General features: G+C 62.0%; 53 protein-coding genes (1 of these 53 only partly in view). 36 read left to right on the top strand and 17 right to left on the bottom strand.

All coding sequences use genetic code 11. From position 1 onward, the window contains the following. The 5 genes in view from AB4Z15_RS21745 to AB4Z15_RS21725 are tightly spaced (at most 29 nt apart) and all read left to right on the top strand, a layout consistent with a single transcriptional unit that may run on beyond the window. Positions 1–1,370, top strand: the 3' portion of a protein-coding gene (locus AB4Z15_RS21745) for a Gfo/Idh/MocA family protein (protein WP_442018908.1). Its footprint begins 52 nt before the window's first position; 1,370 of the gene's 1,422 nt are visible here — the last part of the coding sequence; its start codon lies off the left edge, out of view; the stop codon is at positions 1,368–1,370. Between the two features lie 29 nt (positions 1,371–1,399). After that, a complete protein-coding gene (locus AB4Z15_RS21740; protein WP_442018907.1) occupies positions 1,400–2,398 on the top strand; it encodes an NAD-dependent epimerase/dehydratase family protein in 999 nt (332 codons plus the stop codon). Beyond that, positions 2,395–3,300 carry a 5-dehydro-4-deoxyglucarate dehydratase gene (locus AB4Z15_RS21735; protein WP_442018906.1) on the top strand — a complete coding sequence of 302 codons (906 nt, stop codon included), beginning with the start codon at positions 2,395–2,397 and terminating at the stop codon, positions 3,298–3,300. Before AB4Z15_RS21740 ends, AB4Z15_RS21735 begins: the two co-directional genes overlap by 4 nt. Next, positions 3,300–4,451 carry a mandelate racemase/muconate lactonizing enzyme family protein gene (locus AB4Z15_RS21730; RefSeq protein ID WP_442018905.1) on the top strand — a complete coding sequence of 384 codons (1,152 nt, stop codon included), beginning with the start codon at positions 3,300–3,302 and terminating at the stop codon, positions 4,449–4,451. The genes AB4Z15_RS21735 and AB4Z15_RS21730 overlap by 1 nt, the downstream gene beginning before the upstream one ends. After that, a complete protein-coding gene (locus tag AB4Z15_RS21725; RefSeq protein WP_442018904.1) occupies positions 4,432–5,883 on the top strand; it encodes an aldehyde dehydrogenase (NADP(+)) in 1,452 nt (483 codons plus the stop codon). The genes AB4Z15_RS21730 and AB4Z15_RS21725 overlap by 20 nt, the downstream gene beginning before the upstream one ends. Positions 5,884–5,980: 97 nt before the next feature. Here AB4Z15_RS21725 and AB4Z15_RS21720 read toward each other — a convergent pair whose 3' ends face one another. From AB4Z15_RS21720 to AB4Z15_RS21710, 3 genes are read right to left on the bottom strand one after another with little or no spacing between them, the layout of a single operon-like run. Then, entirely contained in the window at positions 5,981–7,090 is a 1,110-nt protein-coding gene (locus AB4Z15_RS21720) for a M24 family metallopeptidase (RefSeq protein ID WP_442018903.1), read from the bottom strand. After that, complete coding sequence (locus AB4Z15_RS21715; RefSeq protein ID WP_442018902.1) at positions 7,087–9,186, bottom strand: DUF6807 family protein; 2,100 nt, start codon at positions 9,184–9,186, stop codon at positions 7,087–7,089. The genes AB4Z15_RS21720 and AB4Z15_RS21715 overlap by 4 nt, the downstream gene beginning before the upstream one ends. Continuing rightward, a complete protein-coding gene (locus AB4Z15_RS21710) occupies positions 9,183–10,403 on the bottom strand; it encodes a dienelactone hydrolase family protein (protein WP_442018901.1) in 1,221 nt (406 codons plus the stop codon). The genes AB4Z15_RS21715 and AB4Z15_RS21710 overlap by 4 nt, the downstream gene beginning before the upstream one ends. A 387-nt stretch (positions 10,404–10,790) precedes the next feature. Here AB4Z15_RS21710 and AB4Z15_RS21705 point away from each other — a divergent pair, with 387 nt between their 5' ends. From AB4Z15_RS21705 to AB4Z15_RS21695, 3 genes are all read left to right on the top strand, one after another. Then, positions 10,791–11,735 (top strand): carbohydrate ABC transporter permease, encoded by a 945-nt coding sequence (locus tag AB4Z15_RS21705; RefSeq protein WP_216926818.1) that lies wholly within the window; start codon positions 10,791–10,793, stop codon positions 11,733–11,735. Further along, the gene (locus tag AB4Z15_RS21700) at positions 11,728–12,660 is read left to right on the top strand and encodes a carbohydrate ABC transporter permease (protein ID WP_442018900.1); all 933 of its coding nucleotides are present in this window, start codon (positions 11,728–11,730) and stop codon (positions 12,658–12,660) included. The genes AB4Z15_RS21705 and AB4Z15_RS21700 overlap by 8 nt, the downstream gene beginning before the upstream one ends. A 154-nt stretch (positions 12,661–12,814) precedes the next feature. Further along, on the top strand, positions 12,815–14,203 hold the full coding sequence (locus AB4Z15_RS21695; RefSeq protein ID WP_442018899.1) for an ABC transporter substrate-binding protein: 1,389 nt from the start codon (positions 12,815–12,817) through the stop codon (positions 14,201–14,203). A 93-nt stretch (positions 14,204–14,296) separates the two neighbouring features. On the opposite strand, the gene AB4Z15_RS21690 is transcribed toward AB4Z15_RS21695, so the two are convergent. Beyond that, entirely contained in the window at positions 14,297–16,276 is a 1,980-nt protein-coding gene (locus AB4Z15_RS21690; protein ID WP_442018913.1) for a beta-galactosidase, read from the bottom strand. 289 nt (positions 16,277–16,565) lie between these two features. On the opposite strand from AB4Z15_RS21690, the gene AB4Z15_RS21685 reads away from it, so the two are divergent. The 5 genes from AB4Z15_RS21685 to AB4Z15_RS21665 all read left to right on the top strand — a co-directional run bounded on the left by AB4Z15_RS21685 (position 16,566) and on the right by AB4Z15_RS21665 (position 21,789). Beyond that, positions 16,566–17,852, top strand: coding sequence for an ABC transporter substrate-binding protein (locus AB4Z15_RS21685; RefSeq protein WP_442018898.1), 1,287 nt, complete (start codon positions 16,566–16,568; stop codon positions 17,850–17,852). Between the two features lie 48 nt (positions 17,853–17,900). Then, positions 17,901–18,854 carry a carbohydrate ABC transporter permease gene (locus AB4Z15_RS21680; RefSeq protein ID WP_442018897.1) on the top strand — a complete coding sequence of 318 codons (954 nt, stop codon included), beginning with the start codon at positions 17,901–17,903 and terminating at the stop codon, positions 18,852–18,854. After that, positions 18,851–19,768: a carbohydrate ABC transporter permease gene (locus tag AB4Z15_RS21675; RefSeq protein WP_442018896.1), complete on the top strand. Its 918-nt coding sequence runs from the start codon at positions 18,851–18,853 to the stop codon at positions 19,766–19,768. The genes AB4Z15_RS21680 and AB4Z15_RS21675 overlap by 4 nt, the downstream gene beginning before the upstream one ends. A 25-nt stretch (positions 19,769–19,793) precedes the next feature. Next, positions 19,794–20,462: a Poxvirus protein I5 gene (locus tag AB4Z15_RS21670; RefSeq protein ID WP_442018895.1), complete on the top strand. Its 669-nt coding sequence runs from the start codon at positions 19,794–19,796 to the stop codon at positions 20,460–20,462. Between the two features lie 82 nt (positions 20,463–20,544). After that, on the top strand, positions 20,545–21,789 hold the full coding sequence (locus AB4Z15_RS21665) for an MFS transporter (protein ID WP_442018912.1): 1,245 nt from the start codon (positions 20,545–20,547) through the stop codon (positions 21,787–21,789). Here the strand turns inward: AB4Z15_RS21665 and AB4Z15_RS21660 are convergent. Together AB4Z15_RS21660 and AB4Z15_RS21655 are read right to left on the bottom strand one after the other, a co-directional pair. Then, a complete protein-coding gene (locus AB4Z15_RS21660) occupies positions 21,786–23,423 on the bottom strand; it encodes an HNH endonuclease (protein WP_442018894.1) in 1,638 nt (545 codons plus the stop codon). The two genes, AB4Z15_RS21665 and AB4Z15_RS21660, sit on opposite strands and share 4 nt — an antisense overlap. A 100-nt stretch (positions 23,424–23,523) precedes the next feature. Then, entirely contained in the window at positions 23,524–25,554 is a 2,031-nt protein-coding gene (locus AB4Z15_RS21655) for a DUF6807 family protein (protein ID WP_442018893.1), read from the bottom strand. Between the two features lie 367 nt (positions 25,555–25,921). Between AB4Z15_RS21655 and AB4Z15_RS21650 the strand changes: the two genes are divergently transcribed. The 11 genes from AB4Z15_RS21650 (at position 25,922) to AB4Z15_RS21600 (ending at position 34,718) form a co-directional block, all read left to right on the top strand. After that, the gene (locus AB4Z15_RS21650) at positions 25,922–26,635 is read left to right on the top strand and encodes a YesL family protein (RefSeq protein ID WP_442018892.1); all 714 of its coding nucleotides are present in this window, start codon (positions 25,922–25,924) and stop codon (positions 26,633–26,635) included. Further along, complete coding sequence (locus AB4Z15_RS21645; RefSeq protein WP_442018891.1) at positions 26,628–26,870, top strand: hypothetical protein; 243 nt, start codon at positions 26,628–26,630, stop codon at positions 26,868–26,870. Before AB4Z15_RS21650 ends, AB4Z15_RS21645 begins: the two co-directional genes overlap by 8 nt. A 4-nt stretch (positions 26,871–26,874) precedes the next feature. Next, complete coding sequence (locus tag AB4Z15_RS21640; RefSeq protein WP_442018890.1) at positions 26,875–28,404, top strand: extracellular solute-binding protein; 1,530 nt, start codon at positions 26,875–26,877, stop codon at positions 28,402–28,404. Further along, positions 28,401–29,375, top strand: a complete 975-nt coding sequence (locus AB4Z15_RS21635) for an ABC transporter permease (protein ID WP_442018911.1) — start codon at positions 28,401–28,403, stop codon at positions 29,373–29,375. Before AB4Z15_RS21640 ends, AB4Z15_RS21635 begins: the two co-directional genes overlap by 4 nt. Next, on the top strand, positions 29,375–30,247 hold the full coding sequence (locus tag AB4Z15_RS21630) for a carbohydrate ABC transporter permease (RefSeq protein WP_442018889.1): 873 nt from the start codon (positions 29,375–29,377) through the stop codon (positions 30,245–30,247). Before AB4Z15_RS21635 ends, AB4Z15_RS21630 begins: the two co-directional genes overlap by 1 nt. A 26-nt stretch (positions 30,248–30,273) precedes the next feature. Continuing rightward, positions 30,274–30,945 (top strand): rhamnogalacturonan acetylesterase, encoded by a 672-nt coding sequence (locus AB4Z15_RS21625; RefSeq protein ID WP_442018888.1) that lies wholly within the window; start codon positions 30,274–30,276, stop codon positions 30,943–30,945. Then, a complete protein-coding gene (locus AB4Z15_RS21620; RefSeq protein ID WP_442018887.1) occupies positions 30,945–31,649 on the top strand; it encodes a DUF1961 family protein in 705 nt (234 codons plus the stop codon). The genes AB4Z15_RS21625 and AB4Z15_RS21620 overlap by 1 nt, the downstream gene beginning before the upstream one ends. 50 nt (positions 31,650–31,699) lie before the next feature. Next, a complete protein-coding gene (locus tag AB4Z15_RS21615; protein WP_442018886.1) occupies positions 31,700–32,707 on the top strand; it encodes an acetylxylan esterase in 1,008 nt (335 codons plus the stop codon). 219 nt (positions 32,708–32,926) lie between these two features. After that, on the top strand, positions 32,927–34,084 hold the full coding sequence (locus AB4Z15_RS21610) for a 3-deoxy-7-phosphoheptulonate synthase (RefSeq protein ID WP_442018885.1): 1,158 nt from the start codon (positions 32,927–32,929) through the stop codon (positions 34,082–34,084). Positions 34,085–34,235: 151 nt separating this feature from the next. Beyond that, on the top strand, positions 34,236–34,448 hold the full coding sequence (locus AB4Z15_RS21605; RefSeq protein WP_167263970.1) for a helix-turn-helix domain-containing protein: 213 nt from the start codon (positions 34,236–34,238) through the stop codon (positions 34,446–34,448). Between the two features lie 171 nt (positions 34,449–34,619). Continuing rightward, complete coding sequence (locus AB4Z15_RS21600; protein WP_003792170.1) at positions 34,620–34,718, top strand: 30S ribosomal protein bS22; 99 nt, start codon at positions 34,620–34,622, stop codon at positions 34,716–34,718. Between the two features lie 253 nt (positions 34,719–34,971). Here AB4Z15_RS21600 and AB4Z15_RS21595 read toward each other — a convergent pair whose 3' ends face one another. Both AB4Z15_RS21595 and AB4Z15_RS21590 read right to left on the bottom strand, forming a co-directional pair. Continuing rightward, a complete protein-coding gene (locus AB4Z15_RS21595; RefSeq protein ID WP_442018884.1) occupies positions 34,972–35,553 on the bottom strand; it encodes an endonuclease domain-containing protein in 582 nt (193 codons plus the stop codon). Between the two features lie 535 nt (positions 35,554–36,088). Continuing rightward, complete coding sequence (locus AB4Z15_RS21590) at positions 36,089–36,904, bottom strand: HAD family hydrolase (RefSeq protein WP_431116405.1); 816 nt, start codon at positions 36,902–36,904, stop codon at positions 36,089–36,091. A 262-nt stretch (positions 36,905–37,166) separates the two neighbouring features. On the opposite strand from AB4Z15_RS21590, the gene AB4Z15_RS21585 reads away from it, so the two are divergent. Together AB4Z15_RS21585 and AB4Z15_RS21580 are read left to right on the top strand one after the other, a co-directional pair. Then, positions 37,167–37,421 (top strand): glutaredoxin family protein, encoded by a 255-nt coding sequence (locus tag AB4Z15_RS21585; protein WP_442018883.1) that lies wholly within the window; start codon positions 37,167–37,169, stop codon positions 37,419–37,421. 84 nt (positions 37,422–37,505) lie between these two features. Next, positions 37,506–38,213 carry a redox-sensing transcriptional repressor Rex gene (locus AB4Z15_RS21580; protein ID WP_431116402.1) on the top strand — a complete coding sequence of 236 codons (708 nt, stop codon included), beginning with the start codon at positions 37,506–37,508 and terminating at the stop codon, positions 38,211–38,213. Positions 38,214–38,261: 48 nt separating this feature from the next. On the opposite strand, the gene AB4Z15_RS21575 is transcribed toward AB4Z15_RS21580, so the two are convergent. The 3 genes from AB4Z15_RS21575 to AB4Z15_RS21565 all read right to left on the bottom strand — a co-directional run bounded on the left by AB4Z15_RS21575 (position 38,262) and on the right by AB4Z15_RS21565 (position 40,874). Continuing rightward, positions 38,262–39,131, bottom strand: a complete 870-nt coding sequence (locus AB4Z15_RS21575; protein WP_442018914.1) for a hypothetical protein — start codon at positions 39,129–39,131, stop codon at positions 38,262–38,264. Positions 39,132–39,394: 263 nt separating this feature from the next. Beyond that, complete coding sequence (locus AB4Z15_RS21570) at positions 39,395–40,117, bottom strand: hypothetical protein (protein WP_442018882.1); 723 nt, start codon at positions 40,115–40,117, stop codon at positions 39,395–39,397. 205 nt (positions 40,118–40,322) lie between these two features. After that, positions 40,323–40,874, bottom strand: coding sequence for a YceI family protein (locus tag AB4Z15_RS21565; protein WP_442018910.1), 552 nt, complete (start codon positions 40,872–40,874; stop codon positions 40,323–40,325). A gap of 215 nt (positions 40,875–41,089) precedes the next feature. Here AB4Z15_RS21565 and AB4Z15_RS21560 point away from each other — a divergent pair, with 215 nt between their 5' ends. From AB4Z15_RS21560 to ccsB, 5 genes are read left to right on the top strand one after another with little or no spacing between them, the layout of a single operon-like run. Then, positions 41,090–41,755, top strand: a complete 666-nt coding sequence (locus AB4Z15_RS21560; protein ID WP_442018881.1) for a histidine phosphatase family protein — start codon at positions 41,090–41,092, stop codon at positions 41,753–41,755. A 4-nt stretch (positions 41,756–41,759) separates the two neighbouring features. Further along, complete coding sequence (locus AB4Z15_RS21555) at positions 41,760–42,365, top strand: TlpA family protein disulfide reductase (RefSeq protein ID WP_442003492.1); 606 nt, start codon at positions 41,760–41,762, stop codon at positions 42,363–42,365. Positions 42,366–42,370: 5 nt separating this feature from the next. Next, positions 42,371–43,126 carry a cytochrome c biogenesis CcdA family protein gene (locus AB4Z15_RS21550; RefSeq protein WP_442018880.1) on the top strand — a complete coding sequence of 252 codons (756 nt, stop codon included), beginning with the start codon at positions 42,371–42,373 and terminating at the stop codon, positions 43,124–43,126. Beyond that, entirely contained in the window at positions 43,126–44,838 is a 1,713-nt protein-coding gene (gene resB, locus AB4Z15_RS21545; protein WP_442018879.1) for a cytochrome c biogenesis protein ResB, read from the top strand. Before AB4Z15_RS21550 ends, resB begins: the two co-directional genes overlap by 1 nt. Then, a complete protein-coding gene (ccsB, locus tag AB4Z15_RS21540) occupies positions 44,838–45,905 on the top strand; it encodes a c-type cytochrome biogenesis protein CcsB (protein WP_442018878.1) in 1,068 nt (355 codons plus the stop codon). The genes resB and ccsB overlap by 1 nt, the downstream gene beginning before the upstream one ends. A 55-nt stretch (positions 45,906–45,960) precedes the next feature. On the opposite strand, the gene AB4Z15_RS21535 is transcribed toward ccsB, so the two are convergent. Both AB4Z15_RS21535 and AB4Z15_RS21530 read right to left on the bottom strand, forming a co-directional pair. After that, a complete protein-coding gene (locus AB4Z15_RS21535) occupies positions 45,961–46,539 on the bottom strand; it encodes a hypothetical protein (protein ID WP_442018877.1) in 579 nt (192 codons plus the stop codon). A 5-nt stretch (positions 46,540–46,544) separates the two neighbouring features. Then, positions 46,545–46,988, bottom strand: coding sequence for a PLD nuclease N-terminal domain-containing protein (locus AB4Z15_RS21530; RefSeq protein WP_442018876.1), 444 nt, complete (start codon positions 46,986–46,988; stop codon positions 46,545–46,547). 87 nt (positions 46,989–47,075) lie between these two features. Between AB4Z15_RS21530 and AB4Z15_RS21525 the strand changes: the two genes are divergently transcribed. Beyond that, complete coding sequence (locus AB4Z15_RS21525; RefSeq protein ID WP_442003607.1) at positions 47,076–47,387, top strand: DUF4229 domain-containing protein; 312 nt, start codon at positions 47,076–47,078, stop codon at positions 47,385–47,387. 23 nt (positions 47,388–47,410) lie between these two features. On the opposite strand, the gene AB4Z15_RS21520 is transcribed toward AB4Z15_RS21525, so the two are convergent. From AB4Z15_RS21520 to AB4Z15_RS21505, 4 genes are all read right to left on the bottom strand, one after another. Further along, a complete protein-coding gene (locus tag AB4Z15_RS21520; RefSeq protein ID WP_431120303.1) occupies positions 47,411–48,292 on the bottom strand; it encodes a 1,4-dihydroxy-2-naphthoate polyprenyltransferase in 882 nt (293 codons plus the stop codon). Positions 48,293–48,352: 60 nt separating this feature from the next. After that, positions 48,353–49,492, bottom strand: coding sequence for an AMP-binding protein (locus AB4Z15_RS21515; protein WP_442018875.1), 1,140 nt, complete (start codon positions 49,490–49,492; stop codon positions 48,353–48,355). Between the two features lie 9 nt (positions 49,493–49,501). Beyond that, entirely contained in the window at positions 49,502–50,452 is a 951-nt protein-coding gene (locus AB4Z15_RS21510; protein WP_442003498.1) for a 1,4-dihydroxy-2-naphthoyl-CoA synthase, read from the bottom strand. Positions 50,453–50,514: 62 nt separating this feature from the next. Then, on the bottom strand, positions 50,515–51,243 hold the full coding sequence (locus AB4Z15_RS21505) for a CPBP family intramembrane glutamic endopeptidase (protein ID WP_442018874.1): 729 nt from the start codon (positions 51,241–51,243) through the stop codon (positions 50,515–50,517). A gap of 225 nt (positions 51,244–51,468) precedes the next feature. Between AB4Z15_RS21505 and AB4Z15_RS21500 the strand changes: the two genes are divergently transcribed. The 4 genes from AB4Z15_RS21500 (at position 51,469) to AB4Z15_RS21485 (ending at position 56,370) form a co-directional block, all read left to right on the top strand. Beyond that, entirely contained in the window at positions 51,469–53,118 is a 1,650-nt protein-coding gene (locus AB4Z15_RS21500; protein ID WP_442018873.1) for an ABC-F family ATP-binding cassette domain-containing protein, read from the top strand. A gap of 131 nt (positions 53,119–53,249) precedes the next feature. Beyond that, on the top strand, positions 53,250–53,597 hold the full coding sequence (locus AB4Z15_RS21495) for a molybdopterin oxidoreductase (RefSeq protein ID WP_442018872.1): 348 nt from the start codon (positions 53,250–53,252) through the stop codon (positions 53,595–53,597). Then, positions 53,597–56,065, top strand: a complete 2,469-nt coding sequence (gene nirB, locus AB4Z15_RS21490) for a nitrite reductase large subunit NirB (protein WP_442018871.1) — start codon at positions 53,597–53,599, stop codon at positions 56,063–56,065. The genes AB4Z15_RS21495 and nirB overlap by 1 nt, the downstream gene beginning before the upstream one ends. Further along, positions 56,062–56,370: a Rieske (2Fe-2S) protein gene (locus tag AB4Z15_RS21485; protein ID WP_442018870.1), complete on the top strand. Its 309-nt coding sequence runs from the start codon at positions 56,062–56,064 to the stop codon at positions 56,368–56,370. Before nirB ends, AB4Z15_RS21485 begins: the two co-directional genes overlap by 4 nt. Positions 56,371–56,559 lie beyond the last annotated feature (189 nt).

The raw sequence follows: 56,559 nt of genomic DNA, 5'->3' as shown, positions 1-56,559 counted from the left end.
CATCAGCCACCGGAAACGCTGATCGTCATCGGACCCGCATGGCCCTTATCGGCACCGGCGGCCGTTCTGAAATGTACATTCGCGCGATCTATGGACAGCACGCTGACGTAGCTGAGCTCGTCGCGTTGTCGGACGTGAACCAGGGCCGCGTCGAGTTTTACCAGGAACTCATCAAGGAACTCGGCGGGACAGAGCCGGTGGCATACTTCGAGCCAGCTAAGCTGACCGAGTTTATCCAGGCCAACGGCATTGAACGCGTCATTGTCACGACGCCGGACTACACCCATGCGGACTACATCGTCGAAGCGCTCGAGGCGGGTGCCGACGTCGTGGTTGAAAAGCCCCTGACCATTGACGTTGAGGGCTGCCGCCGCATTACCGCTGCCGTGGCGGAAACCGGACGAAACGTCGTAGTCACCTTCAACTACCGTTACTCGCCGCGCAACACCGCGCTTAAGGAGATCATCCAGAACGGCGTGATCGGCAAGGTCACATCCATCGACTTCACGTGGGTGCTGGACACGGTGCACGGCGCGGATTATTTCCGCCGCTGGCACCGTGAGAAGAAGAACTCCGGTGGCCTGCTCATCCACAAGGCCTCGCACCACTTCGACCTCGTCAACTGGTGGATCAATGATGTCCCCGAGCGCGTTTTCGCCTCCGGTGGGCTCCGCTTCTACGGTGACAAGAATGCTGCCGAGCGCGGTCTGGGTGCCCGCCCCGAACGCGGCACCGTTGATGGCCTGGCGCGTGATCCGTTCCGCCTGGACATGCGGGAGGACGAACGGCTGAAGGCCCTGTACTACGACAACGAAAAGTTCGACGGCTACCTGCGGGACCAGGACGTCTTCACTGAAGGCATCACCATCGAGGACAACCTGGCCCTCGTGGTGGATTACCAGGGCGGCCCCACGCTCAGTTACTCGCTGAACGCCCACAGCCCGTGGGAAGGCTACCGGGTTAGCGTCAACGGTACGGAAGGCCGGGCCGAACTCGAGGTGGTTGAGCGCGCAGCGGTCCAGTTCAGCACTGACAAGAAGACCGTGGTGGACCCCAGTGCGACGCCTATCGAGGAAGAGGACGTCGTTCGGCTCAACGGTGAGCGCCTGGTGGTCCAGCGGCACTGGGAGGCTGCCTACGAGGTCCCGATCGTCAACGGCGAGGGAGGCCATGGAGGCGGCGACAACCTGCTGCTCTCAGACCTCTTCAATGGGCCCGGCGTGGACCCTCTGGGTCGACCCTCTGGGTACATCGATGGCCTCCGTTCCGTCTCAGTCGGCATCGCCGGCAACCAGTCCCTGGACACCGAACTCCCTGTCCGCATCAGCGAGCTTGGCCTCGGCGTCGATCTCAGCCGCGGCCAGGCCTAGCGGCCCGCCACTTACACAAGGACAACACCATGAGCAGGATTTTCGTCACCGGCGGTTCCGGCCGGCTTGGCCGCAGCGTCGTGGCCGGCCTCGCCCAGGCCGGCCACGAGGTGATCTCGGTTGATCGCGATGCCATCCCGGCCGAGCAACTGCCGGCCAATGCCGTGCAGTACACGGCAGACCTTATGGCCCCGGGAGAAGCGGAGCGGCTTTTCCGGGAAACAAACCCCGACGCCGTCATCCACCTCGCTGCTATCGCCGTACCTTTCAGCGCGCCTGAGGAAGTCATCTTCAGTACCAATACCCGGCTCGCCTACGCGGTGATCAGTGCAGCCACTGACGCCGGTATTCCCAAGATTATTACGGCAAGCAGCCCCACCGCCCTGGGCTACGGCTCACCCGCCGGTTGGCTGCCGCCGTCGTTCCCCTTGGACGAGCAGACGCCACCCAAGCCCTGGAATGCGTACGCATTTTCCAAGCTGATCGCCGAACAAACAGTGCAGATGTTTGCCGCGGCGCAAGGCAACAAAATCCGGTATGCGGCATTCCGGCCCTGCTTTGTCATCTCCCCGGAAGAGTGGCAAGGCGCGCCGACACAGCAGGGACACACCGTCCGCGAACGCCTTGCCGATCCGGGCCTGTCAGCCCCAGCGCTGTTCAACTACGTTGACGCCCGGGACGTAGCAGAATTCCTGGACGTCCTGTTGGAAAAGATGGACACCATCCCCAACGGGCAGGTGTTCTTCGTCGGAGCCAAGGATGCCTTGGCCACTTCCCCGCTCGCTGAGCTGTTCCCGCGTTTCCTGCCCGGCAGCGCTCCGCTCACCGAACACCTGACCGGCACCAGTCCGGCGTTCTCGGTAAGGAAAGCGCGTGAGCTACTTGGCTGGGAGCCCAAGCGCAGCTGGCGTACCGAACTCACGCCGCCCTACGAAGGCGCAGATTCAGCAGCATCAGACCAAGCACTACTCGACGACGAGAATCCTGCCGGCCTGGTCCCGGCGGGAGCAACCAAGGAGACACCATGAACTTCGACGGCGTACTGTTTTTCCCCGTCACACCCTTTGCCGAAGACGGCTCGGTGGACGTAGCACTCCTGAAGGAGCACATCACGTCACGCCTTCCTTTCGGCCCCGGAGGTGTGTTCCCAGCGTGCGGCACGGGTGAATTCCATGCCCTCTCCCTGGAGGAGATCCGGACAGTGGTGACTGCCGCCGTCGAAGCTGTTGCCGGAGCTGTCCCGGTAGTCGCTGGCGCAGGCGGCCCGCTGGGCCACGCCCTTGCTGCCGCCAAGGTTGCCGAGGAGGCAGGCGCTGACGCCTTGCTGGTTCTCCCGCCGTACCTCGTAACAGGGCCAACAGACGGCGTCGTTGCTTACGTCGAGGCCATCGCCGCGGCCAGTAGCCTGCCAGTGATCGTGTATCACCGGGGAACGGCGAAGTTCACTGCCGCAGCCATGACCCGCCTTACTGCGAACCCCAAAGTCATCGGCTTCAAGGATGGGATCGGGGACGTCGGCCTGGCGCAGGAAATCGTATCCGCCATCAACGCCAGCGGCCGAACCGACTTCGCACTCTTCAACGGACTCCTCACGGCAGAGCTGACACAGGGCGCCTACCGTGGCCTCGGGATCCCGCTCTATTCCTCTGCTGCCTTTGCCATGGCTCCGGAGATCGCAAAGGCCTATTACGACGCCTACGTCTCTGGTGATGAAGACCGCCGAAACGCACTCCTTGAGGGCTTCTACGCGCCCCTCGTGAGACTTCGGGACCAGACTCCCGGCTTCGGCGTTTCGCTCGTCAAGGCGGGCCTGCGCCTGGCCGGTTTGCCGGTAGGCCCTGTTCGCCCGCCGTTGGTCGACCCCACAGACGAACAACTGTTGGAGCTCAAATCGATCCTGGCCAAGGGCCACGAGCTGGCCGTCAGCTGATGACAGCGCGCATTACGGGGCTCACCACGCGGTTGATCACGGTTCCGCTGCTGCGCAGTTGGGGTGCTGAAGCGCCCGAGAACCATGTGATCGTCACCGAGCTGACCACTGACGACGGCGGCGTGGGCCATGGTTTCTCGTGGACACCTACTATTGGTCCCCAGGCAGTCAAAGCCCTCCTGGACCACGACATCGCCCCCTTCATCCTTGGCCTGGAGCCCAACCCCGAAACGGTGTGGGACCAGCTGTGGAAGCGTCTGCACGAGGCAGGTGGGGGAGGCCTGACCACTATCGCCATGGCCGGCGTGGACCTCGCGCTGTGGGACCTCAAGGCACGTCAGTCCGACACCTCCGTCACTGCACTTCTGGGTCAACGCCAGGAATCGGTGGACGTCTATGGCTCGGGCGTGAACCTGCACTACTCCTTGGAACAACTCGTGGAGCAGGCACAGCGTTGGGTTGCCGCTGGTCATAAGGCTGTGAAGATCAAGGTGGGAAAGCCTGAGCTACGCGAGGATGCTGAACGGGTTGCCGCAGTGCGGCAGGTCATCGGCCCGGACCGTCTGCTCATGATTGACGCCAACCAACGCTGGGACCTGGCCCACACCTTCCGTGCTTTGGACGTTTTGGGGGAGTACGGACTGGAGTGGCTGGAAGAACCAATCCGCGCTGACGATCTCTTGGCTTACCGGCGCCTGCGTAAACACTCTCCAGTGCCCATCGCGCTGGGTGAGAATGTCCACACCATCTACCGTTTCCGCGACTTCATCGAAGCCGAAGCCGTGGATATCATCCAACCCAACATTGTCCGCGTGGGCGGCATTACGCCATTCCGCAGGATCGTTGAGTTGGCCCGCGCCAACAGCATCAGGGTGGCTCCGCACCTGCTTCCGGAGCTCTCCGGGCAGTTGGCGCTCACCCTGGCGGAGGCCGTGAGCGTGGAAGAAGTGGAAGACGCTTCCTTTGAGCAGCTCGGCATCCTCGCTGAGCCCTCTCCCATCCGAATCCGCAACAGCAGGCTCTGCTCCGTAGGCCGTCCAGGCCTTGGCTTCGACTTTGCCGCGAATCCGACCGCACATGAGAGCTCCGTCCTTGAGAGCAGCTCCGACCCTGAGAGTAAAGGAAACCACATTGAGTACAGCAACTCTTGATTTGACCGCGGTGACGGCCGCTGCCGCCGCAGCCTTCAAGGTGACCGCCGCAGCGTCCGACGCCGAGCGCGCGGCCTGGCTGACCGCCGTCGCCGACGCCCTGGACGCCAACGTGACGGAACTGGTGTCCATAGCTGACTCCGAAACCAGCCTTGGTACGGTTCGGCTCACCGGAGAGGTAGCCCGGACCAGCGGCCAACTCCGGCTGTTCGCGAAGGTCGTCACGGAGGGCTCGTACTTGGAGGCCGTCATCGACCACGCGGATCCTGCCGCCACCCCGCCCAAGCCTGACCTGCGCCGCATCCTGCGTCCGATTGGACCGGTGGCCGTGTTCTCGGCGTCGAACTTCCCGTTCGCGTTCTCGGTGGCCGGTGGCGACACCGCATCGGCGCTCGCTGTCGGTTGCCCGGTGATCGTCAAAGCCCATTCCGGCCACCTCCGCTTGTCCCAGCGGACTGCCGAGATCGTGACCGAAGCCCTGGCCAGTGCCGGCGCTCCGGACGGAATCTTCGCCCTCGTGAGCGGACGCGAGGCAGGTACCGCCCTGGTGCAGGATCCCGCGATCAAGGCCGTGGGCTTCACCGGTTCCATCCCTGGCGGCCGCGCGCTGTTCGACCTCGCAACGTCCCGCCCGGAACCGATCCCCTTCTACGGCGAGCTGGGCAGCCTGAACCCGGTGGTTATCACTGATGCTGCCCTGGCCGACCGCGGCCACGAACTTGCGGCAGGCCTGGCTGGTTCCTTCACCCAGGGCGCGGGGCAGTTCTGCACCAAGCCCGGGCTCGTCTTTATCCCCGCTGGCACCGATTTCGCTGCCCGGGTGGCCGAGGCGAGCAAGGACAAGCCGACGGCGGCCATGCTCACCGAGCGGATCGCGGAGGCCTACCCTTACGGCTTGCGCAGTGTTGCGGAGCAGCCGGGTGTTTCGGTGGTGAGTGGCACTGTGGATCAGGACAGCCTGGCCGACGGCGCCGCGCCGGTGGTGTTCTCCACGAGCGCCGCCAACGTGCTGGAGCGTCCTGATGAGTTGTTGGAAGAGTGCTTCGGGCCCACCACGCTCCTCATTGAGTACGCCAATGACGAAGAGCTTTCCCAAGCCCTCGCCAAGGTTCCGGGCAGCCTCACCGGCACTGTCCATGCGCAGCCGGGTGAGGACGTTTCGGCGCTCGTGGAGCAGCTGAGTGAGCTCGTCGGCCGGGTCCTGTTTGATGGTTGGCCCACTGGCGTTGCCGTGAATTGGTCGCAGCAGCACGGAGGACCATACCCCGCCACCACATCGCTGTTCACATCCGTGGGCGCCACCGCGGTCCGCCGCTTCCAGCGTCCGGTGGCTTACCAGGACGCGCCGGACAACATCCTGCACCCGGCCCTGCGCGAGTCGAATCCGTTGGGCATCCCGCGCCGGGTGGACGGCGTACTGACACTGGGCTAACGCCCGCTAACTTACTTGGGTAAGGGCAGACGAAAGGGGCGGGGCCACCATCACGGTGACCCCGCCCCTTCGCGTTGATTCGGATTAGGTACAGGCGCTACGGGCGAAGCGTCAGAGGACGACGGCGGCCGTCCACTTCCGTGGTTGGCCAGCGGTCGTCAGTGGTCAGGACGCGCAGGCCGGAATCCGTGAGCAGCACGGTGTCTTCGATTTTCACGCCTGGCCCGGAGGGGTTCCACGTGAATGGCTGGTTGAGCACGATCCTGTCCGTAACGTCCGCAGTGACCCGCGGGTCACGGCCCGCATAGCCTGCAGGACCACCCTGGTGGTGCAGCGTCCACTGCTCGGGACCAAAACCGTGGCGCACATAGGCGTCCTGGATCTCGGCAAAGACCTCGTTGAGCTTGGTACCCGGCACGGTGGCCCGGAATACGTCCGCTTCAACTGCTGCGATGCGGGATTCGGCGTCGAGCTCCAGGTGAGTGCCGGCGTCGAACGCTACCCAACGGGTCACGTTGGCCACCAAGCCATGACGCCGGGCACACACTACTGCCATGGCCCTGCGGCCAATGGGGGAATGCGTGGCGAGTGGATGGCGGAAGTCGCTGCGTGAAGCACCATTGCAGAGCAGGACAAGCGGCTCTGCACCCACCGCCACAATCCGCGCGGCCAGCTCGGAGACGAGCTGAAACTCTGTGGTTTCCGGCGTTGCACCTGTGAGGACATCCGTCATGGCAGCTGCGGCATCGGCGGAGAGCTCGGCATAGCGGGCTGTCTCCGCGGGCAGGAGCTGCTGCCGGGCTGCGCGAAGTTCGGCGGTGACAGCGGCTTCCATCAGCGGGTTTCCATCGTCGGCCAGCCCAGCCGCAGAGGCCTGCAGTTGGCCGTGCCACGGAATACTGTGCAGGTTGACACCCTCCGGAAGCTCCTCTGCCTCAATGCGGCCGGCTTCGTTGTTGAACGTCACCAGGTGATCCCCGGTTCGATCCACCAGGAGGGCGGCAATGGGATCCCCTGCCAGACTGATATGGACCCGACTCCCGTCCAAGTACCAGGTGAGCGCCGTGTTGGTGGTGAGCAGAAGCGAGTCGCGACCCGAGCGGTCCAGGATGTCCATGATGCGGCGGCGTTTCACCGCTCGGTCGGCGACGTTGCCGGGCGCAGTGACGGCAGTCAGAGCCGGCGTTAATTGAGTCGGAGCGGTCATGCTGGGTCCCCCTGGGTTGAAATGAGCTGTTCAATGTCTTGAGTAGCCAGGAAGCCATCAGCGATAAGCACCCTGACTGTGCGATGTACAGGGCGATCGGGTTCTGCAGCCACCGGCGATTCCCACGCCAAGGACAGGCCGACACCCGGATAGCCCGAGTGCCGAACGAACCAGGGGTCCGGTGCTTGGGGGGATGCCAGGAAGACGAGCGTGGCCGGATGACCCAGGCCCGGATCGCCTGCAATATGACGGCTGCCCGTTCCGGCGTCGAAAGTTCCTGACCACGCCAGCCAGGGCGCGATGCTGCCATGGACGGCATCTTCACCGCGCGAATCAGGGGTCCAGATGGTCGCATCGCTGACCCTTGGCAGGCGCCAGAAGAAGCCGCCGTAACCGCCCTGCGCCCGTCCGTTGGAACCGGGGCTGCCCAGCAGCACCGGGCGTCCCGTGGCGGATTCGAGCCTGAAGTCCAGCGTCAGCTGCCAGACGGAATCCCCGACGGCGGCCCAGCGCCACCCGCGCTGTTCGCGGAGGACAGGGGTACCGTCAGGGCCCACCCAGCTCAACAGTTCGTGCCGCTCGCCATCCCTGTGGTCGGCGCTATCTCCGAGGTCGGCGCTATCCCTGTGCTCGGCAGACTCAAGGACCACGCGGCCGTGGTCCTTGCGCCAGACGTAAGCTCCGGCGTCGCGGGTGTAGGTCCGGCCACCCCAGAAATTGATACCGTCCACGTCCTGGATTGCGACCCCTGCTCCAAGGTGCCACACATGGTCCTCCGGGATGTGGTCACTTACGACCGTGCCGGCAAGGGTTCGGATGGGGTGGAGGTATGGGCGCGGAGAGGAAGTTGGCCGGATGTGGGAGCCGTCCAGGACGGTGGCGACGGCTGTGCCGTTGACCTTCAGTTCTGGCTGGGCTGATCCAGCGGTACTCGCCGCCCACGGCGCCCCGAGTTCCGCGAACGTGGCCTGGCCCAACGTAGCGCGTCGGATCCACGAGTCGATGCCCTGCACCACGGCATGGGCGTCGTCGCCGTCACCCAGCCATGTCACATGGTCTGGATGGATGAGCGTGGGTGCGTCCGAGGTTCGTACCGCTTCCAGCACGGACATGTAGGCGCCGGCTCCACTCAGGGGGCTGAGCAGATCTTGTTCGGTCCGTGCTGACAAGAGGTTTTCCAACAGGTCCGTCCGCCCGAAAGTCTCAGTCCGGATCCCGCTGGGAGTGGTGACCTCCACACTGTCTTCCGTGTAGGAAAGCGTGATCTGCCCGAGTGTGCCGTAGATGGTCACCGATGGCGCTGACTGGACGGGTGCGCACAACGTCAAGGCACAGGTCAGCACAGTGCCAGTCGTGGTCCGGACCCTGATCACGGAGGTGTCATCGCTCTCGGTGTCATTCGCACGGTATAGGTCGGTTTCGACCACTTCGACGTCGGCAAGGGTCCTGGCACCTGCGAGTCGCAGCCCAGTAGCGACAGCGTGTGCCAAGGCGTTCGTCGCCACGCCGTCCACCACATCCGTACCGTTCAGGCTTCGCTTACCGGCCCAGCGGGAGCGCTTGAAGTACCCCTTGGTCCGGAGCCATTGACCGGTGGCGCTGATGCCGCGGACCTCGCCGATTTCCCCCGAGGCCACAAACTTTTCAATGGCGGGAAGGGCGTGCGAACCAAGGCTCTGGAAACCGACTTGAACCAGCCGCCCGGCGCTCGCCGCCGCTGCAAGCACGCTTTCGTATTGCGCCATGGAAGCCACGGGAGGCTTTTCGAGGTAAACGTTGGCGCCTGCCCCGAGCGCCGTGAGCGCCAGCGGGGCGTGGGTTTGGATAGGGGTGGAAATGATGACGACGTCGGGGGCTCTTCCCGCAGCCAGCAGCTCCTCCAGGGAACTGTAGACGCCCACCTCAGGAGGCAACTGGTCCTGGGCCGGCGGCATTGGATCGGCAACAGCTACTAGTTCAAGCATTCCGGCAGAACCGAGCCGACGGAGGTTTTCAAGGTGCCTTTCGCCGAATCCGTGAACGCCAACGAGTGCTACCCGGGGCAGTTGGTTGGGAATGGCCACGTTGGTGCCGGCGGCCGTTGAGGGCGAAGTCATAGTGCTGTCCTAGCGGGATCAGTTGTGGGGAAACCAGGGGCTGCGTTGGCCTGGAGGTTGGAGGAGAGAAAAGCTGCCGCCTCTTCCTGCATGGCGGTGGAAAAAACATGGGGCTCGGGCCAAAAGCTGCCTGTGTACCGCCCAGCCGGCATCCGCTGCGAAAGGTGGGCATCGGCGTCGCGCATTCCTGCCTCTGGAAACAGTTCGTCGGCAAGTGCGTACTGGACCAGGACAGCTCCGGCAGTTGAACGCACCACCAGATCGGGCCAATCCCCCAGCTTTGACAGGCCAGGGGAGTGGAGCAACCAGGAATGGGCATCGAGGTACGAGGGCAGCAGGGACGCGAAGGTGGTCATCATGCACGTGACCACATAGCTGTGGATTAGGGGACTGAGCGCGGCGAGCACCATGGCCCGGCCGCCACCGCCTGAAAATCCGGTGCATCCAAGGCGTCCCGGATCGACGCCGGGGAGGGACGCCAGGATGCCTAGCGCCGCGAGGTCGTCATGCGCGACCGTTCCGGCGATGCTGCTGCCCAGGAGCGTCGCGGCTTTTGCCACAGTCTGTTCGTGGTCTGCCGCTGCTGCGTTGTAAAGATCCGCCGCGGAAGGTTCGACGCCGGCCTCCCGCCACAGTGCCTGCTGGCCGTTGACGGCCTGGGCCGTCCGCCAAGGCTCGGTTTCCAGGCCGAAGCCGCGACTGCCCCACATGAAGGCGTCGTGCGCCAGGACGGCGAAACCCTGCTGGGCAAGCCACGTAGCGAAGGACCGCCCACCGTAGAGCTTTTCCCGCAACTGGGCCGGCACGGGACCGAACCCGCTCCCCGTGGTGGCGTCGGCGTCGTTCTCTTCGTCTTGTGGAAGTAACACCAGCCGCCCCGCGCCATGGGATTTGATCCCACCGTGGCAGTGAAGAGCCAGTATCCCGGGCAGCGGGCCTATGGAGCCAGCCGGCCGCACGAACCAAGCCGAGGTTCTTGGCCCGAATCCAAGCTGCCACGACAGGCGGGAGGTGATGACGCCGTCGTGTTCGGTTACCGAGTCCACGCTGTATTCGGGAGCCGGGCCAATAGCTGGAACTCCGAGTGTGTCGGCAAGCTGCTGGGCACGTGGAGAGGCTGCCGCGAAGGGATGCCGGGCAACGTAAGCGGGCCAATCCTCGTAGCGCTCAAGAGCGCTGGGGCGGGTGGGCGCTACGGCCATGTCAGTAGTGGTCATGGCAGTCGCCGTGCTTGGGGAACAATGGTGTCCTGCCTTTTCGGTGCGGATGATGCGCGAAAGCGCACGCCGGACTTCTTGGTGTGTGTAAACGGGTCGCGTGTAAACGGGTCTGGGCGGTTTCGTCAGAAAACGCTTTCTCAAAAATTAGCAAAAGGCTGTACATGGGTCAAGAAAGCGTTTACTTTGGTACGGAGCCGCTGATTACCAGGACCTGTATCCCGGTGAGTCAAGGGGTACCGCCAAGAGAACGGCGGCGTCCCGGAAGGCAAGCATCAACCACACTCGTACTCCGTGGATGGCCACGATGACCAAAGGAGACCACATGGCCGCTTATGAACACACGGGGACGCCGAAAGGCGTTCGCGGTCAGGCAGGAGGGAAGCGATGAGCGCCATCGGCGAACTCTCCACAATGACCCGCCGCAAGGGGCCCATGACCAAGGAGGAGAAGAAAGCGAACGGCCGCGACAACAAGGCCGCCTATGTTTTCCTGCTTCCGTGGCTGATCGGCCTCGTGGTCATCACCGTGGGTCCGATGCTGATGTCGTTGTACCTGTCCTTCACGGACTACAACCTTCTGCAACCACCGCAATGGGTGGGAATCGACAACTTCGTCCGTATGTTCGGCGATGCCCGCCTGCATAATTCCTTGCGCGTCACCTTCACGTATGTGCTGGTAGGCGTGCCGCTCCAACTGGCTGTGGCCCTGGTGATCGCGCTGGTCCTGGACAAAGGGCTTCGTGGCCTTCCGTTCTACCGCTCCATCTTCTACTTGCCGTCGCTGCTGGGCGGATCTGTGGCTGTTGCGATTCTTTGGAAGCAGATCTTCGGCACCACCGGCCTTGTGAACCAGGTCCTCGCCATGATCGGCATCCAGGGGCCTGGCTGGATCTCGGATCCCAACACGGCGCTCGGCTCCATCATCCTGCTGCACGTCTGGACGTTCGGCAGCCCCATGATCATCTTCCTGGCGGGCCTGCGCCAGATCCCGAACATGTACTACGAGGCCGCCGAAGTTGACGGCGCCACCACCTTGCAGAAGTTCTGGCGGATCACGCTGCCGATGCTGAGCCCCATCATCTTCTTCAACCTGGTGCTGCAAATCATTGGTTCGTTCCAGTCATTCACGCAGGCGTTTATCGTCTCTGGCGGCAACGGCGGACCGTCCGACTCCACCATGTTCTTCACGCTGTACCTGTACCAGAAGGGCTTCGGTCAGTTCGATATGGGCTACGCCTCCGCGATGGCCTGGTTCCTGCTGGTCATTATCGGCGCCTTCACTGCCATCAACTTCATCGCTTCAAAGTATTGGGTGTTCTACGATGACTAAAATCCAGACCCTCCCCGCCGCCGCTGAGGGCCAAAGCAGCAAGACCAGCAAAAGCCCGCGCCGCCGTGAATCGCCAGGAAGCCTGGCTTTCAGCCGGAACGCCCGCATCAAGGGACTCATCAAGCACGCCATCTTGATCCTCGTTGGCGGGATCATGATCTACCCGCTGCTGTGGATGGTTGTTTCCTCGCTGCGGCCCAATGACCTCATCTTCCGCGAACCCGGCCTTTGGCTGAACAACCTGGAAATGAGCAACTACACCGATGGTTGGTCTGCGCTGACGCACCCCTTCGGGCATTACATGATCAACTCCGCCATCGTCGTACTCGGCTCGATCCTCGGAAACCTGATCTCGTGCTCCATGGCCGCCTATGCCTTCGCCCGGCTGCAGTTCAGTGGCAAAAAGCTGTTCTTCGGAATTATGCTGCTGACCATCATGCTGCCGTTCCATGTTGTGATCGTGCCGCAGTACATCCTGTTTTCGCAGATCGGCTGGGTGAACACCTTCTGGCCACTCATCGTGCCGAAGCTCCTGGCCACGGACGCGTTCTTTGTATTCCTCATGGTCCAGTTCATCCGTGGCATTCCGAAGGAATTGGATGAGGCTGCCCGCATTGACGGCGCCGGCCACCCGAGGATTTTCCTCCGTGTCATTCTGCCTTTGATGGTTCCGGCCCTCGCCACCACCACGATCTTCACTTTCATCTGGACGTGGAACGACTTCTTCGGTGCACTTATCTACCTCACTGATCCGGACATGTTTACGGTCCCCGTAGCGCTTCGCGCTTTCGTTGATTCGCAGTCCGCCACCAGTTGGGGATCGCTCTTCGCGATGTCCATCGTGTCCCTGTTCCCTGTGTTCCTTGTCTTCCTGTTCGGCCAGCGGTTCCTCATCAAAGGCATCGCAACCACCGGCATCAAATAGGACGTCGACGTACTGAGTGGAAGTCCAGGGCTTTTCGCCCGGCAAGTAATACAAGCTGGGATCTTGTCATACAAGATTGTGACTTGTAGCATAAAACCCACGCAAGAAAACGCTTTCTCATTCGCATCAAGATCAAAGAGGATCGGAGACAACAGTGCCGGTATTTCCAAAGGGTGAAGGAATCGCCCCTGCAGGTGCTTCCGCAGGTTCTTCCAAAGCCCACGCATCGGAACCCAAGGCCAAGCGGTCCAAGCGGCGGCTTCGCGCCTCCGCAATCATCGCTGCCACAGCTGCAGCCGTTCTGGCGCTCAGCGCTTGTGGCAGCGGAGCAGAACAAAAGAGTGCCGACGGCAAGGTGGAACTCCGCTTTTCCTGGTGGGGCGGCGACAAGCGTGCGCAATTGACGCAGCAAGCCATCGCGGCTTTTGAAGCCGAGAATCCCAACATCAAGATCAAGGCCGAGTATGGCGACTGGAGTGGCTACTGGGACAAGCTGGCCACCCAGGTTGCTGCCAACGATGCTCCGGATATCATCCAGATGGACGAAAAGTACATCACCGAGTACTCCACTCGTGGAGCCCTCCTGGATCTGTCCAAGTACAAGATCGACACGTCCAAGCTGGACGAAGCCGCGCTGAATGCTGGCAAGGGTTCCAAGGGACTCACTGGTATTGCAGCAGGCATCAACGCTGCCACCATCCTCGCGAACCCGGCTGTTTTCAAGGCTGCGGGCGTCGCTCTTCCGGACGACAAGACCTGGACGTGGGAAGACTTCGAGCGCATTGCCGCGGAGGTCACGGCCAACTCTCCCAAGGGAACCTACGGGGCTGCTGCGTACGGTACCGATGAGGCGTCCCTGGGTGTGTGGCTGCGTCAGAACGGCATGTCACTCTATACCCAGGACGGCAAGCTTGGTTTCGAGCCCTCGGACGTCGCAGGCTACTGGGACTTCCTGAAGGAACTCAGCGAGAAAAAGGCTGTTCCGTCGGCATCGGAAATAGTTGAGGCCGAGGCTGCTCCATTGGATCAGAGTGGACTCGCTACGGGTAAGAACGGCATGGCTTTCTGGTGGTCCAACCAGTTGCCGGCGCTCGAGAAAGCTGCGGGCGGCGAACTGCAGATCCTTCGTTTCCCCTCCAGGACGGGCAAGGCCGCTGATACGAAGCTTTGGTACAAGGCTTCCCAGTTCTGGTCAGCATCCTCCAGGACCAAGCACCCTGAAGAGACGGCCAAGTTCATCGACTTCCTGACGAACAACGTCAAGGCTGGCGAAATTCTGCTGGCTGACCGCGGCGTTTACCCCAACTCGGACGTCCGCGATGCAATCGCTCCCAAACTGGCGACGGCGGACACCAAGGTGGTCAACTTCATCAGTGAGATCCAGCCCGAGCTCGGTGAAGCCCCGGCCGCACCGCCCAAGGGTGCAGGTGCCATCCAGGAAATCATCAAGCGCTACTCCTCGGAAGTCCTGTTCAACAGGCTCTCCACGGAGGAAGCCGGTAAGAAGGCCGTGGACGAGATGAAGTCCGCGATCGGAGCCTAGCTTCCGGCATCAACGCATCAAAGAACCGCGTCCCGGGCGAATCCTTCGTGATCCGCCCGGGCGCGGTTTTTGCTTTGGCGCTATCTGCTTCGGTTAGTCCTCTGCGATAACTGCCACTGCTCCGGCGGGGACCACGCCGCCGAAGCGTGCTCCGCTTAGCAGTTCGTCGCCGTCGGCCTTCACCGTCACGTCATCCCGAGTGTGGTTGATGGCGAAGAGGAAACTACTGCCGTCCGCGGATCGCCGTCGGACGAGTTCGACGCCGGCAGAAGCCTGTGCAACGGACGTCACCCCAGACTCCTCCAAAAGTCGGGCAGTCAGTGAATCGATGCCGTCGGCGTCGGGGAGTGTGGCGAGGTACCAAGCCGCCCCCGTGCCGGTGGATCTGCGCGTGAGGGCAGGGACGCCGTCGAGCGGGTAGTCCGTAAAGGTTGCCAGAACTTCGGCCGGCCCAGACTCAGTCACGTGAACGTGCTCGCTCCACAAGGAACCAACTGTTCCATCGCTGAGTGTGAGTGTGCTGCCCGGGAAAAGCGGGTGGAATTCCTCGGTTCGGATACCCAGCAATTCGCGGAAAGCACCCGGGTAGCCACCCAACCGAACGTGGTCCAGCTCATCCACGATGCCGCTGAAGTAGCTGATGAGGACCGTTGCACCACGCTCTGCTGCGGCAGCGATCGAGGCGGCGGCAGCGTCCGTCACGGCGTAGAGGGTGCAGACCAGAATGAGATCGTAGCCGGAGAGGTCGTCGGAGGGGTGGACGAAGTCCGCAGTGACGCCACGCAGGTAGAGGGAACGGTGGAAGGCGCGCATGGTTTCCAGGTACTTCACGTCGTGGCTTGGGTGCGAATCCAGCTCGGAGGCCCACCATGCTTCGTAATCAAAGACGAAAGCAACCCGCGATTCCACACGGGAACCCTTCACGGATTCCACCTTGGACAGGGCATCGCCGAGCTCCACCACGTTGCGCCAGACCTGTGTGTCCCGTCCGCCGTGCGGAACCATGGCCGAGTGGAATTTTTCAGATCCGGCCTTGCTTTGGCGCCACTGAAAGAACATGACGGCGTCGGCGCCGCGGGCCACATGCGTCAGGGAGTTGCGGAGCATTTCCCCGGGCATTTTTGGCTGGTTATGGGGCTGCCAGTTGACCGCAGACGTGGAATGTTCCATCAGGATCCACGGCTCGCCGCCGGCCACGCCGCGCGTGAGGTCCGCGCTGAAGGCAAGTTCGATCTCCCGTTCAGGATCGGCAGCCACCAGGTAATGGTCGTTCGCGATCACATCCATGTCCTTGGACCAATCGAAGTAGTCCAGGGTTTTGGTGGCGCTGGAAACCATGAAGTTAGTGGTGGCGGGGATGTTCGGCGTGACCTCGCGGATAACCGCCAGCAGGGCGCGGTAGTAATCGATGAACGCCCATGAATTGAAGCGTGCAAAGTCCAACTGCTGCCCGGGGTTAAGCGTGGTGGGGGCGGCTCCGGGCGGGATGATTTCCTCGAATGAAGCGTAGTGCTGGGACCAGAAAGCCGTTCCCCAAGCCTCGTTGAGTGCCTCAATGGATCCGTACCGGCGCTCAAGCCAGGCCCGGAATGCGGCCGCGTCCTCTTCTCCGTAGAACTCGCCAACATGGCAGCCGAGCTCGTTGTCCACGTGCCACAGTGCCAGCGCCGGGTGGTTCCGGTAGCGTTCGGCGATGACCCGCGTCATGGTGGTTGCGTACCTGCGGTACACCGAGGACGACGGCGTGTAGTGGCGCCGCGAGCCGCGTTCCAGCCTTGTTCCTTCCGCTGTCACCGGCAGGATTTCCGGGTGTTTCCTGGCCAGCCAGGCGGGCGGTGATGCCGTAGCCGTAGCCAGTGCCACCTTGATGCCCGCTTCCTGGAGGTTGTCCATGACGTCGTCCAGCCAGTCGAAATCGTACTGGCCTTCCACGGGTTCCAGCAGGCCCCAGGAGAAGATGGCGACGCTCAGGAAATTGACCCCCGCCTCCTTCATGAGCTCGATGTCTTCACGGCGGACGTCTTCCGGCCATTGCTCAGGGTTGTAGTCGCCGCCGTAGGCGAGGCCGTTGATGCTGTTCCATACAGAGGGCGCTCCGGAGGGGCTTTCGGATGGGCTTTCGGATGGGCGCTTGGATGCGTCTCGGGAAAGTTCAGGGGAGGGCAAAGTGACTCCTTTGTCAGGTTCGGCAGTGCGGGATAACTCTGGAGCTTGACTGTTATCAGGTTAGGCGAGGATCTTGGAAAACGCTTGCCCAGATCCTCGATAGGGGATATTGTATCGATTCAGAACGAGTGTAAGCGCCGTCACTCTCCCTGGTGGGGAACCGAAAGGCTTGCACCAACTGAGCAAGGAGGCTCTCATGATCAATAGAAGGAATTTCCTCACCACGGTTGCCCTTGGCACTGCATCTGCGGCATTCCTGTCCGCCTGCGGCCAGTCTTCGTCGTCCGGCAAGGCGGGTTCAGCCGAGAACCCTGTGACCATCACGTACACCTGGTGGGGCAACGACGACCGTGCCGAGCGCACCCGCAAGGCGATTGCACTCTTCGAGTCCAAGAATCCGGATGTCAAGGTCAACGGAAACTTCACTGACTTCGCTGGATACTGGCAGAAGCGAGCCACGGAAGCCGCTGGTGGTGGTTTGCCGGACGTCATGCAGTGGGACTTGTCCTACCTGCGCGACTACGGCCAGCGGAACCAGCTGCTGGACCTGGGCACCGTAAAAATCAACACCGATGCCTTCGATAAGTCCCTCCTGCCTTCGGGCCAGATCCGCGGCAAGACCTACGGCATACCCACCAGCACCAATGCATTCGCTGTCTACTACGATCCCGCCAAGCTCAAGGCCATGGGCATCGCTGAGCCTGACGGAACGTGGAACTACAAGGAGTTCAACTCTTTCCTTGCTGAGGTGGGCCAGAAGGGCAACGGAACGTTGTTTGGCGGCACCGACTACACCGGTGTTTGGTGGATGTTCAACATCTGGTTGCGCCAAAACAACATTCAGGCCTTCACGGATGAAGGCAAGCTGGGCTTCTCCAAGGACGACCTGAAGAAGTGGTGGAACACCACCGCCCAGCTTCGCGGAACCCCGGCGATCGTTGGCGAAGACAAGACGACGCAGCTGCTGCCGAAGTCCCCGTTCGGCTCAAACGTCACTGCCACGGAAGTCACGTGGGACAACTTCATGGCCGGTTACCTCGGCGATAGCGGCGCCAAGGAACTCAAGCTGGTGCCGGTTCCTTCCGATAACTCGGACAACCTGGGACTCTTTCTCAAGCCCTCAATGCTGATGGTGGCCAGCGCCAAGACCAAGTACAAGGATGCTGCTGCCCGTTTCATCGACTTCATGGTCAACGATCCCGAGGTAGGCCAGATCTTCAAGACCTCCCGTGGTGTTCCGGCATCCAAGACCCAGCGCGACGGAACCACCTTTGAAGGCACAGACAAGCTGGTTGTGGACTACGAAAAGTCCATCGAAAAGTACCTCAAGGATGCTCCGGAGCCGCCCATCGTCGGTTTCGGCACGCTTGAATCCTCTTTCAAGCGCGTCAGCTCTGACCTCAATTACGGCAAACTCACCATCGACGGCGCCGCAGACGCGTGGTTCAAAGAAGCCGAAGACCTCATCAAGCAGAATGCCTGAGCAGACATTCGTGTCTGATCCAGGCGTTCCAACCGACGGACTGATCTCGTGACTCAAACCCCAACCCTGAGCAGGCGCTCCCAGTCGTCCGCTTCCTCGCAGCCGCGTACATCGCGGCGTCGAGGGGCGGACGCCCGCGCCGGCTACACCTTCCTGCTGCCTTGGCTGCTCGGATTCATTGCCCTGACCATGGGTCCGATGATTTCCTCGCTGTACCTCTCCTTCACCAACTACAACCTCTTCGATGCCCCCAAGTGGATAGGCCTGGACAACTACGCCACGCTCTTCCAGGACGAACGTTTCCTTCAGTCAGTGGGCGTAACCCTGAGCTACGTAGTGTTCGGCACCCCTCTGAAGCTCGCTGCTGCGCTGGCGATCGCCATGCTGCTGAACAGCAAGCGAAAGGGACAGGGGTTCTACCGTTCCGCGTTCTACGCTCCCTCTTTGATCGGCGCGTCCGTGTCCATCGCAATCGTCTGGAAGGCGATGTTCGGCGATTCCGGCCCTGTGGATGAGGGCCTGTCCTTCTTCGGCATCGACCTCGGCGGCTGGGTGGGCAACCCGTCCATGACGATGCCCATGATGATCCTCCTGACGGTGTGGCAGTTCGGCGCCCCAATGGTGATTTTCCTGGCCGGACTCAAGCAGATTCCTGCCGACCTCTACGAGGCAGCCTCGATGGACGGCGCCGGTCCGGTCCGTAAGTTCTTCAACATCACCTGGCCCATGCTTTCGCCCGTGATTTTCTTCAACTTGCTGATGGAAACCATTCACGCGTTCCAGATCTTCGCCTCGGCCTACATCATCTCCAATGGTGAAGGCGGCCCCGCAGGCTCCACCCTCTTCTACACCCTCTACCTGTACTTGCGCGGTTTCAGCGACTTCCGGATGGGCTACGCCTCGGCCATGGCCTGGCTCCTGGTGATCGTGGTCGGCATCATCACGCTGATCTTCTTCAAGACCTCCAAGTCCTGGGTCCACTACAGCGGTGATTCAAAATGACAACCATGGCAACCCCCACCCAGTCCACGTCCGGCATGCCGGCCCCGGAGTACAACCCGAAGTCCGAGTCGGGCACGGTCAAACGCATCAAAAGCATCATCTTCCACATCGTTGCGTTGGCGCTTGTTGGGGTAGTTCTCTACCCGGCTCTGTGGATGGTGGTCTCGTCCTTCAAACCGAACTCCGAAATCGGTGGTTCCACTACCCAGCTGTGGTCCAACAACTTCAGCTTCGACAACTTCGTCACAGCCATGGACGGCATCGGCGGGGTGTCCACGCTGACGTTCTTCACCAACTCCCTGATTCTGGCCGTGGGCGCAGTAGTCGGCACCGTCCTTTCAGCGAGCGTCTCGGCGTACGCTTTTGCCCGCATCAACTTCCCCGGCCGCGGAATCTTCTTCGGCATGATGATTGCCACTTTGCTGCTCCCGTTCCACGTGGTGATCATCCCGCAGTACATCGTGTTCCAGCAGCTTGGCCTGGTGGACACCTATGTGCCGCTGTTGATCGGCAAGTTCCTGGCCGCCGACGCGTTCTTCGTCTTCCTGATGGTCCAGTTCATGCGCGGCCTCCCGGCCGAACTGGACGAGGCTGCCCGCATCGACGGCGCCGGACACGTCCGCATCTTCGGGTCCATCATGCTCCCGCTCATGAAGCCGGCATTGATCTCGACGTCGATCTTCTCCTTCATCTGGAGCTGGAACGACTTCCTGGGCCCGCTGCTGTACTTGAACACCCCCGAAAAGTACCCGCTGCCACTGGCTTTGCGGCTTTTCGTGGACCAGACCCAGAGCTCGGATTATGGAGCAATGATCGCTATGTCGGTTCTTGCGCTCTTGCCGGTGTTGGTCTTTTTCCTGGTCTTCCAGCGGTACATCGTAGAAGGCGTTTCAACACAGGGCCTCAAGGGCTGACGGACACGGAAGACGGAAAAGGAAAATGAGCTTCATGGACACCACAGGAAAGTCCTCTTCGGATAAGCAGGCCATTTCGGTCAACCGCTTTGCCCTCTTCTCCGAGACCATCCTCGCCGGAGTCATTGTGCTCCTCCTATCCGTCCCCTTGGTGACGGCGCCGGCTGCCTATGCTGCCGGCGTCGCCCATCTTGAGCGGCACCTCAGCGGCAGGGATGACTCCCTTCGGAGCCTTTGGGGCAACTTCCGCCGTGCGCTTCCCGGCAGTTGGAAGATCGGAATCACGACGGCGGCAGCCGCCGTCGCGATTGTCCTTAACCTGTTGCTCGCACTCGTGGGTCAATTGCCCGGGCGGACACTGATTCTGCCGGCGACCTTGATTCTCGCGGCCGCAGCCGCCGTGCTCCTGCTCAGGATCGTCGGCAACTGGAGCGGCGGAGTGATCTGGGTGGGCGACGCCGGCCGGAAGTCCGTCGATCTTCCCGCTCCACAGCAGCAGTGGCGGCTTGCCTACTCCCAAGCCAAGGCTGATTCGTTCCGTGATTGGAGCGGTTCGCTGTTGCTCCTCGGGGCCGTTTTCGTGGCAGTCGTTTTCGTGTGGATGCTGCAGGCGCTCTTCGTGATTGTTCCCGGCATGCTGATTCTTGCCGCTGCTTCCGTCAAGATCCGGGCCGCCAGCCGCGCCCAAGACTGACTGAGGATCCGACAACCTGCTGAATCGAGCCGATCACACTGTGTCACCGCGCCCCCAATCCGGGTCTTCCACCAAAGCAGCCATTAGTCGCTCCACAGAGACTTGGTATTACCCGCTCCGGCACCATAATTACCGGATCTTCGTAACGCTTTCGCTCGTTGGCAGTGGCGGAGTGTGGATGCAACGACTCGCCCAGGACTGGCTAGTCCTGCAGCTCACCGGAAGCCCGGCCGCTGTGGGGTTGGCTGTTGCACTTCAATTCCTGCCGATGCTGGTGGTTGGTCCTATCAGCGGTGTGCTGGTGGATCTCTTTCCGAAGCGCCGAATCCTCATGGTGTGCCAGTCCGTTGCTGCACTACTGGCGGCTGGACTGGCCGTTTGGAATGCCATGGGCGGCACGGACGTGTGGGTTGTCTATGGCTCCTGCATTGCTTTGGGAATTACCAGCTCCATTGATGGGCCCGCCCGGCAAGTCTTCGTCAATGAGGTAGTAGGTGATGCCGGACTACCCGCCGCTATCGGCCTCAACAGTGCGACAGGCCAACTAGGCGCCATGCTCGGTCCTGCCCTGGCCGGCGTCGTCATTGCCCAGGCTGGCCCGGCCGCCGCGTTTGCGGCGAACGCGGGGATCGGGGTGGCCGTCTTGGTGATGATCGCTATTATTCGGCCAGCTGAGCTTCATCACGCACACGCCCCTGATTGCCCACCGCGGGATAGGCGTGGACAAATCCTGGCAGGCTTCAGGTACGTGAGTGCCAGGCCCCAGCTTCTGCTCACCATGCTGTTGGCGGGTCTCTTGGGAGCGTTCGGCATGAACGGTCCCGTGATCCTTGCAGCATTCGCTGACCGTGTTTGGCACAGCGGTCCCGCCGGATTTGGGCTCTTCAATATGGTCAGCGCCTTGGGAGCTTTGGCTGGCGCTCTCCTGGCTGCCCGGATCAAGCACTTGGGTCGCAAGGGGATCGTGGGTAGCGCAGCACTCTTCGGGCTCACGCAGCTCCTTGCCGCGCTAATGCCCACGCAGGAATTGTTCGTGGTCATGCTCGTGGTGGTTGGCTCCATGACTCTCATGTTCCTCACCAGCGCGGGCACCAGCGTCCAACTCGAAGCTGGCGCCAGCGTGCGTGGGAGGGTCTTGGCCCTCTACTTTCCACTTCTGTTGGGTGGGCATGCCTTGGGAGGCTTGCTCGCCGGCTGGCTCACGGAAGATTTCGGAGTACGTACCGCACTGCTGGTTACCGGTGCGCTGGGTATGGCTTCGGCATTCCTGATTGGGTTCCTTCTTTGGTTGCTGGGCCGAAAGCGGAGTTTTGACCGAGCCCGTTAAGGTACTGGGCTCGTTAAGGTGCTGGGCCGGCGCTGCAGTAAGAAGCTCTCCCAAAGTGAGGCCGATGCTGGGAACCACGTTGCGGCAGGCGGCGGTGCGACGTGCGTTGCCCGTGCGACAGGCGTGGCTGGGGCGGGCGGATGCCCTGGCAGGGGTGGGGCTTTGGATTGATATGTATGTCCGGTGGGTGTGTTGACTTCCAGTTCATGTCGCCCGCCAAGGATTGTTTTCACGTTCCAGTGGGGGTTTTCTTTGGTGTGGTTGCAGGCTTCGCAGAGCCCCGCGCCGTTGGACAGGCTCGTGGCGCCGCCGTTGTGCCAGGGAAGCACGTGGTCTATGTGGCGGATGGGCGCGTCGCAGTAGGGTGTGCGGCAGGTGTCGTCGCGGGTTTCGATGAAGCGCCGCATCCCGGGTGGGAAGAGCCGGGCTTTGGAATCCATGGCCAGCAGTTCACCACTGGAAGGTGCTGTGTATAGACGGCGAAGCAAGACCCTAAGGTCCTCGCGGTCCGTGCGTTTCGTACCCGAATTGGCCTGCCCGGATTTCGCTTGGTTGTCGGTCCCGGCCTTTCCCACAACCCCGGCCTTTCTCACAACTCCGGCCTCGCCGCTGGTTCCGCTCTGACCATTGATTCGCGACTCCCCGCCCGTCAGGACGCTTTCGGGTGCTCCGTTCGTCTGGTTGCTGCCTCCGGCGATGAGGGTTCTGGCCCATTCGGCGGGGACGATTCCGTAGCCCTGGAGCCGTGCTGGTTCGCTGTCGCCTTGGAAGAGGGTCCGGTCGGTCATGACGAGCTGCACATTGACGCCGCTGATGCCGGGGGTGCCGGTGAGGCGTTCGGTCAGGGTGTCGGCCATGACTTGTCCCCGGGTCCGGGTGTCCCCGCCGGAGCGGGCCGAGTCCGCATGACGGGTGAGGGCGGCATACGCGGCGACGCCTTGAGCGACCGGGAGCAGTGCGGTGAGGATGGTTATGGTGTCCGGGGCCGGGCGTAAGCTGACGTGCCGTTCGGACGCGGCATGGGCTGCGCGTTGGGTCACCGAGCGGGGGTCCCGCCGGTAAGCGGCGGCTCGTGCGGCGTCGATGATGGTCTTGTCTCCCGCGCCGTCGAACGTTCCGGTGTCGGGGGCGAGTTCCTCATCGACCGCTGCCCGGTCTTCGACGGACAGGCAGGCTGTTTCCTTCACCAACAGAGTGGCGCGCCATTCGTTCAGGTGCCCGGTTTCCAGGGCGGCCATGGTGCGCGGCATTTCCGACACCAGTGCCTTGGCCAGTCCGAGGAGCCGGGAGCCTTTGTTCGGTGACTCCCGCCGGGCCAGGGCGATCTGCGCACCCACACCCTGACCACGCTCCGAGGCTGGCGTACCAGTGGCGGCTTGCTCCCGGCGCTGCGCCAGGTCAAACGCCACCGCGGCCCGCGCCTGCAAAGCCGCGATCGCGGACTTCACCTCTTCAAGGCCACGAATCTGATCGATCAGCCGGGCGCCATCACTGCTCAACCGGAAAGAGCTCAATCTGGCGAGGAACTCCCCAACGTCAGAGCCCTCGGACCCAGAGCCGCTGGAAATGGCAGTCGCAGGCAAGGGCACACCCGAAACCACCGTGCGTGCTTGCCTTGCCCGAATCCGATCCATACCAACACTCTTCCGGAGGGGTACGACAATATAAGGCCTCGGACAATGCCTTCCGAAAAAATCGGCTATGCGAGTTTGCTAAGCGACTCCACGAACCCGCTCAACGTCCGGCAACCAACTCCTCGATAGCCTCCACGCTCAGGTTTCCATCGCTGATCCAGACCGTGTTTGTGCGGGTGAGTGACGTGCCTGCAGCGAGCTCAACCGCAGTGTCCCAAGCCAAGGCAGAACCCACGGCAGGGTACTCACTGCAGCGAACAAACCACGGGTCCGCCGATTCGGCAGGTGCGGCAAACACCAAAGTGGCCGGGCCGCCGTCGAACCCTCCGGTCCACGCAAGCCATGGCGCAACCGAGCCGTGCACAGCAGCCTCTCCCTCAGCAACGGCGGAGAAGACGCGTGGTGAATGGTTCATGGGGAGGCGCCAGAAGAAGCCGCCGTACCCACTGCCTGCGGCGCCGTGGGAACCGGGACTGCCCAGTGAGACGTCCACGACGGCGGTAAGTTCCGTTTGGATATCGAGTCGCCAGGTGTTGGGGTCCAGATGCGTTCGCTGATAGCTCCGCTGCTCTTCGAGGACGAGTCCGCCGTCGGAAGCGAGCCAGTGGAGGTCAAGCGTGGTTTTGTCCTCTTCGCGGCGCACGCCCTGGAAATCGATCCGACCGTGGTCTCTGAGATCCAGATATCTGCCGGCAGAACGCCGATAGCTGCGGCCACCCCAGAAGTTGCTGCCGTTGACATCCTGTAGGGCGAACCCGGCGCCGAGATGCCAAACGTGGTCCACAGGCAGATGTTCCGTCACCACAATCCCTGACGGCGTCATAACCGGGTGGAGATAAGGCCGCGGTGAGAGCTCCGGTTCCAAGGCGTCGCCGGTCCGGAAGACTGCAGTGGGAGAGCCACCATGAGTGGCGAAAAGGGGCTCAGCGGCGGCAGTGTTCTTCCGTGCCCACGGAAGCCCGAGCTCGGAGAAGGTGGCATGCGCCCTGGTTGCCCGCTCCAGGATTTCTTCTATCCCATGAATCACGGCATGCGCTTGTTCGCCTTCACCTACCCATTCCACGTATTGCGGCGGAATGAGTGCGGGCGCCTCGGCGGTGCGGATGGCTTCCAGCACACGCATGAACGCACCGCTTTCATCCAAAGGACTCAGCAGCGCAGCGCCCTGGGACAAATGGTGGAGCAGGTTTTCAGTGAGATCGTCTCGTCCAAACGTGTGCGTTGTTTCGCCCGCTTCGGTGCGAACGGTGACGTGGTCTTCGGTGTAGTGGAACACGGCCGTTCCTTCAGTCCCGTGCAGCGTGACGTAGGGTTCCACTGACTCGGTGGCGCACAGCGTCAGGGCGCAAGTGATGGGCAGCCCGTCCACCGTCCGCATCCGAATCACGGAGGTATCGTCTGCCTCGATGTCGTTGGCTCGGTAGAGATCCGTCTCCACAGTGGCCAGGTCTTTTGCAGTTCGGGCTCCGGCGATCCGGAGGGCTGTCGCGATTGAATGGGCCAAGGGATTGGTGGCGACGCCATCCACTACGTCAATTCCGTCGAGGCTTCGCCTTCCAGCCCACCGCGAGCGTTTGAAATAGGCGCGGTCGCGGACCCAGCGCCCTGTGGCCGTGATGCCTTTGAGCGTCCCAATGCTGGGGAGGTCTGCCGAAACTTGCCCGTTAGCCAGTCTTTCCAGTGCGGCGAGTGCATGGGAGCCCAGGCTTTGGAAGCCGATTTGTACGCTGCGGCCAGCTGTCGCCGCGGCCTCTTGCAGCCGGATGAAGTCGCTCATGGAGGCGACGGGAGGCTTTTCGAGATAAAGGTCCGCGGAGGAAGCCAGCACAGAAAGAGCCAACGGGGCGTGTGTCTGGATCGGGGTCGCCACGATGATCACGTCCGGCCGATGGCCCCCGGCAAGCAGCTCATCCAGATCGGAGTGGACCGCCGTTGAAGGCGGTAACGTCCCTGGGGCCGGGGGATTCGGGTCTGCGACCGCAACGAGATCCACCACGCCCTCCAACCTGAGCCTTTCCAGGTTCTGAAGATGATGGGCGCCGAATCCATGAACGCCTACCAGAGCGATCCTTGCCGGTGCAGTCCTGAGGGCGTTGGGACTTTCGGCGGACCCGGCGGAAGTGATTTCCATGATTCTCCTCTGCTGGCTGGCAACTGCTGGCAACGATCCGACGACATCGTCGGCAAGGTAGTCGTGAAGGCGTTCGTCAAGTGGTCCGGCGGTTCAGGTTATACCTCGCAAGCTATAACCGGCAAGCGCTTTCCCGACATTCATTCTGCAAGTGTAGCGCGAGCCCTGCGCGAATGTAACGATTCAAGACCAACCTTGACTGGAAGCGACCAGTCAGTCTAGATTTCGGTGAAACCGTTTACTTGTGACCTGGCGCACTTTGGCCAAGTCCCCATTGGCTGACATCGGTGACCATGGGGAGATTGCAAGGTAATCAGCGGCATCAGATAAATAGGCTAGTTCTGCAACGATGGAGAAAGGGAGTGCCATGACTTCTGGGGGATTTGGTTTTCGCGCCTACACGTTCTTCGACACACTCCTATGGATCGCCTGCCTGAATATGCTGTGGATCGTGTTCACACTGCTGGGTGGCGTGGTGCTGGGAGCCGGGCCCAGTACCGCTGCGGCCCACATCCTGATCCGTGAAAAGGTACAGGGAAATGCCGTGCCTTTGATGCGTCGCTATGCCAAGGAGTACTTCAAGAACTTTGGGAAGGGCAATGCCCTCGGCGTTCCCGTCTTGGTAGTTGCCGCGTCCCTTGCCCTGAACTGGGGCTACTTTTCTGCCGGCTGGGATCTGGGTTCGCAAGTCGCGTCGGCCGCGATCCTCCTGGCTGTCCTCTTTGCCGCCGGAACGTTGTGCTACCTCTTTCCCATGTTTGCCAGGTACGATCTCACGATTCCGCAGTACTTTCTGATGTCTTCCCGGTTTGCCATGCGCCACCTCGCGGGGACCGTCATCCTCCTGTTTGTGACGGCCGCCGCCGTATTCGCCTGCCGCTCGCTTCCGGGACTGGTGCCCTTCTTTGGCGTTGGCGGCTGGCTCTATCTCACCGGCTGGTTGTGCGACAGGTTCTTTACTGCCAATGACGACGCCATGTTTGCCAAGGAAGCGGGCCATGCGGCAGCAGTTGCAGCTTCAAGTCGCGCAACCACCACCTCGACCACCCCTTCCACTGCCAAGGAGACCAGCCTTGCCTGAGATCGACCGCCAAGGCCTGCCCACGGGCGGCCGCCACATCCTCCATCGATCCCTTGACATCCAAGGGCATGCCGAACGTGTCCAAGGGCGCCCCGAACCAGGCGCAGATTCCCTTGGTGTGAGCACTAATGAAACGTATCAAGACGAGAACGGGCAGCACCTATGGAGCCTGAAGCGCTTCCCTGGCGCGTCACCGGAATCGTCGATCGACAACAACCCCGAAGAAGTGGAGTAGGAAAATGTTCCGTAGAAAACCAACGCTTGCGGCCGCCGTCGTCGTCTCTGCCGCCTTGGCCCTGACCGCCTGCGGTGGCGAAGCGCCGGCGTCGGACCTCTCAACCGTCAAGATCATGGCACCCTTCCTGGAGGCGCAGCCGCCCTCGCCCGATGGCGCTGTGCAGAAGAAGCTTGAAGAGCTCACAGGCAAGGACATCAACATCTCGTGGGCGCCCAACGCCTCCTACGAGGACAAGATGAACATCACCTTGGCCTCCTCCGACATCCCGCACGTCCTGGTGGTCCAGGGCAAGTCGCCGGGCTTCGTCAAGAACGCCGAAGCCGGGGCGTTCTGGGACCTCACCGATAAACTCAAGGACTACCCGAACCTGAAGACCACATTCCCCGAAGTCCAGCAGAACGCCAGCGTCAATGGCAAGGTTTACGGGGTTTTCCGGGCTCGTAATCCGATCCGCGCCGCCGTGATGTTCCGCCAGGATTGGCTGGACAAGTTGGGCCTGAAGGCGCCGCAGACCACAGAAGACCTGTACAAGGTGGCCAAGGCATTCACCGAGCAGGATCCGGATGGCAACGGCCAGAACGATACTTATGGCATCACCATTCCCAAGTGGGGCGCCCTGGGCACCAACAGCACCTACGACATGATCGAGACCTGGTTCGGCGCCGGAAACCGCTGGACCGAGCGCGACGGCAAGCTGGTGCCGAGCTTCGAAACCGAGGAATTCCTGGAGGCCGATCGCTTCATCAAGAAGATGGTGGACGAGAAGCTCATCAACCCCGACTTTGCCACCTTCGATCCCACCAAATGGAATGAGCCCTTCTTCAACGGCAAGGGCGGCATTATTGTCGACGTCGACTCCCGGGTCAGCGTGCTGATCAACCTTTTCAAGCAGGCCAACCCGAGCGACTTCCAGAACAAAGTGGGCTTCGTAGGCAGCCTGAAGGGCCCGGACGGTGAACTGCATGCCCACCCGACCGACGGCTACTCCGGCTTCCTTGCCATCCCCAAGTCCAGCGTCAAAACCGAAGCCGACCTGAAGAACGTCCTCACGTTCCTGGACAAACTCAACAGCAAGGAAGTTGCCGTCCTGATGAACAACGGCATCGAGGGCGTCAACTTCACCGTAGAAGAGGGCTTGGCGGCCACCATCAAGCCGGAAACGCCGGAGGGCAAGGTAGTCAACACCGACATCAAGAGCTACGCGCAACTCGGAACCAACGTCACGGGGAACAACTTCTACCCCGTGAAGCAGGCGTCCGAGTACGAGCAGAAGGTCTTTGACGACCGCGTGGCAGTGATGGCAAACGACCTCAAGAGTGCCGTGTACAACCCGGCCGCGGCCTTCGTTTCCCCCACGTATGTCGCCAAGGGTGCGCAACTGGACAACATCGTGGCCGACGCCCGCATTAAGTACCTGGCTGGGCAGCTGGACGAGCAGGGCTTAAAGGATGCCATCAAGCTGTGGAACACCAGCGGCGGTGAAAAGGTCAAAGAAGAAATAAACAAGCTGTGGCAGGACACCAAGAAGTGACCGCCCCGGTCGCCGAAGCCAAAGCCCCGGAGCGGGCGGCCAGCAAGCCGCCCGCCCCGGCGCGGCGACGCAGCTTTGCAGTCCACTTCGCGCACTACAAATGGCTGTATCTGCTGCTCCTGCCCGGCGTCGTGTACTTCGCAGTGTTCCGGTACGGTCCCATGTACGGTGTTTCCATCGCCTTCAAGGACTACGTTCCGTTCCTGGGCGTCAACGGCAGTCCTTGGGTGGGTCTGACGAACTTCACCGACTTCTTTGCCAACCCCGACTTTCCGAGGTTGCTGGGCAACACACTGATCCTGGCCTTCCTGAACCTGGGGATTGCCTTTCCGCTGACCATCGTCCTGGCATTGTTGCTCAACGAGGTCCGGCTTTCGGTGCTGAAGCGAACCGTCCAGACACTCGTCTATATCCCGCATTTCCTGTCCTGGACTATCGTGGCGTCGCTGAGCTTCCTGCTGTTCGCCCTGGATATCGGACCCTTGTTCCAGTTCGTCAACGGATTGTTCGGCACCAACGTGGATATCCTGTCCGATCCCAACTGGTTCCGGCCGCTGATTGTGCTTCAGGAGATCTGGAAGAACACGGGCTGGGGGACCATCATCTTCCTGGCGGCACTGGCTACTGTGGACCAGGACCAGTACGAGGCTGCGATTATCGACGGCGCCGGCAGGTTCAGGCGCGTCTGGCACATCACCTTGCCCGGCATCCGGTCCACCATCATCGTGATGCTCATACTGGCCATTGGGCAGATGCTCAACACGGGCTTTGAGCAGATCTACCTCATGACCAACGCACTCAACCGCAGCGTGGCCGACGTCTTCGATACCTACGTGTACTTCGTAGGCATCACCCAAGGCGCCTACAGCTACAGCACCGCCGTCGGGCTTTTCAAGTCTTTGGTGGGCATCGTACTGATCTTCGGCACCAACTGGCTGTCCAAGCGGTTCAACCAGAGCGGACTTTTCTAATGAAGATTCACAACACGCGCGGCGGGCGGATTTTCGATGCCGCCAACTACATCTTCCTGACGCTGATCGGCATCATCACCCTGTTGCCTTTCGTCTACGTCCTGGCAGGATCCTTCGCCAACGAAGCGGAAATTACCCGGCGGGCGTTCTTCGTCTGGCCCGAGCAGTTCACGCTGGGGGCGTATGAATACATTTTCTCCACGCCGTCCTTTACCCGGGCCCTGATCACCACCGTGCTGGTCACGCTGGTGGGCACCTTGGTGCAACTGGTCCTCACGGTCACCATGGCCTACCCGTTGGCGAAGCGTGGACTCCGTGGCCGGAAACTGATCCTGTCCCTGGTGGTTTTTGCCATGGTCTTCTCAGGCGGCATGATTCCAACGTTCCTGCTGGTGAAGGACCTGGGCCTGCTGAACAGTTACTGGGCGCTCATCCTGCCTGCGGCCATCAACCCGTTCAGCCTGATCATCATCAAGAACTTCTTCCAGGAACTCCCGGCCGAACTCGAGGAATCGGCCAAGATGGATGGCGCCACCGAGATCGGCATCCTCTGGCGGATCCTGCTGCCGCTGTCCAAGCCGGTGCTGGCCACGTTTGCGCTGTTTTATGCGGTGGGTATTTGGAACGACTTCATGTCTCCCTTGCTCTACCTGAGCGATAACAACATGTGGACCCTGCAGATGTACCTGCGCCAGGTCACGGCGGCCTCGGATCTCCTTGGCACCGGCAACGTGGATCCGTCGTACATCCCGCCGGAGCAAGGCATCAAGTTCGCCGTGATCGTGGTGGCAACCCTGCCCATCCTCATCTTCTATCCCTTCCTGCAGAAGCACTTTGCCAAGGGAATGCTGATCGGTTCGGTTAAGGGTTAAAGGCTTCGGCTGACGAAAGGAAAATCATGAAAGTCCTCCTCGCGGGCGACTCCACCGTGGCAGCCTGCCCCAGTTACGAGTACCCGATGAGCGGTTGGGGAGCCCACCTCGCGCCCGAAACCTATTGGTGGGCTGCGGTCCATAACTATGCCAAGGGCGGTGCCACCACGGAATCGTTCCGCGATGAAGGCCTCTGGTACCAACTGCTGGGCAAGACCGTGAAGGGCGATCTCGTGCTGATCCAGTTCGGGCACAACGACCAAAAGCGCGCCCATCTCGCTGCCCGGAAGGGCTACGCCGACAATCTGAAGCGAATGTTGGCCGACGTCCGCTCCAAGGGCGGCATTCCCCTTCTGTGCACGCCGGTGGAGCGCCGGCATTTCACGCACGGACGCCTCGACGTCACCCTGGGCGAATATCCTCTGGTGGTTCGCGAGTTGGCGGCAGAGCTTGGCTCGGACCTCATCGACCTCAATGAATGGACCCGCGCGCTCTACCAGGAGCTGGGCGAGGAGGGGTCCAGGGAGTTGTTCTTCCACTTCGCTCCCGGAGAGCATGCGCACTGGGCAGGGGGACTTGAGGACAATACTCACTTCCACGAGAAAGGAGCCAAGCGGATTGCCGGTTTCGTCGCGGAGCAGCTTGAGTCCCTCGGCTACGGACTGGTGGCCGCTCTTAACATGGGGGCGAAGGCCTGATGTATTCCAACCCTTTGCGGTGTCCCTCGGATATCGCTGGTTGGGTCGCGGAGGGGCCGGTTCAGTTGGAAATGTACGACGACGGCGGGCCGGCCTTGGCCCCGGAGGGAATCGCTAGTTCGGGGCCGGCTCCCGCAGAAAGCACAGCCCTGCTTCTTTCCGGTTCCCTCGATCCCGAGGAACACGGAGATCACGCCCACTGGACTCTCTGGTGCCCCGAGGAACTCCCGGACCGTGTCCGGATCAGGTGGGAGTTCCTTCCGCTTGAGGAGCCAGGCCTGGCCATGGTGTTCTTCTCCGCGCGCGGACACGGGGGCAAGGATCTGTTCTCTCCCGATTTGGCTCAGCGAACTGGCTTCTACCCGCAGTACCACTCAGGGGATATGGACGCGCTCCACATCTCCTACTTCCGCCACAAATACGCCGCGGAGCGGGCCTTCCGGACGTGCAACCTGCGCAAAAGTGCCGGCTTCGAACTTGTAGCGCAGGGAGCAGACCCACTTCCTCCAGCCGAAGACGCGGATGGGTTTTATCGGATGGAAGTCATCAAAGATGGTCCTCGCGTGGCCTTTTCGATCAATGGCCTGCCCTTGTTTGACTGGGTGGACACCAGTCAGGAACCCTTGGGCGGCGGCTACTTCGGAATCCGCCAGATGGCCCCTTTGCGGGCGGCGTACCGGAACCTCTCCATCACACCTCTTTAGCTTCCCGTCCCCGTGACGGGCGACACACTCCCATGACGTAGGATGTCCTCATGCCTCTCTTCGACCTTCCCCTCGAGCAGCTCCGTAACTACACCTCCAGCGCAGTTCCTCCTGCTGATTTCGACGCTTTCTGGGACCGCACCATCATTGAGGCCCGGGCCTTGCCGCTGAATGCTGCTTTCGAGCCCGTTGACAACTACCTCAGCGTCATCGACACCTTCGATGTCACGTACTCCGGCTTCGGTGGGGACCGCATCAAGGGCTGGCTCCACGTTCCTTCGCACCTTGAAGCGGGACAGCAGCTCCCCGTCGTGGTGGAGTACATCGGCTACTCCGGTGGACGCGGACTGGTCAACCAGAACACGCGGTGGGCGCAGGCTGGATACGTCCACTTCATCATGGACACCCGCGGCCAGGGTTACGGGGGCGTGTCCGGTGACACCCCGGATCCGCATCCGTCAGCCGGCGGTATCAACTATGCAGGCCTGATGACCCGGGGCGCTGACCATCAGGACGATTACTACTTCCGCCGGGTCTACGTAGACGCCTTCCGCGCGGTAGAAGCGGCGCAGAGCCATCCCGCCGTCGACCCTTCCAAAGTGGTGCTGGCCGGTATCAGCCAAGGTGGTGGCATCACGGTGGCGGCCGCCGGGCTGGTGGCCGGAAGGCTCGACGGCGTGATCGCCGCGCTGCCCGACGTCCCGTTCCTGCAGGACTTTCCCCGTGCGATCGACATCGCGCCACGCGGGCCATACCCCGAAATTGCCGGCTTCCTGGGGCGGCACCGCGACAAGTACGAGCCCATGCTTGCCGTGCTGAACTACTTCGATGGCGTGCATCTCGGCCGGGCAGCCACAGTGCCTGCCCTGTTCTCAGCCGCCCAAATGGACGACATTTGCCCGCCGTCAACCGTGTTTGCGAGCTTTAACAATTACGGTCTTTCGGGAGGTGGGCCCGTTAAGGACATTGAGGTCTACCGCTTCAACAACCACGAGGGCGGCCAGGAGCACCAGTGGATCAAGCAGCTCCAGTTCCTTCGCAAACTTTTGTCATCATGACGGACCCAATTTGCCCGGTTTGACGAACCGCGGCTATGGTGTGGCTATGACTAACCGTTGGTATGCGTATTTTTCGTTGGCTCTGGAGGGGCCCGCGTCTAACTGACACGCATCCAACTTTCCTTCAGAGCCAGCAGGGCAGAGATTATTCTCTGCCCTTCGCCATATCCGGCGGGTTCTGAAAAGGGGCCCGCTCCGCATCCGGAACAGGACCCAGAAATGACCAGCATCGCTGCAGAATCCACCGAGACACTCGATAACGAGGCACTCCCCGCTGCCGGGAAAGCTTCCCAGCCCGCCACCTCCAACTTGCGCGTGGCCCGCTTCGAGCCGCTTCCGGCCCCTCAGGACCTCATCGCCGAGTTGCCGCTGGACGCCCGCTCTGCTGCCGTCGTCGACCGTGGCCGAGATGAAGTCCGGGCCATCATGGACGGCGTGGACGACCGCCTGCTGGTAATCGTCGGGCCTTGCTCCATCCACGATCCCAAGGCCGGTCTGGAATACGCGCGTCGGCTGGTCAGCCAGGCGGAGAAGCACAAGGAAGACCTGCTGATCGTCATGCGGACCTACTTCGAGAAGCCCCGCACTACAGTCGGCTGGAAGGGCCTCATCAACGATCCCCACCTGGACGGCAGCCACGATATTGCCGCAGGACTGCGGGCAGCCCGCGGCTTCCTGAAGCAGGTCACCGCGCTGGGATTGCCCACCGCCACTGAATTCCTGGAACCCATCAGCCCGCAGTACATGGCCGACCTCGTCTCCTGGGGTGCGATCGGCGCCCGTACCACCGAAAGCCAGATCCACCGCCAGCTCGCCTCCGGGCTGTCCATGCCCATCGGCTTCAAGAACGGAACCGACGGCGACCTCCAGGTGGCCATCGATGCCTGCGGCGCGTCTGCCGCTGAACAAGCCTTCCTCGGAATTGACGACGACGGCCGCGCGGCTCTCGTGGCCACCTCCGGAAACCCGGACACCCACGTGATCCTGCGCGGCGGGCGCAAGGGCCCCAACTACTCTGCCGACGATGTTGCAGCTGCTTCGGCCAAGCTCGGCTCCAAGGGGCTGAACCCGCGCTTGATTGTGGACGCGAGTCACGCCAACAGTGGAAAGAGCCACCACCGCCAGGCTGAAGTTGCCTTGGAAATCGGTGCGCAGCTTGAGGCGGGGGAGACTTCGCCGATTGCTGGCGTCATGCTGGAGAGCTTCCTCGTGGGAGGGGCGCAGAACCTGGATGTGACCAAGCAACTCGCGGGGGAGCAGGAGCTCGTTTACGGCCAGAGCGTTACGGATGCCTGCATGGAATGGGATGTCACCGCTTCGGTGCTGGAACAGCTTGCTTCGTCTGCGCGGAAGCGCCGGCTGGTCGCGGGGGAGTAGCCAGGGAGTAGAGTCCCACTTAGCGGAAATGCTTTCACATTGGTCACTTCAGCCTCTAGAGTATCTAGCACATGGTTGTTTGATGGCTCAGCATCGGCACACCGTTCTACTGGGGGTGTCCTGTCCGGCTGAGAGCAAAGGAATATGGGAAATGTCCGCGGAGACTAACTTCTCGAATGCGCGTTTCATGACTGTGGCTGAAGTAGCCGAGGTCCTGCGTGTTTCCAAAATGACTGTGTATCGCCTGGTCCACTCAGGGGAAATGCCTGCCGTCAGGTTTGGCCGTTCCTTCCGGGTGCCTGAAGAAGCCGTGGCCCAGTACCTCAAGGGTGCTGTGGTCGACGGACAATCGGAGACAGCCTGAGGGCGCCGGGGTCCGTCCCGCGGACCGTGGTCACGGGGTGCCCCTTTGAAGCGGTACTCTGTTAAGGAACGTTTTACGTCAATGTAAGAATCTGTCAGTTGTACTGTCTGCTGCTAGTCCGCGGATCCGTTCCAACAGACAGGACCTTCATCTAGTTTGTAAGGAACTTTCGTGGGTTCAGTTATTAAGAAGCGCCGCAAGCGTATGGCCAAGAAGAAGCACCGCAAGCTGCTTCGCAAGACTCGCCACCAGCGCCGCAATAAGAAGTAGAGATACTTCACCAAGCGTGAATGCCCGTTGCCTTCCAAGGTGGCGGGCATTTTTGCTCTCTCACATCGCGGCGCTTCTGGCCCGACGTTCTCTCACATCCCGACGCTTCTGGCCGGATGTTCTCTCACGTCGGGGACGCTTTTGGCCGGATGTTCTCTCACGTCGTGGCGCTTCTGCCCGGATGTTCTCTCACATCGGGACGCTTGTGGCCGGATGTTCTCTCACATCGGGACGCTTGTGCCCGGACGTTCTTTCACGTCGCGTTCTTGGCAAACCCGGATGCAACGGATGGGTCCATCCATGCAGTCCGTAGCGCCCGCTTGATCTGCAGAACGGCGTTGCCAAAGTTGTCCGCCAGGTCCTCTTTTCCGAAAACGAGGACAGTCCACCCCGCTGCTCTAAATGCCTTATCCCTGCGCCGATCGCTATGGATCTGTTCCTCCTCAAGGTGATGGCCGCCGTCGTACTGGATCGCGAGGCGACGGCTCTTGAAGCCCAAGTCTGCTGATGGCGAGAACGGGTCGTCCGCGCGGAGCATCACCTGGAGCTGAGGCTCGGGCAAGTTGGCGTCGAGCATGGCTAAACGAAGCAAAGTCTCTGGAGCTGAGTCGGCCCCGACGCGCATGAGGTCCAGGGCTTCCCGTGCCCGGACTACGCCTTGACGGTTCTTGTGCCGTTCGACCATGCTCCGAAGCCCTTCGGCAGTGGCGAACGGTGTATCGCGCCCCTCAAGATTCAGCCGTGGAATGCGAATCAACTGATCTGCCACGCATACGAGGTCATGAAGGGGGAGACGACGCGCCAAGTCCAGCCATGTTCGGGCTCGAGTGCTCATCCAAATCCCTTGGACTTGCTCAATTTCTCCCTCGAAGAGCGTTTCAGTATGCCCTATGATGCCTTTGCGCCGGACCGACGGCAGACGTCGCGGTTTGCTCAAATGCAATTCATTTGAATCCGATAGCCACGCCGGCAAGACAAAACCATGGAGCCTGGCTGCCGTTGTATGGGAGATCCAAGCGCCAGGGCTAGCCGAGGAGAGGGAACGAGCCGCTGAGGAAAGGTCAAAATCCCAGTCAGTTGGCCGGTACAGACCCCTACTAACGGGAACGATGCTACTGCTGCGCCAAATGTCTGAAGGATCGATGCCCGCTGCCTTGGCGTCGTTCAGGCTGAACGGTCCCAAGAGCGGGCTGGATTGGTTGAATAACGAATTCTGCATACCCGCATTGTTCCTTGGAAGCCGCTAAGCGTGCAGAAGTTATCCACAGGTAGGCCAGCAGCACCAGAGGATGTGGGAGAGGAACGCTGGAAACGCGTGGGGATTTGAGGGAGGAACGGTGGAAACGCGTGAGGATGTGAGAGAGGAACGGCTAGCGGGGCCCGCGGAACTTTGAGAATCCGCGCCAAAGCCCGTAGATGGCACCGCCCACGGTGGCCGCCTTCAGCCCCAGGGTTGCTGCACGGCGACCGGATCGGAAATCGTAGACGGGCCAGTTGTTGTCGCGGGCATGCCGGCGCAGCTTGGAGTCGGGGTTGATGACCACAGGGTGGCCCACCATAGTGAGCAGGGGGATGTCATTGGCGGAGTCGCTGTAAGCCCAGCAGTGGTCCAGGTCCAAGCCTTCTTGGTCAGCTATGAGCTGGACCGCGATGGCTTTGGCCGGGCCGTGCAGAATGTCACCGACAAGCTTGCCGGTATACATTCCGTCATGGACTTCGCCGACAGTTCCCAGCGCGCCCGTCAGCCCCAACCTTGTGGAGATCACGGTGGCAACCTCAATGGGGGTCGCCGTCACCAGCCATACCCTCCGGCCTACACGGAGGTGTTGCTCGGCGAGCGCTTTGGTTCCAGGCCAGATCCGGGACTCGATCATTTCGTCATAAACTTCTTCGCCCAGGGCTTTGATGTCCTCCACAGTGATCCCGGCGGCCAACGTCAGGGCTGAGTCGCGCACGGCATGGACGTCGTCCATGTTCTCGCCGCGCATTACAAACTTGAACTGCTTCCACGCGAAGCCAGCCGCCTGGGACAGCGTGAAGGCCTTGCGTTCGTACATCTTGCGGGCCACATGGAAGAGGCTGGCGCCCTTCATCAAAGTGTTGTCGACGTCGAAGAAAGCGGCTTCGCCGGTGTGCTGCGGAACCTTGGCGTCGGCGACCACAGCGGCGTTCTTCTCGTCGGGCATGCCTTGAGTCTAGTCAATCGCCAGGCCCCGGCGTTGAGGGCGCACGGTGGGGCTGCCCCGTGGGGATGTGCAAGAGCGTTGGGGAAAGCGGTCAGGATGTGAGAGAGCATCGGTGGGAAACCGGTCGGGATTTGAGAGAGCGTTGGTGGAAAGCGGTCAGGATGTGAGAGAGCATCGGTGGGAAAGCGGTCAGGATGTGAGAGAGCATCGGTGGGAAAGCGGTCAGGATGTGAGAGAGGGTTGGGGCGGTTACCGTTGTGTCATGGCTATTCCCGACGTCGTTCTCCTCACCAAAGCTGACTGCCACCTGTGCACGGAGGCGCGTGCCGCCGTCGAGCGTGTTACCTCGGCGCTGGGAGTCCAGTGGACCGAGCAGGGAATCGACGGTAACCCGGAATTGCAGGAGCGTTACGCGGAGGAAATTCCAGTGGTGCTGGTGGATGGGGTCCAGCGCGACTTTTGGAAGATCGACGAGCAGCGCCTGACCCGTACGTTGAAAAGAGTCCTTGAAAGCTGAGGATCAGGGGGACTCTGTTACCCGGAAGTACCGGCTTTTGTTGAGTCCGGCCAAGGGCCATAGAGTGGAACAACAAGCGACGCAATGGAGAAAACCGTGACTGCGCTGGAACCGTCCCCGGGGGCAACAAGCGGGGACAACGAACCTGCCGCCAAGCAGATCCCGCCCGCGGCTGTGGCCCGGATGACTCTCTATTTGCGCGCGCTCAACTCGCTCCTGGCCGAAGGCGTGGAACGTGTGTCATCGGACGCGTTGGCTGAGGCTTCGGGCGTCAGCTCCTCTACGCTCCGCAAGGACCTTTCCTACGTCGGCTCGTACGGAACCCGCGGGGTGGGCTATGAAGTCCAGTACCTGAGCCGTCACATTGCCGCAGCCCTTGGCCTGACGCACGACTGGAAGGTCGCAATCGTCGGTGCCGGTAACCTCGGCAAGGCGCTGGCGCGGTACGGCGGCTTCGAGTCCCGGGGCTTCGACGTCGTGGCTATTTTCGACGCAGACCCCATGGTGATCGGCAACGAGGTGGGTTGGTTGCGGGTCAGCGATTCAGCGGAACTTGAACGCGTCCTGGAACGCACCCACACCAACATGGTGGTTCTGGCTTTGCCGGCCACCGTTGCCCAGGCAGTTTGCGATCGCGTCATCGCTGCAGGGATCCGGAGCATCCTGAGCTTTGCTCCGGTTCTCCTGCAGGTTCCGCCGCACGTGAACCTCCGCAAGGTGGACATGGCCACCGAGCTGCAGATCCTCGCCTACCACGCACAACGGGCGCAAACACCGGGTCAGGCTGTCTAGCCTTACCGGGTCCGCGCCCGCTGACGTTATTACAAGAAGCTTGGCGGCTTAGCGGCCGTAAGGGTTCTGGTAAGGGTTGCCGAACGGCTGCGGCTTGCGGAAGTACGGAGCCGACGCCGGCAGGTACAGCAGGACGATTGCGGCAACTCCCAGCAGGATCACCAAGAGCTGCAGGATGCCGTACGTGGCACCGAACTGGAACAGTCCGGCGAGGCCAAGGACAGAGATCGCCGCGAAGACCGTGCCCAGGATCCTGGCCCAGTTCTTGCCCTTGCGGACCGGGAATGCAACCAATGCATAAAGGCCCAGGGACACGATGGCCCCAATGATCGCGGCGACGACAATGCCGCCACGCATGCCTTCGATGGAGCCTTCCGGGAATTCAGTGCCCTGCTGTGCCGCCTGCTGGAGCATCGAATTGATGAAGGCATCCGAGCCCGTGGTGGCCAGGATGAGTGAGCTGATGGCAGACAGGATGCCCGCTGCGATGATCATCCAGAAGGAGATGTTGACCAGCTGCGGAACCGTTGTGGGACCTGGCTGCTGGCTGGGCCAGTTGGTGTCCTGGCCATATTGCGGGGCCTGCTGACCATAGGGAGAAGGCTGCTGGCCGTACGGGGACTGCTGACCAAACTGTGGCGACTGCTGGCCGTACTGGGGAGCCGGGGGCTGACCGTACTGGGGTGCGCCCGGGGACTGCTGACCGTACTGTGGAGCGCCCGGGGACTGCTGACCGTACTGTGGAGCGCTCGGCTGCTGACCATATTGGGGAGTCTGCTGACCGTACTGCGGTGCGTGCTGGCCATACTGGGGCGTGGATGGCTGGCCCGGCTGCTCAGGCTTGTTGGCGTCGCCCTTGTTCGCGTCGCCCGAATTGGCGTCCCCCGTGTTGGACGGCGGGTATGGAGGGTTGCTCATGGCATTCCTTTGCTTGTTCGACTGCTGGTGCGGCTGCCGGGATCAGCAAAAAGACCCTGCCCCCAGCCTGATTCTGCTTCCACCGTACCTCCGGGATCCGGCGCTGCGGATGATCACACGCAGGAATTTGCTGCTTGGCGGTGAAATCATCACGATGGCGTACGCCTTCATGATGAAAGCCGTGGTGGCCCAACGGACCACCACGGCCTTGTACACCTGTCAGGGCGGCTCGGATGAGAGCCCGACGGCGGTACTTCAGGGGGTTAGACGGCGCCCTTTACTGCCTTGAACCACAGCTGCGAGTTCGGCAACCACATCAGCACAACGGCCACCGCGCTGACGAGGAAACCAAACCAGTTGCCACCCAGGCCTGCACCGGGTCCGCCGGCGTTGATGGAGCCAAAGATGGCGAGCAAGAGCGAAACAGCGGCAAGGATGGTGAGGGCAAGGCGTGCCCATTCCTTCCCTTCCTTCATCTTCATGGCCAGCACTATCTGGGCGGCTGCAACAGCCAGGCTGATGATCAGGAGAACCAGAAGGAGTGCGGCAACTCCTGGCATGAAAGCGAACGCTGCGATGATGGCGAAAAGCCCAATGAGGCCAAAGAGGAGCCCCAGGAGTCCCGAGATCACCCAAATGAAGTAGGACACTTTGAGCTCGGTGGGCAGGCCCATGGTCTTGAAGAGGCCCGAGAAACCACCTTGCGGAAGGACGTCATTGAAGTTGCGGGGTCCGTCGGTGGGCATTTCGAAGTGGAAACCACCCGGCTGTCCTGGTTGCGCCGGCTGACCCGGTCCCGGCTGACCCGGTCCCGGTTGCGAATACTGTCCGGGTTGCGAATACTGGCCAGGTTGCGACGGCGGCTGGTAGCCCTGGGGTGGTTGGTAGCCCTGCGGCGGTTGGTAACCCGCAGGAGGAACGTTGCCGGGCTGCGGAGGCTGGGCGCCGGGCTGCTGAGGCTCTGGTGCTTCATCTGGGTTACTCATGGCATCACTTTAGACCGCAGGTTGAAGGATGCATAGGAAATTCGGAGCTACTTCGCAGCTAACTACAGGCTGTTTGCCGAATAATCGCAGGGTGACTTCTGAGTACGCGAAACGGCGCCCCCACAGCGGAACTGTGGTGGGGCGCCGTTTGCTCGGGACTGCCTTGCAAACTCCCGTGGAAGCTGCTGTTGAAACTGCCGTGGAGTTATGCAGCTGCCGGTGCGATGAACGCGAGTTCCAGGTTGATGACAACCTTGTCGCTGACCAGCACGCCGCCGGCCTCAAGCACTGCGTTCCAGGTCAGGCCGAACTCCTTGCGGCTGATGGTGGTTTCGCCGGAGACGCCTGCACGGGTGTTGCCGAAGGGATCCACTGCCACGCCGTTGAATTCGGTTTCGATGGAAACTTCCTTGGTCACGCCCTTAATGGTGAGATCGCCCACAAGATCGAAGCCGTCGCCGTTTGCCTTGACGTGGCGGGAGACGAAAGTGATCTCCGGGTACTTCTCCACATCGAAGAAGTCTTCGCCCTTGACGTGGCCGTCGCGGTTGACGTCTCCGGAGTCAAAGCTGGCGGTCCGGATGGTTGCGTTGACCTTCGAGTCGGTCAGCGTCTCGCCAACTTCGAGGGTGGCGTCGGCATCCTTGAAGACGCCGCGGACCTTGCTGATGCCTGCGTGGCGGACTGTGAAGCCGATCTCGCTGTGGGAAGCGTCGAGGGTCCAGATGCCGGTGGTGACGTTGGCGGGAAGGGTCATCATGATGTTGCTCCTGTATGTAGTGGAAGGTACCGCTGGCTTGCCCGGTCGACTGGTTGATGCATTTACTTGAAACGTCAACCGAGCTTCGTGTCTAGTATAAACATGCATATGCATCTTTTATTCCAACTCTACGGAACATTTCTGGAAAACTTTGAGTTCTACTAGCGGTAGAAGATTTCGGATCGCCCCGCTTCTTTGAGAAACTGGTAAACATGCCCCAAGCAACTGTCCATCTGCTTCGCCATGGCGAGGTCCATAATCCCGATGGCGTCCTCTATGGCCGGCTGCCTGAATTCCATCTGTCCGAGCGGGGCCGGGAGATGGCACGCATGCTGGCTGAGCACTTCGCCGTCCGCGCAAGCGAGGGTGCCAGGATTGTCCACCTGGTAGCCTCGCCGCTGACGCGCGCCCAGGAAACGGCCATGCCCACTGCGGAGGCACTCCATCTCGAGATCCATACAGACCCGAGGATCATCGAAGCGGAGAACCACTTCCAGGGACTCCACCCCACCCGCAGCGAATTCTTGAAGCCCAAGCACTGGTTCTATTTCCGGAACCCCCTGCGCCCGTCCTGGGGCGAGCCCTACAAAGAGCAAGCCGCGCGGGTCCTGGCTGCTGTTGAAGACGCACGGGTCAAGGCAATCGAACTGGGTGGCGACGGCGCTGAGGCGATCCTTGTCAGCCATCAGCTTCCCATCTGGTCCACCCGTCTGTCCGCCGAGGGCCGCCGGCTGGCGCACGACCCCCGTAAGCGTGAATGCACCTTGACCTCCCTGACATCCCTGACCCTGGACGGCGACGGCAAGATTGTGCGGGTCGAATACAGCGAACCTGCTGCGGTGCTCCTTCCCGGTGCAGCAAGCACCCCGGGGGCGTAGACAGATGGATAACAACCTCTCGCGCCGCGGCGTGCTCACAGCCGGTGGTGTCCTGTTGGCAGGACTTACCATGGGCCTGTCAGCCTGCGCCCAGAAGGACTCCCTCGCAGAGCAAGCCCGAAAAGGCGATAACAAGAACTATGTAGCCGGGGATGGCTCCGTCACCGAGTTCGCCAAAGCGGACCGCGCTGCACCCGTGGCGCTCAAGGGCACACTCTTCAACGGAGACACGGTCAAGCCCGAAGACCTCAAGGGCAAGGTCACGGTCTTGAACTTCTGGTTCGCGGCCTGTGCCCCCTGTCGCGTCGAAGCTCCCCAGCTTGAAGCCCTGCACCAGGAGTTCAAGGACCAAGGCGTTCAATTCTTCGGCGTTAACCTGCGTGACGAGAAAGCCACGGCGGAGGCCTTCGACAAGACCTTCAACCTCACCTACCCGAGCTTCAACGACAAAGACGGTGCCGTGCTCCTGTCCGTGTCCGGAATCGTTCCTCCGGGTGCGGTGCCCACCACATTGGTCCTGGACAAGGAGGGCAAAGTTGCCTCCCGTGTCCTCGGCGAAATTGAGAAGAGCACTTTGAAGGCCCTCATTACGTCCGCAGTGGCTGAGTAGTACCGATGAACAGTCCTTTCGCCGAGACGATACTGAATGGATCCTTACTGCTTGCCGTGCCGGTTGCGCTGCTGGCGGGACTCGTCTCGTTCCTTTCGCCGTGCGTCCTGCCCCTCGTCCCCGGTTACCTCGGCTACGTCACGGGACTGACCGGCGTCGACCTCCAAAAGCAGCGGCGAGGCCGGATGCTGGCAGGTATTGGACTGTTTGTGCTGGGCTTCTCGGTAATCTTCGTCCTCCTGGGCGGTGCGTTTGGCCAACTCGGCACCCTCCTGACTGGCCCGCAAAACGCCTGGATCACCCAACTGCTGGGCATTCTGGTCATCCTTATGGGCATCGTCTTCATGGGTGGCTTTGGTTGGCTGCAACGTGACGCCAAAATTCATGCAAAGCCTCCGGCCGGCCTATGGGGCGCGCCGCTCCTGGGGCTGACATTCGGCCTGGGTTGGGCCCCATGTATCGGGCCCACATACTCCGCGGTACAGTTGCTGAGCTTGTCCGGCGGATCGTCGGCGGCAAAGGGTGCGCTTTTGGCCTTCGTTTACAGCCTTGGCCTGGGCATCCCGTTCCTCTTGATCGCCCTTGCCGTGCGGCGGGGCATGGGCGTCATGTCCTTCTTCCGGACACACCGCCTGGCGATCCAGCGGTTTGGCGGAGGCATCCTGATTTTGCTCGGCATCCTGATGGCCACCGGTGTGTGGGGAACCTGGGTGACCGAGTTGCAGTACTGGTTCCAAACCGATGTGAAGTTGCCAATCTGATGAGCGAGTCCGTGAAAGCCAAGAAGAAGTCACCAGCCGCTGAAGGCACGACCACAGCGGAAGGGAAACTGCAAAAGGCCAAGTCCGAGGCCGCGCTGCCGTCCCTCGGTATCCTGGGCATGCTTCGGTGGGCCTGGACCCAGTTGACGAGCATGCGGACGGCGTTGTTCCTGCTCCTCCTGTTGGCTGTGGGCGCGGTGCCGGGGTCCCTGTTCCCGCAGCGCGCAGCGAATCCTGCGGTTGTCACCCAGTACATCAAGGACAACCCCTCCTACGGGCAGCTTCTCGATGCCCTCCAGCTCTACGACGTCTACTCGTCGGCCTGGTTCTCGGCCATCTACATCCTGCTGTTCATCTCCCTGATCGGCTGCGTCACCCCGCGTGCCATCGCCCATTACAAAGCGATGAAGTCGCAGCCGCCGCGCACTCCCAAGCGCCTTTCGCGCCTGCCGGAGTACGGCACGCTCGCGCTGCCCGCCGACGCCGGGATTCCGGCGTCGAAGGCTATCAACGATGCTGCTGGACTGCTCAAGAAGCGCGGTTACCGCGTGGAGGTCAGGGACGTCGACGGCGACCTCCCGTCCTTGGGTGCCGAGCGCGGCTTCCTGAAGGAAGTCGGGAACCTGGTGTTCCACACTTCGCTGATCGGCGTGTTGGTTTCCGTGGCGATCGGCGGCCTTTTCGGGTACAGCGGCCAGCGGATCCTGGTGGAAGGTGAGACGTTCGTCAACACCCTGGTGGGCTACGACCAATTCACGCCAGGCACCAACTTCCAAAGCAGCTGGCTCCAGCCTTACTCCATTCAGTTGGACAAGTTTGAGGCCACCTTCGATCGCGAGTCGCCCAAAAAGATCGGCCAGCCCATCGACTACACGGCCGAGGTCACCACCAAGGAAAATCCGGATTCTCCGGCGAAGAAGGAAACCCTCAAGGTCAACGATCCCATTTCACTGGGTGGCACCAGCCTCTACCTCACCGGCAACGGCTACGCACCCGTGGTCACTGTTCGCGATGGCGAAGGCAACATTGCTTTCCAGGGGCCGGTCACAGCCAAGGTTCAGGGCGATAACTACTACTCATCCGTGGTCATCAAGGTGCCGGATGGCAAACCGGACCAGCTGGCGTTCCAAGGCTTCTTCCTGCCCACGGCCTTCAAGTCCGAAAATGGCATCTCCTTCAGCGCAAGTCCCGAACTCTTCAACCCACAGTTGAGCCTGGATTCCTACTACGGCGACCTCGGCCTGGACAAGGGCGTTCCCCAGAACGTGTTCGAGCTGGACGTCAGGAATCTCCAACAGCTCAATGGCCGAAAGCTTGAAGCCGGCGGAATCACGCTGGCCCCAGGAATGACCAAAACGTTGCCGGACGGCAAAGGCAGCATCACCTTCGATGGCGTCAAGAAGTACATTGGCATGGATGTCCACCACAACCCTGGCCAGTTGTACGCCTTGATTTTCGGCCTCCTGGCCGTTGCTGGCCTGGTCACTTCGCTCTACGTTAACCGCCGCCGCGTCTGGGTCCGCACCGGAACGCACCAGGACGGCCGCACCATGGTGGAATACGGCCTGCTGGCCCGAGGCGAAGACCATCGACTCGCAGGCGAAGCAGCAGCCCTCCGTGAACTTTTTGCCCGGGAATGGCAGATCCCCACTGACTCCGATATGCCGGCACCAACCCCCACAGTCTCTTCCCCAACCTCGAAGGACCAGTAATGCCCGTCATCAACGAAACCCTGGGCCAGTACAGCGAGCTGTTCATGCTGTTGGCCGCCGGCACGTACACCGTGGCGTTCATCGCGTTTGCCTGGGACCTGGCCAAGAGCAGCAAGGCGCTGCGTGCCATCGACGCGAAGGCTGCTGCCAGCGCTCCTGCAGTGAAGGTTGCCGTGGCGGCTGGCCGCGCCAGCGGAAGCTTGGGAGGCCCCGACGCCGGTGGGCCGGCTGGCCGTGCCGAGCGTCCGACGTCGGGCCTCACCATTGAGGGTGGCACCGCGGCAGGCGACATGAAGTACGGCGCCGAACGCCGCGTGCCCGCCCGGGTGGCTGTGGCACTCACAGTACTGGGCGTGCTCATTCATGGCGCGGGCGTTGTGACGCGTGCACTGGGCGCAGGCCGGGTGCCTTGGGGCAATATGTACGAGTTCCTCACCACCGGCGCATTCGTAGCCGTGGCCGTTTTCCTCATCGTGCTCATCCGCCGTGACCTGCGGTTCCTGGGTACGTTCGTCATCGGGTTGGCCATCATCATGCTGGTGGCTGCCTCGGTGTCCTTCTGGACGCCGGTGGGCCACCTCGTTCCGGCCCTCCAGAGTTACTGGCTGATCATCCACGTTTCCATCGCGGTGCTCTCTTCGGCCCTGTTTACCTTGACGTTCGCCATGTCCGCGCTGCAGTTGGTCCAGTCGTACCGGCAGAAGAACCTGGCCGCCGGCCGCGCTGACAAGCTTGGCTTCATGCGGGTGGTTCCAAACGCGCTGAGCCTGGAAAACCTGTCCTACCGCATCAACGCGATCGCTTTCATCGGCTGGACGTTCACCCTCATGTTCGGTGCCATCTGGGCTGAGAAGGCCTGGGGCAGGTTTTGGGGCTGGGACCCCAAGGAAGTGTGGACGTTCGTTATCTGGGTGGTCTACGCCGGATACCTCCACGCACGGGCTACACGCGGTTGGACGGGAACCCGCGCAGCGTGGTTGTCGATCGTTGGCTACGCGTGCGTGATCATCAACTTCACACTCGTCAACACCGTTTTCAACGGCCTGCACTCATACTCCGGGCTCTGAGCAGACCGCTTTCGAGGCCGACCCCCTCGCTGGCGTTCAGCCACAGTGGGCGCGGTTAGATTTCCGTCGCGCGTCGGCGTCCGCTGAGCAACCATGCTGTGGTGGAGGGCAGGAACAAAAGGATCAGGCCTGCCGCAGCCAAGACGTACTGGACGGCAAGCAGCACGGTGGACAGGACGCCCGCGCCTCCCGGGGCTACGACGTAATCTGCGGTGATTACGGTGACCACGGCGTGCAGGAGGATCAGCGGTGCAAGCAGCCACCGCGCCCAGCTGCGGCGCTTGAAGGCCACAGCCAGCAGGACCGCTTCCATCGCGACCACCAGGGCAAGCATGGCCAGGCTTCCGAGGAACACGACGGCGGTTGCACCCTCGACTGCCAGGGCGTCACCATCGGGGAGCTTGCCTGCGATAACACCCTTCAGGCGGTCCAGGTGCGAGTCGCGGGCGAGGAGACTGGTGATGACTACTGCGACTCCTGCGACAAAGCTGGCTACCCACAAAATTCTGGACAGCAGTGCTGGACCTGGTGGCCGCACGACGTCGTCAATGGGTGGATGTGCAAGAGTCGGTGGCCCGCCGCTGGGGGATGCGGAAGTAAATGACTGCCGTGATCCATCAGCTTGCTGGGCCATGTTCCCTACTTCAGTTCGTCGGTGCCATGGGTATCCGGCTCCCCGCGTTTGGCATCGCCGGACTTGTATCCGGGGGCTTTATTGCCCTGGCTGCCCTCCGCGCCATCAGCACCCTTGAGCTTCCGTTCCTTGGCTTCAAGCTCTGCCTTGAGCTTCTTGAGGCGCTCTTCTTCGGCGGTGTTCCGGCGGCGGGTTTCCAGGTTGCGGAGGAACTCGGGATCATCATCCGGGGCGGTAGGGTGGCGGCGGATGGGCTGCGCCGAGGGCTTGCCGTAGGGCCGCCCGAAGATGAACCAGAGGACGGCACCCAAGAGGGGCAGGAGGATCATGACGACGATCCAAGCGGGTTTGGAGATGCCGCGTGTGAACCTGCCATCCGTACGTATCACGTCCACGAGGGCGTAGACGAAGATAACAAGGACGACGACGACGCCAACAACCCGGAGCATGCACCAAGTCTAGTCGCCGTAAGGCATTCACTGGACGCCCCGTTCCGGCTGTGATCAGAGTGCAACCATCCGGGCGGCTAAACTTGGATAGTGGCTTTCCTGAAGTATTCCCTCATCCGTTTGGCGCTGTTCGTGCCGCTGTTCATCCTGTTCGCCTTTTTGCAGGTGGGCTGGATCCTGGCCGTGGTCTTCGCGGGACTGATCGCGTTCGCCATCAGTTACCTCTTCTTCCAGAAACAGCGCGACGCCGCCACTGCGGCCATGCGGGAACGCTTTTCCGGCCGGGCCAAGCCCATCCGCACCGCTGGTGAGGTTGAGGACGCCGAGGCAGAGGATAGCCTCGTGGAGCAGAACCCGGACATCGCCGTCAACAACGACAAACGCCCGGGTTCCAAGTAGGAAAAGGTTCCCAGTAGGGAAACCTAGAAGCCGCGGCTCAGAATCAGGCCGAGCGAGAACAGCAGGCTGTAGCCGAGGTTGATCAGGCCGGTCTGCTTGAGCACGGGAATGAGGCTCTTGCGCTTCTTGCCGTTCACCATGAGCCAAGCGGGCATCAGGCAGGCGGGGATCAGCAGGAGAACGATCAACATCCACGGCTTGGTGGGCGCCAGCACAATCACCAGCAGGATGGCGACGGCCAGCATCAACACGTAGCTCTCGCGGGCATGCCTGTCTCCAAGACGCACGGCCAGAGTGCGTTTCCCGGCCGCCGTGTCCGTGGGAATGTCCCGGACGTTGTTGGCCATGAGCAGGGCGCAGGCGATGAGCCCCGTACCGATCGCGCCAATGACGGCAGCAAGGCTGACCTGCCCCGCTTGGGTGTACGTGGTGCCGAGCGTTGCCACCAGCCCGAAGAACACGAAGACGAAGACGTCGCCCAGGCCAAGGTAGCCGTAGGGGTTCTTGCCGCCCGTGTAGCCCCAGGCTGCCAGGACGCAACCAAGGCCTACCAGGATCAGCCACCAGGTCTGGGTAATGATGACCAGGATCAGCCCGCACACCATGGCGGCGCCGAACAATCCGAAGGCCGCCCACTTCACTTGCTCCGGCTTGGCGAGTCCGGAACCAACCAGGCGCAGCGGCCCCACCCGGTCCTCGTCGGTCCCACGGATGCCGTCCGAGTAGTCATTGGCGTAATTGACGCCGACTTGGAGAAGGAGCGCCACGAGCGCCGCCAGGATCGCGTTCGGCAGCCGGAAAGCATGGAGCTCGAACGCCGCTGCCGAACCGATCAGTACGGGCGCGATGGCCGCGGGCAGTGTGCGGAGCCGGGCTCCTTGAATCCATTGTGCAGCTGTCGCCACGTGCAGTACCTCGTGTGTTTCGCGTTGATCTTTAGTCGGAGTCATGAGGGCAGAACCTCTCTATTGTCCCTGATGCGCGGCGGATAGCTGGTCGATCATGGCCAGCCTGTCCGGTTTTCCGTTGGGCAGCATGAGCAATTCCTTCTCCGCCAGGACCGTCTTCGGCGCCAGGACGCCCAGTGCGGCTTCGCCTCCGGAAGTGAAGCCCTTGATGCCTTCCGGCGATGGATCTGTCATGGCCACGTAAGCTGCAACGGCCTGGCCCCATTCACGCGACGGGACACCCGCGACGAAAGCCCCGCTGACGCCGTCGAGCTCTTCCAGCTTGCTTTGGATGTACGCGGCGGAGGCTTTGACGCCGCCGGTGATGATGACGTCGTCGGCGCGGCCCAGGACGGTGAGCTTGCCGTCGCCGGTAACTTCGCCGAGGTCGCCGGTGACGTACCAGCGCACGCCGTCCTCTTCGAAGAACGCGGCCTTCGTCGCGCGCGGCGCGTCAAGGTAGCCCGCCGCCACCGTCTCGCCACCTAGCAGGATGCGGCCTTCCAGTTCGCCCTCGCCGATGCGGACCTCGACGCCGTCCAGGGGCTCGCCGTCGTACACGCACCCGCCGCACGTCTCGGCCGAGCCGTAGGTGGTGACAACGTGGAGTCCCTCCGCGTGGGCGTTTGCCAGCAGCTCGGACGAAGCCGGCGCGCCGCCCAGCAGGATGGCATTGAAGCGGCGCAGCACGGCAAGGGTTTCCGGGGCGGGTGAGTCCAGGAGCCGCTGCAGCTGGGTGGGTACCAGCGAGGTGAAGCGGATCTTGTCCGTCAGTTCCTCGGCGGCAGCCGTGAATGCCTCAGGCGTGAAGCCGTTCGACTGATCCATCACCCAGGGCCGCGTCCCGGCGTAGAGGGAGCGAACCAGGACCTGCACGCCAGCCACGTACTGAAGGGGGAGCGCGAGCAGCCACTGGCCTTCGCCGCGCAATGCCATGGCCGTGGCCACAGAGGACGCAGCCAGGGCATCCACAGTGAGGACAGTCGCCTTGGGCGTCCCGGTGGAGCCGGAGGTTCGGACCACCACTGCAGTCTCTTCCACGCCGGTCTCTACCGGAACGGCTTCCGGCCGTCCGTCCTCGTGAACCACAATTTCGACGGCGGGACCCTCGCCATGCAGGGCAGCGGCCAGTGCTTTGAGTACGGGATCGATGTCCACAGGGATGTCCTAGAAGTAGTAGGGGAAGTTGGACCAGTCGGGGTCGCGTTTCTGGAGGAAGGCTTCCTTGCCCTCGACGGCTTCATCCGTCATGTAGGCCAGGCGCGTGGCTTCCCCTGCGAAGACCTGCTGCCCGGCAAGGCCGTCGTCGGCCAGGTTGAAGGCGAACTTCAGCATGCGGATTGCCTGGGGGGACTGGCGGGCGATATCAGCCGCGTACTCGAGCGCGACTTCCTCCAACCGCGCGTGGTCCACGGCCTCGTTCACGGCTCCCATCCGGACCATGTCCTCAGCGGAGTATTCGCGGGCCAGGAAGAAGATCTCCCGCGCGGCTTTCTGCCCGATCTGGCGGGCCAGCAGCGCAGAGCCATATCCGGCGTCGAAACTTCCCACCGTGGCATCGGTCTGCTTGAACTTGCCGTGTTCACGGGAGGCGATAGTGAGGTCGCTGACCACATGCAGGGAATGTCCGCCGCCCGCTGCCCAACCATTGACGACGGCGATGACCACCTTGGGCATGGTCCGCATCAGGCGCTGGACTTCCAGGATGTGAAGGCGGCCAGCGCGGGCGGGATCGATGGTTTCCTGGGTATCACCCTCGGCGTAGCGGTAGCCGTCCCTGCCACGGATCCGCTGGTCGCCGCCCGAACAGAACGAGTGCCCACCGTCCTTTTCCGACGGTCCGTTGCCCGTGAGCAGCACGGTGGCGACGTCGGGAGTCATGCGGGCGTGGTCCATGGCCCGGTAAAGCTCGTCCACAGTGCCCGGACGGAACGCGTTGCGCACTTCGGGGCGGTTAAACGCGATGCGGACAGTGGGGAGATCCTTGACCGTCCCGTCCGTGGAACGCTCAACCTGCCGGTGGTACGTCATGTCCTTGAAGTCCTCGAAGCCGGAAACGGTGCGCCAGCGTGAGGGGTCAAAGATGTCGGAAACCTTGGCAGGGAGTTGGTTGTTCACAGTCCGAGTCTAGTAACGGCCTCCGCTGATGCAGAACTCGTGTCTCGGCATGCCCCTGTTTGCTAGTGGGGGAGGAAGTCCGGCGGGATCGCATAGATGAGCACCACGGCCAGGAGGTTCTTGGCGGCGTGGACGAAGTAGGAGAACATCAGGTTCTTTCCCGTCCACACATAGACCGCCACCAGCACCAGGGCCATGCCGAGATAAGGCGCAAGGGCTGGCAACACCAGACCCTCCCTGCCCACCACGTGGATCGATGCGAAAACTCCCACCGAAAGGGCACAGCAGATCCAGATGTTCACATACTGCGACAACTTGCCGATCAGCAGGTGCCGGAACAAGTACTCCTCTACGAACGGCCCCAGGACCACCAGCAGCGGCACCATGAGCCAGGCCGGCACACGCTGGAGCAGGCCTTGGATGCCCAACTGGTTTTCGGAAGTCTGCGCAGTACCGGTCGCCGCAACCAGGAGTGCCGTGAGGATCAGCATGACCACCACCGCAAGTGGGACCATGCCAAGAGTGAACCAAGGGCGGGTGCCCAGGATCTTGACGTCACGGCCGACTATGCGCCAGGCGGATGCCAAGGCGAAAACCCCGACGACGGCATAGAAGAGTGCGTTAACGGCATACGAGGCTGTGGCAGGGTCTGAAAAAAGCTGGAGCATCATTCGCTCCACGGATTCGCCCGCAAACGTGAAGTAGATCGTGAATCCCAGATAGGCAGCGACGGCCACGGCGTCCAGGGCATTGAACTGGTAAAGCCTCGTCCGCGTCGAAATGGTGCCCATATGACCAGACTATCTTTGCGGGTGGAATGGTGCGCGCGTGCCAAGGGGCCCGGGGAAACGGGCAATCGCTCCAGCCTGAAACTTGACGCGCCCTCGTTCCCCGGGCAGTCTGGACCGATGAAGTCTTGAGCGCAGCCCTTCCATCCGGCTGCATCCCCAGTACCCACTACGGCAGTGCCCTCAGCGGTTCCCTGCCATTCACTGCGGACTTTGCGAGGACACCTCTTGACTGACCATCTTCACCTTTCCGGCGTTTCCCACGGTTATGGGGACCGAGAACTTTTCCACGGCGTTGACCTCACCATCGATCACGGCGAACACGTAGCCATTGTCGGAGAAAACGGGGCGGGAAAATCCACCCTTCTCCGCCTGCTGGCCGGCGTGGAAACGCCCGACGACGGCACGGCAGGTTTGGCAGGGACTTCCGGCTACCGCGTAGGTTATCTCGCCCAAACACACGGACTTCCGACCTTGCTCACCGTGGGGGACGCCATCGACGCGTCGCTTACAGCGTTGCGGGCGCTCGAGGCCAGCATCACCGAACTGGAGCGGGAACTGGCGGATGCGGACCCCGAAACCCTGGAACTCTACGGAAGCCTGCAGACCCAGTACCAACTCCGTGAGGGGTACGCCGCCGAGTCCCGGGTGGAAGCAGCGCTTGACCGGCTGGGGCTGGGAGGCCTGGACCGGCGTCGAACGCTTGGATCTTTGTCCGGCGGCGAGCAGGAGCGCGTTGCCCTCGCGTGCCTGCTGGCCGATCCGGCCGAAGCCCTGCTCCTGGACGAGCCCACCAACCACCTCGACGCGAACGGCACGGCCTGGCTGGAATCGAGATTGGCTGCGCACCGAGGCACCGTGGTGGTGGTTTCGCACGATCGTGTCCTGCTGCGGAAGGTAGCCAGCACAGTCATCGAAGTCGACGCTGAACGACGGTCAGTCAATCGCTATGGCAACGGCTACGAAGGCTACTTGCGCGAGAAAGCCGCCCAGCGAGCCCGTTGGGTGCAGCAGTACGAAGAATGGCTCGATGCCATGGCCGCCGAGCGGTTCCAGGCGGCCACGGTTTCGGGCGGCATGGGCTATGGCAGGGTGCGCGACAACGACAAATTTGCGACCGGCTTCAAAAAGGGCACCTGGCAGCGCGCAGCCACCAGCAAAGTGCGGAACGCCCAGGAACGACTCCGGCGCCTCGAAGAGAATCCCATTGACCGCCCACCCGTGCCGCTAAAGCTCGCCGCGCAACTTGACCTTCAGCTGGAGGAGACCGCTGGACCGGCCATCGAAGCACGCGGCATCAGCGTTCCGGGGCGCCTGAAGCCAACTGACCTGCGCGTTGAAACCGGGGAAAAGGTCCTCATCACCGGACCCAACGGCGCAGGAAAATCAACACTGGTGTCTGTGCTCGCAGGGACGCTTGAATCCGAAGGCGGGACCTTGGCCGTTCAAGGCACGGTCGGGTACCTGCAGCAGGAACTCGACGTTCCGCCCCGTCCGGGGCTCCGTCTGCTTCCGGCGTTTGCCGCCGGGCTGGGAGGAAACATCGACGAACATGCCGAGGCCCTGCTGCGCCTTGGCTTGTTTCGGCCTGCTGAATTTCACGTTCCCGTGGGCAGCCTCTCGGCCGGACAGCAACGCAGGCTAGCCCTGGCCAGGCTGCTCCTCGGCAATTACGAGACCATGATCGTGGACGAACCCACCAACCACCTCGCGCCGGTGCTCGTGGAACAGTTGGAGTCTGCGCTCGCAGACTTCGCCGGGACACTGGTCATCGTGAGCCACGACCGCGCACTGGGGGAGTGGTTCGATCGCTGTTCCGCGGCCGGTTCGGTGGGTAGCTGGGTCCGCTACGGGATGCAGGATGGCGAGTTGCTCTAGGCCGTTGCCTCCGGGGTGAGTTGTTCGCAAAGGGATCGTTACGCTCTGTCCTGCTTATGGAAACACGGCATCAAGCGTCCTGAAACAACGGTGGAGCACCATGGAAGGAAGCCGGCCGAAAGGATCTTTCCGTGATTTCCAAGAACCTCTTCCTCCAAGGCATTTTCCCGTTTGACGGCATCGGTATGGAAAAGCCGGTTCCCCTCCATAGCGAGCTCGCGCACTTTGTCCCGGACGGCGTCGTGAACCAGACGCTCTACTTCCGCGGCGGCAACTCCAGCTCCGAACTCATCGTGGTCGTCCTCATGCGCGACGGCGTCCCGATGCGGTATTTCCCAATCGGCGCCAAAGGCGACGTGCACGTCCCGTTGAGGGTTGTGGAAGATATCGAGGGCGGCTCGATGATCGAATTGTTCATCGCGGCGCCAGCCGGTGTCCGCGGTTCCGTGGTGGTGGACCTGGGCATGGTGGAGCACTGATGGCCAGGCGACTGGTGGTCATCGGCAACGGCATGGCCGGTGCCCGCACTGTTGAGGAAATCCTCGCCCGCGCCGGTGGAGACGCTTTCGAGATCACTATGTTCGGGGATGAACCGTACGGAAACTACAACCGCATCATGCTCAGCCACGTGCTGTCCGGTGAGGAAAGCGATGCGGACATCTTCCTCAACGCCCTGCCGTGGTACCAGGAAAACAACATCACCCTCCATGCCGGCGTGCGGGTGGAGCGCATAGACAAGTACAGCAAACACGTCTTCGCGGCCGATGGCAGGGTGGTTCCTTACGATGTCCTCATTATCGCCACCGGAAGCCACTCGTTCCTTCCGCCGATGGATGGCCTGCACACACCCAGCGGATCAGTGCGCCACGGGGTCTTCACGTTCCGGACCATGGACGATACGCGCAAGATGGTCCAGTTCGCCCAGCATGAGCATCATCGCCGAGCCGTAGTAATTGGCGGTGGATTGCTCGGGCTGGAGGCGGCCCGCGGGTTGCAGGCCTACGGCCTTGACGTGGCGGTGGTCCACTCAGGCGGCCACCTCATGAATGCGCAATTAGGGCCCGACGGCGGCGCAATACTGCGGCGAAGCGTCCAGGCGCTGGGCATCGAGGTCCACACAGGAAGCCGGACCACCGCGGTGCTGGGCAAGGACCGGATCACCGGTGTGCGATTGCGTGATGACACTGAGCTGGGCTGCAACATGGTGGTTGTTACTGCCGGCATCCGGCCCAACGTTGATGTCGCCGTGGTGAGTGGGCTGGCCGTGGAACGGGCCATCGTGGTGGATGACCACCTGCGGGTCATGGACGAAGAGGACATTTATGCCGTGGGGGAGTGCGTGCAACACCGGGGAGAGGTTTATGGGCTGGTGGCTCCGCTGTGGGAGCAGGCCGCCGTTCTGGCAGACCAGCTCACCGGCGTGGATCGTTCATCGGTCTATCTTGGATCCCGGACCGCCACCAAGCTGAAGGTGGCCGGCGTCGACGTCGCTTCCATGGGCCTGCCGGGACCGGAACTCGACACGGACGAGCACATTGTTTTCTCGGAACCGAGCCGGGGCGTGTTCAAGTCGATCGTCATCCGGGACAACAAGATGGTGGGCGCTACCCTCCTAGGTGACAGCCGCAAGGTTGCTTACTTGACCCAGGCTTTTGACCAGGGACTGCCCTTGCCGGAGGAGCGGCTCTCGCTGATGTTCGATCTCGGCTCGCCTGCTGACGAGGAGGGTGTTGCGGAACTGGCTGACTCTGCCCAGGTCTGCAACTGCAATGGAGTCTCCAAAGGGGCACTCGTCTCGGCTGTACAGGGTGGGTGCCGCTCCGTACCAGCCGCCATGGACGCCACCCGGGCAGGCAAGGGGTGTGGCTCCTGCAAATTGCTGGTCACGCAGGTGGTGGAGTGGGCGGCCGACGGTTCCGTGGAAGAAGACCCCGCAGCCAGCTATTACGTCCCTGGCATTCCGCTGGACAAGGCTGCGTTGATGTCCCGGATCCGGGAGCTTGGGCTGCGCTCGGTTTCGCAGGTCTTCGCTGCCCTGGCACCCGACAGAGCGGAAGACGCCAAATCCAAAATGGGTCTGGCCTCGCTCATGAAGATGATGCTGGCGGACAAGTACATCGACGAGCGCGATGCCCGATTCATCAACGATCGCGTGCATGCCAACATCCAGCGCGATGGCACATTCTCCGTGGTACCCCAGATGAAGGGTGGCGTGACGTCCGTGCAGCAGCTCCGGAGGATCGCCGACGTCGCGGAGAAGCACAACATTCCCATGATCAAGCTGACCGGTGGCCAACGCATCGATCTCCTGGGCGTTGCCAAGGAAGACCTCCCCACAGTCTGGGCCGATCTGGACATGCCGTCCGGCTACGCCTATGGGAAGAGTTTCCGCACTGTGAAGACCTGCGTGGGGAAGGACTACTGCCGCTTTGGGACGGGTGATTCCACAGGTTTGGGAATTTCGCTAGAGTCCCGCTTCCAGGGAATTGAGTCGCCGGCAAAACTGAAACTCGCGGTCTCCGGATGTCCGAGGAATTGTGCTGAGTCCTTGGTGAAGGACGTTGGGGTCGTGGCGGTGGAGGGCGGCCGCTGGGAAATCTATATTGGGGGAGCGGCCGGCGCCCACATCCGTAAGGGCGATCTACTGGTCACGGTGGATACGCCCGAGGAAGTCACGCTCCTGGCGGGTCGTTTCATGCAGTACTACCGTGAAAACGCGAACTGGCTGGAACGGACGTACGCGTTTGTTCCCCGGGTAGGGATTGAGCATCTTCGCAGCGTCATCCTGGACGACTCGGAGGGCATCGCCGCACGCTTGGATGAGGCGATGCAGGAGTCGGTGGACAACTACGTGGATCCGTGGAGTGAACGGGATGATCCGCTAACGCCTGGCCAATTCCGGACCTCGCTGCCCTTGACGGTACTCCCGCAGGTACCGGTCCGATGAAGATTCCACACGTCATAGGGCCAGTGGACCAAATTCCGTTCGGTGAAGGCAGGGCGTTCGGGATCGACGGCGAGCAGGTTGCGGTGTTCCGGCTTCGGGATGGGAGCCTGCGGGCTGTCTCCGCGGTGTGCCCCCACAAAGGGGGCCCCCTCGCGGACGGAACCATTGATCAGCGCGTGGTGATGTGCCCACTCCACCAGCACTCGTTTGAGCTGGAAACCGGGTGTTCCACCACGGGAGCGAAGCCCCTGCGGACGTACGAAGTTTTCGCAGATGAGGGCCAGAACATCGTCGTCATTCCTTAAAGCAACGCGGGGTCACTTATGGCCCCTTTGGGCGGCCAACATGGGCCATAAGTGACTGTGAGGATTGTTGTGGCTGGTCTGGGACTGGCTGGCAGAGTGGGTATTGGCCGTGCTGCCCCTTGGATGTGACTCGGTAAGTGACTGGCCCCGCAAGGGTGTCCTGGAGTGGGATCTGTCCATCCGAGGGGT

It is taken from the genome of Paenarthrobacter sp. 2TAF44 (assembly GCF_052114885.1).
GTDB lineage: Bacteria > Actinomycetota > Actinomycetes > Actinomycetales > Micrococcaceae > Arthrobacter.
This window is presented reverse-complemented; position numbering and strand designations above follow the sequence as displayed.

Bases quoted from the DNA above. Each gene is read 5' to 3' on its own strand.
- AB4Z15_RS21485 (WP_442018870.1), top strand. From the start codon at position 56,062: ATGAAGATTCCACACGTCATAGGGCCAGTGGACCAAATTCCGTTCGGT.
- AB4Z15_RS21730 (WP_442018905.1), top strand. From the start codon at position 3,300: ATGACAGCGCGCATTACGGGGCTCACCACGCGGTTGATCACGGTTCCG.
- AB4Z15_RS21640 (WP_442018890.1), top strand. From the start codon at position 26,875: ATGTTCCGTAGAAAACCAACGCTTGCGGCCGCCGTCGTCGTCTCTGCC.
- AB4Z15_RS21710 (WP_442018901.1), bottom strand. From the start codon at position 10,403: ATGACCACTACTGACATGGCCGTAGCGCCCACCCGCCCCAGCGCTCTT.
- AB4Z15_RS21620 (WP_442018887.1), top strand. From the start codon at position 30,945: ATGTATTCCAACCCTTTGCGGTGTCCCTCGGATATCGCTGGTTGGGTC.
- AB4Z15_RS21505 (WP_442018874.1), bottom strand. From the start codon at position 51,243: ATGGGCACCATTTCGACGCGGACGAGGCTTTACCAGTTCAATGCCCTG.
- resB (WP_442018879.1), top strand. From the start codon at position 43,126: ATGAGCGAGTCCGTGAAAGCCAAGAAGAAGTCACCAGCCGCTGAAGGC.
- AB4Z15_RS21655 (WP_442018893.1), bottom strand. From the start codon at position 25,554: ATGGAAATCACTTCCGCCGGGTCCGCCGAAAGTCCCAACGCCCTCAGG.
- AB4Z15_RS21530 (WP_442018876.1), bottom strand. From the start codon at position 46,988: ATGCTCCGGGTTGTTGGCGTCGTCGTCGTCCTTGTTATCTTCGTCTAC.
- AB4Z15_RS21590 (WP_431116405.1), bottom strand. From the start codon at position 36,904: ATGCCCGACGAGAAGAACGCCGCTGTGGTCGCCGACGCCAAGGTTCCG.
- nirB (WP_442018871.1), top strand. From the start codon at position 53,597: ATGGCCAGGCGACTGGTGGTCATCGGCAACGGCATGGCCGGTGCCCGC.
- AB4Z15_RS21670 (WP_442018895.1), top strand. From the start codon at position 19,794: ATGAGCTTCATGGACACCACAGGAAAGTCCTCTTCGGATAAGCAGGCC.
- AB4Z15_RS21660 (WP_442018894.1), bottom strand. From the start codon at position 23,423: ATGGATCGGATTCGGGCAAGGCAAGCACGCACGGTGGTTTCGGGTGTG.
- AB4Z15_RS21715 (WP_442018902.1), bottom strand. From the start codon at position 9,186: ATGACTTCGCCCTCAACGGCCGCCGGCACCAACGTGGCCATTCCCAAC.
- AB4Z15_RS21555 (WP_442003492.1), top strand. From the start codon at position 41,760: ATGGATAACAACCTCTCGCGCCGCGGCGTGCTCACAGCCGGTGGTGTC.
- AB4Z15_RS21565 (WP_442018910.1), bottom strand. From the start codon at position 40,874: ATGACCCTTCCCGCCAACGTCACCACCGGCATCTGGACCCTCGACGCT.
- AB4Z15_RS21610 (WP_442018885.1), top strand. From the start codon at position 32,927: ATGACCAGCATCGCTGCAGAATCCACCGAGACACTCGATAACGAGGCA.
- AB4Z15_RS21585 (WP_442018883.1), top strand. From the start codon at position 37,167: ATGGCTATTCCCGACGTCGTTCTCCTCACCAAAGCTGACTGCCACCTG.
- AB4Z15_RS21625 (WP_442018888.1), top strand. From the start codon at position 30,274: ATGAAAGTCCTCCTCGCGGGCGACTCCACCGTGGCAGCCTGCCCCAGT.
- AB4Z15_RS21685 (WP_442018898.1), top strand. From the start codon at position 16,566: ATGATCAATAGAAGGAATTTCCTCACCACGGTTGCCCTTGGCACTGCA.
- AB4Z15_RS21560 (WP_442018881.1), top strand. From the start codon at position 41,090: ATGCCCCAAGCAACTGTCCATCTGCTTCGCCATGGCGAGGTCCATAAT.
- AB4Z15_RS21735 (WP_442018906.1), top strand. From the start codon at position 2,395: ATGAACTTCGACGGCGTACTGTTTTTCCCCGTCACACCCTTTGCCGAA.
- AB4Z15_RS21550 (WP_442018880.1), top strand. From the start codon at position 42,371: ATGAACAGTCCTTTCGCCGAGACGATACTGAATGGATCCTTACTGCTT.
- AB4Z15_RS21630 (WP_442018889.1), top strand. From the start codon at position 29,375: ATGAAGATTCACAACACGCGCGGCGGGCGGATTTTCGATGCCGCCAAC.
- AB4Z15_RS21705 (WP_216926818.1), top strand. From the start codon at position 10,791: ATGAGCGCCATCGGCGAACTCTCCACAATGACCCGCCGCAAGGGGCCC.
- AB4Z15_RS21720 (WP_442018903.1), bottom strand. From the start codon at position 7,090: ATGACCGCTCCGACTCAATTAACGCCGGCTCTGACTGCCGTCACTGCG.
- AB4Z15_RS21605 (WP_167263970.1), top strand. From the start codon at position 34,236: ATGTCCGCGGAGACTAACTTCTCGAATGCGCGTTTCATGACTGTGGCT.
- AB4Z15_RS21675 (WP_442018896.1), top strand. From the start codon at position 18,851: ATGACAACCATGGCAACCCCCACCCAGTCCACGTCCGGCATGCCGGCC.
- AB4Z15_RS21740 (WP_442018907.1), top strand. From the start codon at position 1,400: ATGAGCAGGATTTTCGTCACCGGCGGTTCCGGCCGGCTTGGCCGCAGC.
- ccsB (WP_442018878.1), top strand. From the start codon at position 44,838: ATGCCCGTCATCAACGAAACCCTGGGCCAGTACAGCGAGCTGTTCATG.
- AB4Z15_RS21580 (WP_431116402.1), top strand. From the start codon at position 37,506: ATGGAGAAAACCGTGACTGCGCTGGAACCGTCCCCGGGGGCAACAAGC.
- AB4Z15_RS21570 (WP_442018882.1), bottom strand. From the start codon at position 40,117: ATGAGTAACCCAGATGAAGCACCAGAGCCTCAGCAGCCCGGCGCCCAG.
- AB4Z15_RS21700 (WP_442018900.1), top strand. From the start codon at position 11,728: ATGACTAAAATCCAGACCCTCCCCGCCGCCGCTGAGGGCCAAAGCAGC.
- AB4Z15_RS21595 (WP_442018884.1), bottom strand. From the start codon at position 35,553: ATGAGCACTCGAGCCCGAACATGGCTGGACTTGGCGCGTCGTCTCCCC.
- AB4Z15_RS21650 (WP_442018892.1), top strand. From the start codon at position 25,922: ATGACTTCTGGGGGATTTGGTTTTCGCGCCTACACGTTCTTCGACACA.
- AB4Z15_RS21535 (WP_442018877.1), bottom strand. From the start codon at position 46,539: ATGGCCCAGCAAGCTGATGGATCACGGCAGTCATTTACTTCCGCATCC.
- AB4Z15_RS21615 (WP_442018886.1), top strand. From the start codon at position 31,700: ATGCCTCTCTTCGACCTTCCCCTCGAGCAGCTCCGTAACTACACCTCC.
- AB4Z15_RS21575 (WP_442018914.1), bottom strand. From the start codon at position 39,131: ATGAGCAACCCTCCATACCCGCCGTCCAACACGGGGGACGCCAATTCG.